Origin of the sequence: Pseudomonas sp. DCB_AW, from assembly GCF_026240895.1 — a bacterium.
In the GTDB taxonomy this organism is placed as follows: Bacteria; Pseudomonadota; Gammaproteobacteria; order Pseudomonadales; family Pseudomonadaceae; genus Aquipseudomonas; species Aquipseudomonas kermanshahensis.
Genome location: NZ_JAPFCE010000026.1, coordinates 1 through 56,039 on the forward strand (window position 1 = coordinate 1; position 56,039 = coordinate 56,039).

General features: G+C 59.7%; 60 protein-coding genes, 2 tRNA genes and 1 pseudogene (1 of these 63 running past the window's edge). 58 read left to right on the forward strand and 5 right to left on the reverse strand.

The genetic code is table 11. The annotated features are described in order from the left end of the window. The 45 genes and pseudogenes from OO306_RS15565 to bfr form a co-directional block, all read left to right on the forward strand. A pseudogene (locus tag OO306_RS15565) lies at positions 1 to 143 on the forward strand (elongation factor Tu); the annotation flags it as partial. A gap of 54 nt (positions 144 to 197) precedes the next feature. Then, positions 198 to 273, forward strand: a tRNA-Trp gene (locus OO306_RS15570). Positions 274 to 317: 44 nt separating this feature from the next. Next, entirely contained in the window at positions 318 to 686 is a 369-nt protein-coding gene (secE, locus tag OO306_RS15575) for a preprotein translocase subunit SecE (RefSeq protein WP_027595465.1), read from the forward strand. A 9-nt stretch (positions 687 to 695) separates the two neighbouring features. Next, positions 696 to 1,229: a transcription termination/antitermination protein NusG gene (nusG, locus tag OO306_RS15580; RefSeq protein WP_003255501.1), complete on the forward strand. Its 534-nt coding sequence runs from the start codon at positions 696 to 698 to the stop codon at positions 1,227 to 1,229. A 119-nt stretch (positions 1,230 to 1,348) separates the two neighbouring features. Beyond that, positions 1,349 to 1,780, forward strand: coding sequence for a 50S ribosomal protein L11 (gene rplK / locus OO306_RS15585; protein WP_027595466.1), 432 nt, complete (start codon positions 1,349 to 1,351; stop codon positions 1,778 to 1,780). Next, positions 1,780 to 2,475 (forward strand): 50S ribosomal protein L1, encoded by a 696-nt coding sequence (gene rplA / locus OO306_RS15590; RefSeq protein ID WP_027595467.1) that lies wholly within the window; start codon positions 1,780 to 1,782, stop codon positions 2,473 to 2,475. The genes rplK and rplA overlap by 1 nt, the downstream gene beginning before the upstream one ends. 198 nt (positions 2,476 to 2,673) lie before the next feature. Further along, entirely contained in the window at positions 2,674 to 3,174 is a 501-nt protein-coding gene (gene rplJ, locus OO306_RS15595) for a 50S ribosomal protein L10 (RefSeq protein WP_027595468.1), read from the forward strand. Positions 3,175 to 3,252: 78 nt separating this feature from the next. Continuing rightward, complete coding sequence (rplL, locus tag OO306_RS15600; protein ID WP_007957596.1) at positions 3,253 to 3,618, forward strand: 50S ribosomal protein L7/L12; 366 nt, start codon at positions 3,253 to 3,255, stop codon at positions 3,616 to 3,618. Between the two features lie 50 nt (positions 3,619 to 3,668). After that, the gene (locus OO306_RS15605) at positions 3,669 to 3,839 is read left to right on the forward strand and encodes a hypothetical protein (RefSeq protein ID WP_155951450.1); all 171 of its coding nucleotides are present in this window, start codon (positions 3,669 to 3,671) and stop codon (positions 3,837 to 3,839) included. After that, a complete protein-coding gene (rpoB, locus tag OO306_RS15610) occupies positions 3,839 to 7,912 on the forward strand; it encodes a DNA-directed RNA polymerase subunit beta (RefSeq protein ID WP_027595469.1) in 4,074 nt (1,357 codons plus the stop codon). The genes OO306_RS15605 and rpoB overlap by 1 nt, the downstream gene beginning before the upstream one ends. A gap of 64 nt (positions 7,913 to 7,976) precedes the next feature. Beyond that, positions 7,977 to 12,176: a DNA-directed RNA polymerase subunit beta' gene (rpoC, locus tag OO306_RS15615; RefSeq protein ID WP_027595470.1), complete on the forward strand. Its 4,200-nt coding sequence runs from the start codon at positions 7,977 to 7,979 to the stop codon at positions 12,174 to 12,176. Positions 12,177 to 12,387: 211 nt separating this feature from the next. Continuing rightward, positions 12,388 to 12,759, forward strand: coding sequence for a 30S ribosomal protein S12 (rpsL, locus tag OO306_RS15620; protein WP_003255492.1), 372 nt, complete (start codon positions 12,388 to 12,390; stop codon positions 12,757 to 12,759). A 106-nt stretch (positions 12,760 to 12,865) separates the two neighbouring features. Beyond that, on the forward strand, positions 12,866 to 13,336 hold the full coding sequence (gene rpsG / locus OO306_RS15625; RefSeq protein WP_008089143.1) for a 30S ribosomal protein S7: 471 nt from the start codon (positions 12,866 to 12,868) through the stop codon (positions 13,334 to 13,336). 30 nt (positions 13,337 to 13,366) lie between these two features. After that, entirely contained in the window at positions 13,367 to 15,511 is a 2,145-nt protein-coding gene (gene fusA, locus OO306_RS15630; protein WP_027595471.1) for an elongation factor G, read from the forward strand. 27 nt (positions 15,512 to 15,538) lie between these two features. Beyond that, positions 15,539 to 16,732, forward strand: a complete 1,194-nt coding sequence (tuf, locus tag OO306_RS15635) for an elongation factor Tu (RefSeq protein WP_016484647.1) — start codon at positions 15,539 to 15,541, stop codon at positions 16,730 to 16,732. A gap of 141 nt (positions 16,733 to 16,873) precedes the next feature. Next, on the forward strand, positions 16,874 to 17,185 hold the full coding sequence (gene rpsJ / locus OO306_RS15640) for a 30S ribosomal protein S10 (protein WP_003186070.1): 312 nt from the start codon (positions 16,874 to 16,876) through the stop codon (positions 17,183 to 17,185). A gap of 80 nt (positions 17,186 to 17,265) precedes the next feature. After that, a complete protein-coding gene (gene rplC / locus OO306_RS15645; protein ID WP_027594871.1) occupies positions 17,266 to 17,901 on the forward strand; it encodes a 50S ribosomal protein L3 in 636 nt (211 codons plus the stop codon). A gap of 12 nt (positions 17,902 to 17,913) precedes the next feature. Beyond that, positions 17,914 to 18,516, forward strand: a complete 603-nt coding sequence (gene rplD, locus OO306_RS15650) for a 50S ribosomal protein L4 (RefSeq protein WP_003255485.1) — start codon at positions 17,914 to 17,916, stop codon at positions 18,514 to 18,516. Then, positions 18,513 to 18,812 carry a 50S ribosomal protein L23 gene (gene rplW, locus OO306_RS15655; protein WP_003255484.1) on the forward strand — a complete coding sequence of 100 codons (300 nt, stop codon included), beginning with the start codon at positions 18,513 to 18,515 and terminating at the stop codon, positions 18,810 to 18,812. Before rplD ends, rplW begins: the two co-directional genes overlap by 4 nt. 14 nt (positions 18,813 to 18,826) lie before the next feature. After that, the gene (gene rplB, locus OO306_RS15660) at positions 18,827 to 19,651 is read left to right on the forward strand and encodes a 50S ribosomal protein L2 (protein WP_027594872.1); all 825 of its coding nucleotides are present in this window, start codon (positions 18,827 to 18,829) and stop codon (positions 19,649 to 19,651) included. A gap of 16 nt (positions 19,652 to 19,667) precedes the next feature. Further along, on the forward strand, positions 19,668 to 19,943 hold the full coding sequence (gene rpsS, locus OO306_RS15665; protein WP_003255482.1) for a 30S ribosomal protein S19: 276 nt from the start codon (positions 19,668 to 19,670) through the stop codon (positions 19,941 to 19,943). Positions 19,944 to 19,954: 11 nt separating this feature from the next. After that, on the forward strand, positions 19,955 to 20,287 hold the full coding sequence (rplV, locus tag OO306_RS15670) for a 50S ribosomal protein L22 (protein WP_003103908.1): 333 nt from the start codon (positions 19,955 to 19,957) through the stop codon (positions 20,285 to 20,287). Positions 20,288 to 20,300: 13 nt separating this feature from the next. Continuing rightward, positions 20,301 to 20,987: a 30S ribosomal protein S3 gene (rpsC, locus tag OO306_RS15675; RefSeq protein WP_003255481.1), complete on the forward strand. Its 687-nt coding sequence runs from the start codon at positions 20,301 to 20,303 to the stop codon at positions 20,985 to 20,987. 12 nt (positions 20,988 to 20,999) lie between these two features. After that, positions 21,000 to 21,413 carry a 50S ribosomal protein L16 gene (gene rplP, locus OO306_RS15680; RefSeq protein WP_003255479.1) on the forward strand — a complete coding sequence of 138 codons (414 nt, stop codon included), beginning with the start codon at positions 21,000 to 21,002 and terminating at the stop codon, positions 21,411 to 21,413. Next, complete coding sequence (rpmC, locus tag OO306_RS15685; protein WP_002555481.1) at positions 21,413 to 21,604, forward strand: 50S ribosomal protein L29; 192 nt, start codon at positions 21,413 to 21,415, stop codon at positions 21,602 to 21,604. The genes rplP and rpmC overlap by 1 nt, the downstream gene beginning before the upstream one ends. Positions 21,605 to 21,606: 2 nt before the next feature. Next, entirely contained in the window at positions 21,607 to 21,873 is a 267-nt protein-coding gene (gene rpsQ / locus OO306_RS15690) for a 30S ribosomal protein S17 (protein WP_003255478.1), read from the forward strand. Positions 21,874 to 21,896: 23 nt separating this feature from the next. Continuing rightward, positions 21,897 to 22,265: a 50S ribosomal protein L14 gene (gene rplN, locus OO306_RS15695; protein WP_002555479.1), complete on the forward strand. Its 369-nt coding sequence runs from the start codon at positions 21,897 to 21,899 to the stop codon at positions 22,263 to 22,265. Between the two features lie 11 nt (positions 22,266 to 22,276). Further along, a complete protein-coding gene (rplX, locus tag OO306_RS15700) occupies positions 22,277 to 22,591 on the forward strand; it encodes a 50S ribosomal protein L24 (protein WP_003255476.1) in 315 nt (104 codons plus the stop codon). 20 nt (positions 22,592 to 22,611) lie between these two features. Further along, on the forward strand, positions 22,612 to 23,151 hold the full coding sequence (gene rplE, locus OO306_RS15705) for a 50S ribosomal protein L5 (RefSeq protein ID WP_003255474.1): 540 nt from the start codon (positions 22,612 to 22,614) through the stop codon (positions 23,149 to 23,151). Positions 23,152 to 23,164: 13 nt separating this feature from the next. After that, a complete protein-coding gene (gene rpsN, locus OO306_RS15710; RefSeq protein WP_265969284.1) occupies positions 23,165 to 23,470 on the forward strand; it encodes a 30S ribosomal protein S14 in 306 nt (101 codons plus the stop codon). 209 nt (positions 23,471 to 23,679) lie between these two features. After that, complete coding sequence (gene rpsH, locus OO306_RS15715; RefSeq protein WP_027594873.1) at positions 23,680 to 24,072, forward strand: 30S ribosomal protein S8; 393 nt, start codon at positions 23,680 to 23,682, stop codon at positions 24,070 to 24,072. A gap of 12 nt (positions 24,073 to 24,084) precedes the next feature. Further along, a complete protein-coding gene (gene rplF / locus OO306_RS15720) occupies positions 24,085 to 24,618 on the forward strand; it encodes a 50S ribosomal protein L6 (protein ID WP_027594874.1) in 534 nt (177 codons plus the stop codon). A gap of 10 nt (positions 24,619 to 24,628) precedes the next feature. Next, positions 24,629 to 24,979 (forward strand): 50S ribosomal protein L18, encoded by a 351-nt coding sequence (rplR, locus tag OO306_RS15725; protein WP_008089801.1) that lies wholly within the window; start codon positions 24,629 to 24,631, stop codon positions 24,977 to 24,979. 3 nt (positions 24,980 to 24,982) lie between these two features. Next, complete coding sequence (gene rpsE, locus OO306_RS15730; RefSeq protein ID WP_003255465.1) at positions 24,983 to 25,483, forward strand: 30S ribosomal protein S5; 501 nt, start codon at positions 24,983 to 24,985, stop codon at positions 25,481 to 25,483. 2 nt (positions 25,484 to 25,485) lie between these two features. Next, complete coding sequence (gene rpmD / locus OO306_RS15735) at positions 25,486 to 25,662, forward strand: 50S ribosomal protein L30 (RefSeq protein ID WP_008089798.1); 177 nt, start codon at positions 25,486 to 25,488, stop codon at positions 25,660 to 25,662. 3 nt (positions 25,663 to 25,665) lie between these two features. Further along, positions 25,666 to 26,100: a 50S ribosomal protein L15 gene (gene rplO / locus OO306_RS15740; RefSeq protein WP_003255461.1), complete on the forward strand. Its 435-nt coding sequence runs from the start codon at positions 25,666 to 25,668 to the stop codon at positions 26,098 to 26,100. Continuing rightward, positions 26,101 to 27,432 carry a preprotein translocase subunit SecY gene (gene secY, locus OO306_RS15745; protein ID WP_003257108.1) on the forward strand — a complete coding sequence of 444 codons (1,332 nt, stop codon included), beginning with the start codon at positions 26,101 to 26,103 and terminating at the stop codon, positions 27,430 to 27,432. 28 nt (positions 27,433 to 27,460) lie between these two features. Then, the gene (gene rpmJ, locus OO306_RS15750; protein WP_002555468.1) at positions 27,461 to 27,577 is read left to right on the forward strand and encodes a 50S ribosomal protein L36; all 117 of its coding nucleotides are present in this window, start codon (positions 27,461 to 27,463) and stop codon (positions 27,575 to 27,577) included. 131 nt (positions 27,578 to 27,708) lie between these two features. Next, complete coding sequence (gene rpsM / locus OO306_RS15755) at positions 27,709 to 28,065, forward strand: 30S ribosomal protein S13 (RefSeq protein ID WP_003255457.1); 357 nt, start codon at positions 27,709 to 27,711, stop codon at positions 28,063 to 28,065. Positions 28,066 to 28,083: 18 nt separating this feature from the next. Beyond that, positions 28,084 to 28,473: a 30S ribosomal protein S11 gene (rpsK, locus tag OO306_RS15760; protein WP_003255454.1), complete on the forward strand. Its 390-nt coding sequence runs from the start codon at positions 28,084 to 28,086 to the stop codon at positions 28,471 to 28,473. A gap of 15 nt (positions 28,474 to 28,488) precedes the next feature. Next, positions 28,489 to 29,109, forward strand: coding sequence for a 30S ribosomal protein S4 (gene rpsD / locus OO306_RS15765; RefSeq protein WP_009681977.1), 621 nt, complete (start codon positions 28,489 to 28,491; stop codon positions 29,107 to 29,109). 22 nt (positions 29,110 to 29,131) lie between these two features. After that, positions 29,132 to 30,133 (forward strand): DNA-directed RNA polymerase subunit alpha, encoded by a 1,002-nt coding sequence (gene rpoA / locus OO306_RS15770; RefSeq protein WP_003255452.1) that lies wholly within the window; start codon positions 29,132 to 29,134, stop codon positions 30,131 to 30,133. A 42-nt stretch (positions 30,134 to 30,175) separates the two neighbouring features. Next, on the forward strand, positions 30,176 to 30,562 hold the full coding sequence (gene rplQ / locus OO306_RS15775) for a 50S ribosomal protein L17 (RefSeq protein WP_003255451.1): 387 nt from the start codon (positions 30,176 to 30,178) through the stop codon (positions 30,560 to 30,562). Positions 30,563 to 30,734: 172 nt separating this feature from the next. Next, positions 30,735 to 32,174: a catalase gene (locus OO306_RS15780; protein WP_265969287.1), complete on the forward strand. Its 1,440-nt coding sequence runs from the start codon at positions 30,735 to 30,737 to the stop codon at positions 32,172 to 32,174. Between the two features lie 162 nt (positions 32,175 to 32,336). Further along, the gene (bfr, locus tag OO306_RS15785) at positions 32,337 to 32,801 is read left to right on the forward strand and encodes a bacterioferritin (protein ID WP_008089766.1); all 465 of its coding nucleotides are present in this window, start codon (positions 32,337 to 32,339) and stop codon (positions 32,799 to 32,801) included. A 67-nt stretch (positions 32,802 to 32,868) separates the two neighbouring features. Here bfr and uvrA read toward each other — a convergent pair whose 3' ends face one another. Beyond that, entirely contained in the window at positions 32,869 to 35,703 is a 2,835-nt protein-coding gene (uvrA, locus tag OO306_RS15790) for an excinuclease ABC subunit UvrA (protein ID WP_186682789.1), read from the reverse strand. A gap of 129 nt (positions 35,704 to 35,832) precedes the next feature. Between uvrA and OO306_RS15795 the strand changes: the two genes are divergently transcribed. Further along, a complete protein-coding gene (locus tag OO306_RS15795; protein WP_027594877.1) occupies positions 35,833 to 37,227 on the forward strand; it encodes an MFS transporter in 1,395 nt (464 codons plus the stop codon). Positions 37,228 to 37,236: 9 nt separating this feature from the next. Beyond that, complete coding sequence (locus OO306_RS15800; protein ID WP_027594878.1) at positions 37,237 to 37,788, forward strand: single-stranded DNA-binding protein; 552 nt, start codon at positions 37,237 to 37,239, stop codon at positions 37,786 to 37,788. A 112-nt stretch (positions 37,789 to 37,900) separates the two neighbouring features. Here OO306_RS15800 and OO306_RS15805 read toward each other — a convergent pair whose 3' ends face one another. Further along, complete coding sequence (locus tag OO306_RS15805; protein WP_085274032.1) at positions 37,901 to 39,295, reverse strand: PLP-dependent aminotransferase family protein; 1,395 nt, start codon at positions 39,293 to 39,295, stop codon at positions 37,901 to 37,903. Between the two features lie 442 nt (positions 39,296 to 39,737). Between OO306_RS15805 and OO306_RS15810 the strand changes: the two genes are divergently transcribed. The 10 genes from OO306_RS15810 to OO306_RS15855 all read left to right on the forward strand — a co-directional run bounded on the left by OO306_RS15810 (position 39,738) and on the right by OO306_RS15855 (position 52,014). Then, on the forward strand, positions 39,738 to 40,763 hold the full coding sequence (locus OO306_RS15810; RefSeq protein WP_099452747.1) for a TauD/TfdA family dioxygenase: 1,026 nt from the start codon (positions 39,738 to 39,740) through the stop codon (positions 40,761 to 40,763). A 31-nt stretch (positions 40,764 to 40,794) separates the two neighbouring features. After that, on the forward strand, positions 40,795 to 41,580 hold the full coding sequence (locus OO306_RS15815; RefSeq protein WP_027594881.1) for a TSUP family transporter: 786 nt from the start codon (positions 40,795 to 40,797) through the stop codon (positions 41,578 to 41,580). 22 nt (positions 41,581 to 41,602) lie between these two features. Beyond that, positions 41,603 to 42,376, forward strand: a complete 774-nt coding sequence (locus OO306_RS15820) for an SDR family NAD(P)-dependent oxidoreductase (protein ID WP_027594882.1) — start codon at positions 41,603 to 41,605, stop codon at positions 42,374 to 42,376. A 431-nt stretch (positions 42,377 to 42,807) separates the two neighbouring features. Further along, positions 42,808 to 45,876, forward strand: a complete 3,069-nt coding sequence (gene fdnG, locus OO306_RS15825; protein WP_155951438.1) for a formate dehydrogenase-N subunit alpha — start codon at positions 42,808 to 42,810, stop codon at positions 45,874 to 45,876. Next, the gene (gene fdxH, locus OO306_RS15830; RefSeq protein ID WP_027594885.1) at positions 45,876 to 46,826 is read left to right on the forward strand and encodes a formate dehydrogenase subunit beta; all 951 of its coding nucleotides are present in this window, start codon (positions 45,876 to 45,878) and stop codon (positions 46,824 to 46,826) included. The genes fdnG and fdxH overlap by 1 nt, the downstream gene beginning before the upstream one ends. Continuing rightward, positions 46,823 to 47,479: a formate dehydrogenase subunit gamma gene (locus OO306_RS15835; RefSeq protein WP_027594886.1), complete on the forward strand. Its 657-nt coding sequence runs from the start codon at positions 46,823 to 46,825 to the stop codon at positions 47,477 to 47,479. Before fdxH ends, OO306_RS15835 begins: the two co-directional genes overlap by 4 nt. Positions 47,480 to 47,483: 4 nt before the next feature. Then, on the forward strand, positions 47,484 to 48,410 hold the full coding sequence (gene fdhE / locus OO306_RS15840; RefSeq protein WP_265969290.1) for a formate dehydrogenase accessory protein FdhE: 927 nt from the start codon (positions 47,484 to 47,486) through the stop codon (positions 48,408 to 48,410). A 155-nt stretch (positions 48,411 to 48,565) separates the two neighbouring features. Next, positions 48,566 to 49,993 carry an L-seryl-tRNA(Sec) selenium transferase gene (gene selA / locus OO306_RS15845; protein WP_265969291.1) on the forward strand — a complete coding sequence of 476 codons (1,428 nt, stop codon included), beginning with the start codon at positions 48,566 to 48,568 and terminating at the stop codon, positions 49,991 to 49,993. Then, positions 49,990 to 51,912, forward strand: coding sequence for a selenocysteine-specific translation elongation factor (gene selB, locus OO306_RS15850; protein ID WP_265969292.1), 1,923 nt, complete (start codon positions 49,990 to 49,992; stop codon positions 51,910 to 51,912). The genes selA and selB overlap by 4 nt, the downstream gene beginning before the upstream one ends. A 6-nt stretch (positions 51,913 to 51,918) precedes the next feature. Continuing rightward, positions 51,919 to 52,014, forward strand: a tRNA-Sec gene (locus tag OO306_RS15855). Between the two features lie 125 nt (positions 52,015 to 52,139). Here OO306_RS15855 and OO306_RS15860 read toward each other — a convergent pair. Next, complete coding sequence (locus OO306_RS15860; protein ID WP_027594890.1) at positions 52,140 to 53,129, reverse strand: asparaginase; 990 nt, start codon at positions 53,127 to 53,129, stop codon at positions 52,140 to 52,142. A gap of 72 nt (positions 53,130 to 53,201) precedes the next feature. After that, the gene (locus tag OO306_RS15865; protein ID WP_027594891.1) at positions 53,202 to 54,644 is read right to left on the reverse strand and encodes a sodium:alanine symporter family protein; all 1,443 of its coding nucleotides are present in this window, start codon (positions 54,642 to 54,644) and stop codon (positions 53,202 to 53,204) included. 175 nt (positions 54,645 to 54,819) lie between these two features. Here OO306_RS15865 and OO306_RS15870 point away from each other — a divergent pair, with 175 nt between their 5' ends. Next, positions 54,820 to 55,629: a helix-turn-helix transcriptional regulator gene (locus OO306_RS15870; protein WP_027594892.1), complete on the forward strand. Its 810-nt coding sequence runs from the start codon at positions 54,820 to 54,822 to the stop codon at positions 55,627 to 55,629. Positions 55,630 to 55,656: 27 nt separating this feature from the next. Here OO306_RS15870 and OO306_RS15875 read toward each other — a convergent pair whose 3' ends face one another. Then, positions 55,657 to 56,039: the 3' end of a TSUP family transporter gene (locus OO306_RS15875; protein ID WP_265969294.1), read on the reverse strand. The gene runs 436 nt beyond the window's last position; only the last 383 of its 819 coding nucleotides appear in the window; its start codon lies beyond the right edge, outside the window; the stop codon is at positions 55,657 to 55,659.

The following is a 56,039-nucleotide window of genomic DNA, read 5'->3' on the forward strand; positions in this document are numbered from 1 at the left end:
TTGAAATGGTAATGCCAGGTGACAACATTCAGATGACTGTCACTCTGATCAAGACCATCGCAATGGAAGACGGTCTGCGCTTCGCTATCCGTGAAGGCGGTCGTACCGTCGGCGCCGGCGTCGTAGCAAAAATTATTGAATAAGTAGTTGATTTACTTGATCAGGCCGGTATAATGGCCGGCCTGATACAGCGTTACAGGTCAGTAGCTCAATTGGCAGAGCGACGGTCTCCAAAACCGTAGGTTGGGGGTTCGATTCCCTCCTGACCTGCCATTCACCTCGGTGTGATTGGCTTTCTTCTCACAGGATCCTCCCCGATGACTCCCAAAACTGAAGCCCAAGAATCGCGTTTTGATCTGTTCAAGTGGCTGGCTGTAGTTGCTTTGGTGGTTGTTGGCGTCGTGGGTAATCAGTATTACTCCGCCTCCCCAATCCTGTATCGCGTACTCGCATTGCTCGCCCTGGCTGCGGCTGCTGGCTTTGTTGCCTTGCAGACTGCGAAGGGTAAGTCGTTCTTTGCGCTGGCGAAGGAAGCTCGTACCGAGATCCGTAAAGTCGTGTGGCCGACCCGCCAAGAAACCACTCAGACCACGCTGATTGTCGTGGCTGTAGTTCTGGTTATGGCGCTGCTGTTGTGGGGTCTTGATTCCCTGCTCGGCTGGGCGGTCTCCTTGATTGTTGGCTAAGGGTGTCCCGTGGCTAAGCGTTGGTACGTAGTGCATGCTTACTCGGGTTACGAGAAGCATGTGATGCGCTCGCTGATCGAGCGCGTCAAGCTGGCTGGCATGGAAGACGGTTTCGGCGAAATTCTGGTTCCGACCGAAGAAGTCGTTGAAATGCGTAACGGCCAAAAGCGCAAAAGTGAGCGCAAATTCTTCCCTGGCTATGTACTGGTCCAGATGGAGATGAACGAAGGGACTTGGCACTTGGTCAAGGATACCCCTCGTGTGATGGGCTTTATTGGTGGTACCGCAGACAAGCCTGCGCCAATCACTGATAAAGAAGCAGAGGCTATCCTGCGTCGCGTTGCCGACGGCAGCGACAAGCCGAAGCCGAAGACGCTGTTCGAGCCAGGTGAAGTGGTTCGTGTCATTGACGGTCCGTTTGCTGACTTCAATGGCAGTGTCGAAGAGGTTAACTACGAAAAGAGTCGCCTCCAGGTGGCGGTGCTCATTTTCGGTCGCTCTACTCCGGTGGAGCTCGAGTTCAGCCAGGTCGAGAAGGTCTAGGCGAACGAAGCATCCCATACCCCGCAGCCCTGTGTGCTGCGGGGTTTTGTCGTCACTGGGATAAAACGCAAGTCATCCGGGGAGCCATCTGGCGTTTGTACCCGATTTTGGAGTAGCTCATGGCTAAGAAGATTCAGGCTTACATCAAGCTGCAAGTTAAGGCCGGCCAGGCCAACCCAAGCCCACCCGTTGGTCCAGCACTGGGCCAACACGGTGTGAACATCATGGAATTCTGCAAGGCCTTCAACGCCCGTACTCAGGGTCAAGAAGCCGGCCTGCCGACTCCTGTGATCATCACTGTTTACAGCGACCGTAGCTTCACCTTCGAGACCAAGAGCACCCCTGCCTCGGTTCTGCTGAAGAAAGCTGCTGGCCTGACCAGTGGTTCGGCTCGTCCGAACACCGTTAAAGTCGGTACCGTGACCCGTGCTCAGCTCGAAGAGATCGCCAAGACTAAACAGGCTGATCTGACCGCTGCTGACCTGGACGCTGCTGTACGCACCATCGCTGGCTCTGCCCGCAGCATGGGCCTGAACGTGGAGGGTGTGTAATGGCTAAGCTGACCAAGCGCCAAAAGGCCATTGCTTCGAAAATCGAAGCTGGCAAAGTTTACAACTTCGAAGAAGCAGCAGTGCTGCTGGCCGAACTGTCCACCGTGAAGTTCAGCGAATCCTTCGACGTTGCCGTCAACCTCGGCGTTGACCCGCGTAAATCCGACCAGGTCGTTCGTAGCGCTACTGTGCTGCCACACGGCACTGGCAAGACCGTACGCGTTGCCGTCTTCACCCAGGGTCCAGCTGCTGAGGCCGCTCTGGCTGCCGGCGCTGACCGTGTAGGTATGGACGATCTGGCTGCAGAAATGAAAGCCGGCGACCTGAACTATGACGTCGTCATCGCATCGCCTGATGCCATGCGCGTTGTTGGTCAGCTGGGTCAGGTTCTGGGTCCTCGCGGCCTGATGCCTAACCCGAAAGTGGGTACTGTGACTCCAGACGTAGCCGGCGCTGTCAAAAACGCCAAGGCTGGTCAGGTTCGCTACCGTACCGACAAGAACGGTATCATTCACACCTCCGTTGGCAAAGTCGGCTTCGAAGCTGGCAAGCTGAAGGAAAACGTTGAAGCCCTGATCGCTGATCTGAAGCGTATCAAGCCAGCTTCTTCGAAAGGTATCTACGTCAAGCGCGTTACCCTGAGCACCACTATGGGCCCAGGCCTGGTCATCGACCAGGGTTCGCTGAACGCGTAAGGCCATGGCGGTGCGACGTGTCGCGCCGCCAGCAAAAAATTGGGGTCCCTGCCTGGCGGGGGCTATCCAAGACCGTAGGCGGCGCAAGCCTTAAACCACAAGCCTACGCAGATGGTGCTCCCGATTCGTTATCGAATCAGACACCAAAACGACATCCGGCTTCGGCCAGATGAAACGGTAGAAACCAGGAGTAAACCCGTGGCAATTAAACTCGAAGACAAGAAGGCCATCGTCGCTGAAGTCAACGAGGCTGCCAAAGTCGCTCTGTCCGCTGTCGTGGCTGATGCCCGTGGTGTGACTGTAGGCGCAATGACCGGACTCCGTAAAGAGGCTCGTGAAGCTGGCGTTTACGTACGTGTCGTACGTAACACCCTGCTCAAGCGCGCTGTTGCCGATACTGAATTCAGTGTCCTCAACGACGCCTTCACTGGCCCGACCCTGATCGCTTTCTCCAACGAACACCCGGGCGCTGCTGCTCGTCTGTTCAAAGAGTTCGCCAAGGGTCAGGACAAGTTCGAGATCAAGGCAGCTGCGTTTGACGGCAAATTCATTGCCGCCAACCAGATCGATGTACTGGCTACCTTGCCGACCCGTGACGAAGCTATCGCACGTCTGATGAGCGTGATTCAAGGCGCCACCAGCAAGCTGGCTCGTACTCTGGCGGCCGTTCGCGACCAGAAAGAAGCTGCTGCTGCCTAAGGCGGCGTAACCTCTTTCAAAATCATTTGTTTAATTTGATGGCTGCGAAGGCTGTCACCCCAATACAGGATTTAAGTCATGTCCCTGACTAACGAGCAAATCATCGAAGCAATCGGCCAGAAAACCGTTCTGGAAGTTGTTGAGCTGATCAAAGCTATGGAAGAAACCTTCGGCGTTACCGCTGCTGTTGCCGCTGCTGGCCCAGCTGCTGCTGCTGCCGTTGTTGAAGAGCAAACCGAGTTCAACGTTGTTCTGGTTGAAGCCGGCGAGAAGAAAGTAAACGTGATCAAGGCCGTTCGTGAACTGACCGGTCTGGGCCTGAAAGAAGCCAAAGAGAAAGTCGACGGCGCTCCTCAGGTCGTAGCTGAAGGCGTTTCGAAAGAAGCCGCTGAAGACGCTAAGAAGAAGCTGGAAGAAGCAGGCGCTAAAGTCGAGCTGAAGTAATTTCGACTTTGCGATGCCAGCCTGAGCGTTGAGCACAAGGCTGATGGCTGGTGGCTTATGCCACCGGCCTTTTTCCGTTATTGGTGGCCGATCAGATCGGCCCCGATAACGAGCTGCAAGACACCCATGTGGGTGGCGCAAACCAAGGGGTTTGCACGATTTTCTGGCTGCTCCCGCCGGGAGAAGCCAAACAAGCAGGTGACCAAGCTGGGGAACGCTGATGGCTTACTCATACACTGAGAAAAAACGTATCCGCAAGGACTTTAGCAAGTTGCCGGACGTCATGGATGTGCCTTACCTCCTGGCCATCCAGCTGGATTCGTATCGCGAATTCCTGCAAGCGGGAGCATCCAAGGATCAGTTCCGCGACGTCGGCCTGCACGCGGCCTTCAAATCGGTATTCCCGATCATCAGCTACTCCGGCAATGCTGCCCTGGAGTACGTAGGCTATCGCCTGGGCGAACCCGCCTTCGATGTGAAGGAATGTGTCCTGCGTGGCGTGACCTTCGCGGTCCCACTGCGGGTCAAGGTGCGCCTGATCATCTTCGACAAGGAATCGTCGAACAAAGCGATCAAGGACATCAAAGAGCAAGAAGTCTACATGGGTGAAATCCCCCTGATGACTGAGAACGGTACCTTCGTAATCAACGGTACCGAGCGTGTGATCGTTTCCCAGCTGCACCGTTCGCCTGGTGTGTTCTTCGACCACGACCGTGGCAAGACGCACAGCTCCGGCAAGCTGCTGTACTCCGCTCGCATCATCCCTTACCGCGGCTCCTGGCTGGACTTCGAGTTCGACCCGAAGGACTGCGTGTTCGTGCGTATCGACCGTCGCCGCAAACTGCCGGCCTCGGTACTGCTGCGCGCACTGGGTTACAGCACCGAAGAGGTTCTGAACACCTTCTACACCACCAACGTGTTCCACGTTTCCGGCGAAAAACTCAGCCTGGAACTGGTACCTCAGCGTCTGCGTGGTGAAGTTGCGGTCATGGACATCCATGACGAAACCGGCAAGGTCATTGTCGAGCAGGGTCGCCGCATCACTGCGCGCCACATCAACCAGCTCGAGAAAGCCGGCGTCAAGCAGCTCGACGTTCCTATGGAATACGTCCTGGGCCGCACCACCGCCAAGGCTATCGTGCATCCGGCTACCGGCGAGATCCTGGCCGAGTGCAACACCGAGCTGACCACCGAGCTGCTGATCAAGGTCGCCAAGGCACAGGTCGTCCGTATCGAGACCCTGTACACCAACGACATCGATTGCGGTCCGTTCATCTCGGACACCCTGAAGATCGACACCACCAGCAACCAGCTGGAAGCCCTGGTCGAAATCTATCGCATGATGCGTCCAGGCGAGCCGCCAACCAAGGATGCTGCCGAGACCCTGTTCAACAACCTGTTCTTCAGCGCCGAGCGTTACGACCTGTCCGCCGTAGGCCGCATGAAGTTCAACCGTCGTATCGGTCGTACCGAGATCGAAGGTTCGGGCGTGCTGAGCAAGGAAGACATCGTCGAGGTCCTCAAGACCCTGGTCGACATCCGTAACGGCAAAGGCATCGTCGACGACATCGACCACCTGGGTAACCGTCGCGTACGTTGCGTCGGCGAGATGGCCGAGAACCAGTTCCGTGTTGGCCTGGTGCGCGTTGAGCGTGCGGTCAAGGAACGTCTGTCGATGGCCGAAAGCGAAGGCCTGATGCCGCAAGACCTGATCAACGCCAAGCCGGTAGCGGCGGCGGTGAAAGAGTTCTTCGGTTCCAGCCAGCTGTCGCAGTTCATGGACCAGAACAACCCGCTTTCCGAGATCACCCACAAGCGCCGCGTTTCTGCACTCGGCCCTGGCGGTCTGACCCGTGAGCGTGCTGGCTTCGAAGTCCGTGACGTACACCCGACCCACTACGGCCGTGTGTGCCCGATCGAGACCCCTGAAGGTCCGAACATCGGTCTGATCAACTCCCTGGCAGCCTATGCCCGCACCAACCAGTACGGCTTCCTCGAAAGCCCGTATCGCGTGGTGAAGGAAGGCGTGGTCAGCGACGACATCGTGTTCCTGTCGGCCATTGAAGAAGCGGATCACGTTATCGCCCAGGCTTCGGCCGCGATGAACGAGAAGAAGCAGCTGATCGATGAGCTGGTAGCAGTTCGTCACCTGAATGAATTCACCGTCAAGGCGCCAGAAGACGTCACCTTGATGGACGTTTCGCCGAAGCAGGTTGTTTCGGTCGCAGCGTCGCTGATTCCGTTCCTCGAGCACGACGACGCCAACCGTGCACTCATGGGTTCGAACATGCAGCGTCAGGCTGTACCGACCCTGCGCGCTGACAAGCCGCTGGTAGGTACCGGCATGGAGCGCAACGTTGCCCGTGACTCCGGCGTCTGCGTCGTGGCCCGTCGTGGCGGCGTGATCGACTCGGTCGATGCCAGCCGTATCGTCGTGCGTGTTGCCGATGACGAAGTCGAAACCGGTGAAGCAGGTGTAGATATCTACAACCTGACCAAATACACCCGTTCGAACCAGAACACTTGCATCAACCAGCGTCCGCTGGTCAGCAAGGGTGATGTGGTCAAGCGTCACGACATCATGGCCGACGGCCCGTCCACCGATATGGGTGAACTGGCACTGGGTCAGAACATGCGCATCGCGTTCATGGCGTGGAACGGCTTCAACTTCGAAGACTCCATCTGCCTGTCCGAGCGTGTGGTTCAGGAAGATCGCTTCACCACGATCCACATTCAGGAACTGACCTGTGTGGCGCGTGACACCAAGCTTGGCCCAGAGGAAATCACCGCAGACATCCCGAACGTGGGTGAAGCTGCGCTGAACAAGCTGGACGAAGCCGGTATCGTTTACGTAGGTGCCGAAGTCGGCGCTGGCGACATTCTGGTTGGTAAGGTCACTCCGAAAGGCGAGACCCAGCTGACGCCGGAAGAGAAGCTGCTGCGTGCCATCTTCGGTGAGAAGGCAAGCGACGTTAAAGACACCTCCCTGCGTGTGCCAACCGGCACCAAGGGTACTGTCATCGACGTCCAGGTCTTCACCCGTGACGGCGTTGAGCGCGACAGCCGCGCCCTGGCCATCGAGAAGATGCAGCTGGACGAGATCCGCAAGGACCTCAACGAAGAGTTCCGCATCGTCGAAGGTGCAACCTTCGAGCGTCTGCGTTCCGCCCTGAACGGCCAAGTGGTCGACGGTGGTGCGGGCCTGAAGAAAGGCACCGTGATCACTGACGAAGTACTGGACGGTCTGGAGCACGGCCAGTGGTTCAAACTGCGCATGGCCGAAGACGCGCTGAACGAACAGCTGGAAAAGGCTCAGGCTTACATCGTCGATCGCCGTCGTCTGCTGGACGACAAGTTCGAAGACAAGAAGCGCAAGCTGCAGCAAGGCGACGACCTGGCACCGGGCGTACTGAAGATCGTCAAGGTCTACCTGGCTATCCGCCGCCGCATCCAGCCGGGCGACAAGATGGCAGGCCGTCACGGTAACAAAGGTGTGGTCTCGGTGATCATGCCGGTCGAAGACATGCCGCACGACGCCAACGGTACTCCGGTCGACGTCGTACTGAACCCACTGGGCGTACCTTCGCGTATGAACGTTGGTCAGATCCTTGAAACCCACCTGGGCCTCGCGGCCAAAGGCCTGGGCGAGAAGATCGACCGGATGCTCGAAGAGCAGCGCAAAGCCGCTGAGCTGCGCGTGTTCCTGACCGAGATCTACAACGAGATCGGTGGTCGTCAGGAAAGCCTGGAAGAGTTCACCGACGCAGAGATCCTTGCCCTGGCGAACAACCTGAAGAAGGGCGTGCCTATGGCTACCCCAGTCTTCGACGGTGCCAAGGAAAGCGAGATCAAGGCCATGCTGAAACTGGCAGACATGCCAGAAAGCGGCCAGATGGTGCTGTTCGATGGCCGTACCGGCAACAAGTTCGAGCGTCCTGTGACCGTTGGTTACATGTACATGCTCAAGCTGAACCACTTGGTGGACGACAAGATGCACGCGCGTTCCACTGGTTCCTATAGCCTGGTTACCCAGCAGCCGCTGGGTGGTAAGGCGCAGTTCGGTGGTCAGCGTTTCGGGGAGATGGAAGTGTGGGCGCTGGAAGCATACGGCGCGGCATACACCCTGCAAGAAATGCTCACAGTGAAGTCGGACGACGTGAACGGCCGTACCAAGATGTACAAGAACATCGTGGATGGCGATCACCGTATGGAGCCGGGCATGCCCGAGTCCTTCAACGTGTTGATCAAAGAGATCCGTTCGCTCGGTATCGATATCGATCTGGAAACCGAATAACACGTGACGCGAAGGGGAGCGGGGCAGGTAATGCCCGCTTCCTGCTCCGCCAGGAGGAAAGGCCTTGAAAGACCTACTGAATTTGCTGAAAAACCAGGGTCAAGTCGAAGAGTTCGACGCCATCCGCATCGGTCTGGCGTCGCCTGAAATGATCCGTTCGTGGTCGTTCGGTGAAGTTAAGAAGCCGGAAACCATCAACTACCGTACGTTCAAACCTGAGCGTGACGGCCTGTTCTGCGCCAAGATTTTTGGCCCAGTCAAGGACTACGAGTGCCTGTGCGGCAAGTACAAGCGCCTCAAGCACCGCGGTGTGATCTGCGAGAAGTGCGGCGTTGAAGTTGCCCTGGCCAAGGTTCGTCGTGAGCGCATGGCGCACATCGAACTGGCCTCGCCGGTTGCCCACATCTGGTTCCTGAAGTCGCTGCCGTCCCGTATCGGCCTGCTGATGGACATGACCCTGCGTGATATCGAGCGCGTTCTCTACTTCGAGAGCTACGTCGTTATCGACCCAGGCATGACCACCCTTGAAAAAGGCCAGCTGCTGAACGACGAGCAGTACTTCGAAGCGCTGGAAGAGTTCGGTGACGACTTCGACGCCCGCATGGGTGCCGAGGCTGTCCGCGAGCTGCTGCACGCTATCGACCTGGAGCACGAGATCGGTCGCCTGCGTGAAGAGATTCCGCAGACCAACTCGGAAACCAAGATCAAGAAGCTGTCCAAGCGCCTGAAGCTGATGGAAGCTTTCCAGGGCTCGGGCAACCTGCCTGAGTGGATGGTCCTGACCGTCCTGCCAGTACTGCCGCCGGACCTGCGTCCGCTGGTACCGCTGGATGGCGGCCGCTTCGCGACCTCCGACCTGAACGACCTGTATCGTCGGGTGATCAACCGTAACAACCGTCTGAAGCGCCTGCTCGATCTGTCGGCGCCGGACATCATCGTGCGCAACGAAAAGCGCATGCTGCAGGAAGCGGTCGACGCCCTGCTGGACAACGGCCGTCGCGGTCGCGCCATCACTGGCTCGAACAAGCGTCCGCTGAAGTCCCTGGCTGACATGATCAAAGGTAAGCAAGGTCGTTTCCGTCAGAACTTGCTCGGTAAGCGCGTGGACTACTCCGGTCGTTCGGTAATTACCGTAGGCCCGACCCTGCGTCTGCACCAGTGCGGTCTGCCGAAGAAAATGGCCCTCGAGCTGTTCAAGCCGTTCATTTTCGGCAAGCTGGAAATGCGTGGTCTGGCGACCACCATCAAGGCTGCCAAGAAGATGGTCGAGCGCGAGCTGCCAGAGGTGTGGGACGTTCTCGCCGAGGTCATCCGCGAACACCCCGTACTGCTCAACCGTGCACCGACCCTTCACCGTCTGGGTATCCAGGCGTTCGAGCCTGTGCTCATCGAAGGTAAGGCGATCCAGCTGCACCCGTTGGTCTGTGCGGCGTACAACGCCGACTTCGACGGTGACCAGATGGCCGTTCACGTGCCGCTGACGCTGGAAGCCCAGCTCGAAGCGCGCGCGCTGATGATGTCGACCAACAACATTCTGTCGCCAGCCAACGGTGAGCCAATCATCGTTCCGTCGCAGGACGTTGTACTGGGTCTGTACTACATGACCCGTGAAGCCATCAACGCCAAGGGCGAAGGTCGCGTATTCGCTGACCTGCAAGAAGTCGACCGCGTATTCCGCGCCGGCGAAGCTGCCCTGCACGCGAAAATCAAGGTCCGTATCAACGAGACCGTGAATGACCGTGATGGCTCCGTCACCAAGAACACCCGCATCGTCGACACCACCGTCGGCCGTGCGCTGTTGTTCCAGGTTGTACCGGCAGGTCTGCCGTACGACGTGGTCAACCAGCCGATGAAGAAGAAAGCGATCTCCAAGCTGATCAACCAGTGCTACCGCGTGGTTGGTCTGAAAGAGACCGTCATCTTCGCTGACCAGCTGATGTACACCGGCTTTGCCTACTCGACCATTTCCGGCGTTTCGATCGGTGTTAACGACTTCGTTATCCCGGACGAAAAAGCCCGCATCATCGGTACTGCTACCGACGAAGTGAAGGAAATCGAGAGCCAGTACGCCTCCGGCCTGGTAACCCAGGGCGAGAAGTACAACAAGGTCATCGACTTGTGGTCGAAGGCGAACGACGAAGTGTCCAAGGCGATGATGGCCAACCTCTCGAAAGAGAAGGTCATCGACCGCGAGGGCAAGGAAGTCGAGCAAGAGTCCTTCAACTCGATGTACATGATGGCTGACTCGGGTGCGCGGGGTTCCGCAGCACAGATCCGTCAGCTGGCCGGTATGCGTGGTCTGATGGCCAAGCCGGACGGCTCGATCATCGAGACGCCGATCACCGCGAACTTCCGTGAAGGTCTGAGCGTACTCCAGTACTTCATCTCGACTCACGGTGCTCGTAAGGGTCTGGCGGATACCGCACTGAAAACAGCGAACTCCGGTTACCTGACGCGTCGTCTGGTAGACGTGGCGCAAGATCTGGTCGTGACCGAGATCGACTGTGGCACCGACCACGGCCTGCTGATGACTCCGCACATCGAAGGCGGTGACGTTGTCGAGCCGCTGGGTGAGCGCGTACTGGGTCGTGTCATTGCCCGTGACGTGTTCAAGCCAGGCACCGAGGACGTCATCGTCCCAGCCGGTACCCTGGTTGACGAGCAGTGGGTCGAGTTCATCGAGCTGAACAGCATCGACGAAGTTATCGTGCGTTCGCCGATCAACTGCGAAACCCGCTACGGTATCTGCGCCAAATGCTACGGTCGTGACCTGGCTCGTGGTCACCAGGTGAACATCGGTGAAGCTGTCGGCGTTATCGCTGCACAGTCGATCGGTGAGCCGGGTACCCAGCTGACCATGCGTACGTTCCACATCGGTGGTGCTGCAAGCCGGACCTCGGCTGCCGACAGCGTCCAGGTGAAGAACGGCGGTATGGTTCGTCTGCACAACCTGAAGCAGGTCGTGCGCGCCGATGGCAACCTGGTTGCCGTATCGCGTTCCGGCGAGCTGGCCATTGCCGATGAATTCGGTCGTGAGCGTGAGCGTTACAAGCTGCCTTACGGTGCGGTCATTTCGGTCAAGGAAGGTGACAAGGTCGAAGCTGGCGCCATCGTCGCCAAGTGGGACCCGCACACCCACCCGATCGTTACCGAGCTGAAAGGTACCGTGACCTTCGTGGGCATGGAAGAAAACATCACCATCAAGCGTCAGACCGACGAACTGACTGGTTTGACCAACATCGAAGTTCTGGACGTCAAGGATCGCCCTGCCGCAGGCAAGGAAATCCGTCCGGCAATCAAGATGGTCGATGCCAACGGCAAGGACCTGTACCTGCCAGGTACCGACGTACCGGCTCAGTACTTCCTGCCGGCCAACGCCCTTGTTGGTGTGGCTGACGGTGCACAGATCGGTGTTGGTGACGTTATCGCGCGTATCCCGCAAGAAACGTCGAAGACCCGCGACATCACCGGTGGTCTGCCGCGCGTTGCCGACTTGTTCGAAGCGCGTCGTCCGAAAGAAGCCTCGATTCTGGCTGAAGTCAGCGGCACCATCGCGTTCGGTAAAGAGACCAAAGGCAAGCGCCGTCTGGTCATTACGCCGACCGACGGTAGCGATCCGTACGAAGAGCTGATTCCGAAGTGGCGCCACCTGAACGTCTTCGAAGGCGAACAGGTAAACCGCGGCGAAGTTATCTCCGACGGCCCGAGCGATCCGCACGACATCCTGCGTCTGCTGGGTGTGAGCGCGCTGGCCAAGTACATCGTCAACGAGATCCAGGACGTTTACCGCCTGCAAGGCGTTAAGATCAACGACAAGCACATCGAGACCATCCTGCGTCAGATGCTGCGTAAGGTCGAGATCGCTGAGTCGGGTGATTCCAGCTTCATCAAGGGCGACCAGATGGAACTGACTCACGTACTGGTCGAGAACGAGCGTCTCGCCAGCGAAGACAAGTTCATCTCGAAGTTCTCGCGTGTGCTGCTGGGTATTACCAAGGCGTCGCTGTCGACCGAATCGTTCATCTCCGCGGCTTCCTTCCAGGAAACCACCCGCGTACTGACCGAAGCGGCTGTCACCGGCAAGCGCGATTACCTGCGCGGCCTGAAAGAGAACGTGGTCGTGGGTCGTCTGATCCCGGCCGGTACTGGTCTGGCTTACCACAGCGAGCGCAAGCGCCGCCGTGATGCCGACAAACCGCTGCGTGTGAGCGCCAGTGAGGTGGAAGCCGCACTGACCGAAGCGCTGAATTCCAGCGGTAACTAAGTACAGGGCAGGGCCCCGGCAAGCCCCGAACGGCCATCGTCGACATGAATTGTTGCCGATGACCGGGCGGGGAGGGCCGGGGCCTCGTCTTGACTGGGTGCAAGATCCTCCGTAGACTTTTGTACCCTTAAATTTGGTGAGGCTCCGTCTCGCCAATTTTTGGCTTTCTTGCAAGACAATAGAGTCGCAAGACAATCAGTGGAGCTAGTAGATGGCAACTATCAACCAGCTGGTACGTCAGCCGCGTAAGCGTTCGGTCGAGAAGTCCGACGTTCCTGCGCTGCAGAACTGCCCGCAACGTCGTGGCGTGTGCACCCGCGTGTACACCACCACGCCGAAAAAACCTAACTCGGCACTGCGTAAAGTTTGCCGTGTGCGTCTGACCAACGGTTTCGAGGTTTCCTCGTACATCGGCGGTGAAGGCCACAACCTGCAAGAGCACAGCGTCGTCCTGATCCGTGGCGGCCGTGTAAAAGACTTGCCAGGTGTTCGTTACCACACCGTTCGCGGCTCTCTGGATACTTCGGGCGTTAAAGGCCGTAACCAGGGTCGTTCGAAGTACGGTACCAAGCGTCCGAAGTAATCGGTCGTTTGCACCCATCCATTTTTTTGAGTCGATAAGAGTAAGGTCGGGCAGGGGTCGAAGACCCACGTCCCGGGCTAACCTGAAGACCGTTTGAGGGCTTATCATGCCAAGACGTCGTGTAGCAGCAAAACGTGAGATTCTGGACGATCCTAAATACGGATCCCAAATCCTCGCCAAGTTCATGAACCACGTGATGGAAAGCGGCAAGAAGGCCGTGGCCGAGCGCATCGTTTACGGTGCACTGGACAAGGTCAAAGAGCGCAAGAACAGCGACCCCCTGGAAATCTTCGAGAAAGCTCTCGACGCCATCGCTCCGCTGGTCGAAGTAAAGTCCCGTCGTGTCGGCGGTGCCACTTACCAGGTTCCGGTTGAAGTTCGTCCATCCCGTCGTAATGCTCTGGCAATGCGCTGGCTCGTAGACTACGCCCGCAAGCGCGGCGAGAAGTCGATGGCTCTGCGCCTGGCTGGCGAGCTGCTGGATGCTGCTGAAGGCAAGGGTGCTGCAGTCAAGAAGCGTGAAGACGTTCACCGTATGGCTGAAGCCAACAAAGCGTTCTCGCACTACCGCTTCTAATTCAAGCATCAATCATTTTGCGAGGGCTTTATGGCTCGTACTACAGCAATTAACCGCTACCGTAACATTGGTATCTGTGCCCACGTTGACGCGGGCAAGACCACCACTACCGAGCGGATCCTGTTCTACACAGGCCTGAGCCACAAGATGGGCGAGGTGCACGACGGCGCCGCGACCACCGACTGGATGGTTCAGGAGCAGGAGCGGGGTATTACCATTACCTCCGCTGCCGTAACTACCTTCTGGAAGGGCTCTGTTGGTCAGTACGACAACTACCGCGTAAACGTCATCGATACCCCCGGCCACGTTGACTTCACCATTGAAGTAGAGCGTTCGCTGCGCGTACTCGACGGCGCGGTCGTTGTGTTCTGCGGTACCTCCGGCGTTGAGCCTCAGTCCGAAACCGTATGGCGTCAGGCCAACAAATACGGCGTTCCACGTGTTGTTTACGTGAACAAGATGGACCGTGCCGGTGCAAACTTCCTGCGCGTCGTAGGTCAGATCAAGAACCGTCTGGGTCACACCCCGGTTCCTGTTCAGCTGGCCATCGGTTCGGAAGATAACTTCCAGGGTCAGGTCGACCTGATCAAGATGAAGGCTATCTACTGGAACGACGACGACAAAGGCACCACCTATCGCGAGGAAGAAATTCCTGCCGATATGCTGGAGCTGGCTGAAGAGTGGCGCTCCAACATGGTTGAGGCGGCTGCCGAGGCCAGCGAAGAGCTGATGAACAAGTACCTGGAAGGCGAAGAGCTGACCGTCGAAGAGATCAAAGCCGGTCTGCGCGCGCGCACCCTGGCCAGCGAAATCGTACCGGCCGTCTGCGGTTCGTCGTTCAAGAACAAGGGCGTTCCCCTGGTTCTCGACGCCGTCATCGACTACCTGCCTGCTCCGACCGAGATTCCTGCAATCCAGGGTATCAACCCGGATGACAAGGATCTGGACAAAGACGATCCGGCTGTTCGTAAAGACGAGCGTCACGCTGACGACGACGAGCCGTTCTCGGCTCTGGCGTTCAAGATCGCGACTGACCCGTTCGTGGGTACTCTTACCTTCGTTCGCGTCTACTCGGGTGTTCTGACCTCCGGTGACTCCGTCATCAACTCGGTCAAGGGCAAGAAAGAGCGCGTTGGTCGTATGGTGCAGATGCACGCCAACCAGCGTGAAGAGATCAAGGAAGTGCGCGCTGGCGACATCGCGGCCCTGATCGGCATGAAGGACGTGACCACAGGCGAAACCCTGTGCAACGCCGACAAGCCAATCATCCTTGAGCGTATGGACTTCCCTGAGCCGGTTATTTCGCTCTCCGTAGAGCCGAAAACCAAGGCTGACCAGGAGAAGATGGGTATCGCTCTGGGCAAACTGGCCCAGGAAGACCCGTCGTTCCGCGTCAAGACCGACGAAGAGACTGGTCAGACCATCATCTCGGGCATGGGTGAGCTGCACCTGGACATCCTCGTTGACCGCATGAAGCGCGAGTTCAACGTCGAAGCCAACATCGGTAAGCCTCAGGTTTCGTACCGCGAGAAGATCACCAAGTCCAACGTCGAGATCGAAGGCAAGTTCGTTCGTCAGTCGGGCGGTCGTGGTCAGTTCGGTCACTGCTGGATCCGTTTCTCGGAGCCGGACGTCGACGAGAAGGGCAACATCACCGAAGGTCTGGTCTTCACCAACGAAGTCGTTGGTGGTGTGATTCCTAAGGAATTCATCGCCCCGATCCAGAAGGGTATCGAAGAGCAGATGAAAAACGGCGTTGTTGCCGGCTATCCGCTGCTCGGCCTGAAGGCCACGGTATTCGACGGTTCGTACCACGACGTCGACTCCAACGAAATGGCGTTCAAAATCGCTGCTTCGATGGCGACCAAGCAACTGGCCCAGAAGGGCGGTGGCGTGGTGCTTGAGCCGATCATGAAGGTCGAAGTTGTAACCCCGGAAGACTACCTGGGTGACGTGATGGGTGACCTGAGCCGTCGTCGCGGGATGATCCAGGGTAATGAAGACTCGGTGTCCGGCAAGGTAATCACTGCTGAGGTACCGCTCGGAGAAATGTTCGGTTATGCGACCGACGTTCGTTCCATGTCTCAGGGTCGCGCAAGCTACTCCATGGAATTCTCCAAATACGCCGAAGCTCCGTCGAACATCGTCGAAGCACTCGTTAAAAAACAAGGCTAATCCCCTTTAGGCAAGAGGTTCACTGTCGTGGCTAAAGAAAAATTTGATCGTTCCCTTCCCCACGTTAACGTCGGCACCATCGGCCACGTTGACCACGGTAAGACTACTCTGACCGCAGCTCTGACTCGCGTCTGCTCCGAAGTTTTCGGTTCGGCAGTCGTTGAGTTCGACAAGATCGACTCGGCTCCGGAAGAAAAAGCGCGCGGTATCACCATCAACACCGCTCACGTCGAGTACAACTCGAACATTCGTCACTACGCTCACGTCGACTGCCCAGGTCACGCTGACTACGTGAAGAACATGATCACCGGTGCTGCCCAGATGGACGGCGCGATCCTGGTTTGCTCGGCCGCCGATGGTCCGATGCCACAAACCCGTGAGCACATCCTGCTGTCCCGTCAGGTTGGCGTTCCGTACATCGTGGTCTTCCTGAACAAGGCTGACCTGGTAGACGACGCTGAGCTGCTGGAACTGGTCGAGATGGAAGTTCGCGACCTGCTGTCCACCTACGACTTCCCAGGCGACGACACCCCGATCATCATCGGTTCGGCTCGTATGGCGCTGGAAGGCAAAGACGACAACGAAATGGGCACCAGCGCTGTCAAGAAGCTGGTTGAAACTCTGGACAGCTACATCCCAGAGCCAGAGCGTGCTATCGACAAGCCGTTCCTGATGCCAATCGAAGACGTATTCTCGATCTCGGGTCGTGGTACCGTTGTTACCGGCCGTATCGAGCGTGGTATCGTCCGCGTTCAAGATCCGCTGGAAATCGTTGGTCTGCGTGACACCACCACCACCACCTGCACCGGTGTTGAGATGTTCCGCAAGCTGCTGGACGAAGGCCGTGCTGGCGAGAACTGCGGCGTTCTGCTGCGTGGTACCAAGCGTGACGACGTTGAGCGTGGCCAGGTTCTGGTCAAGCCAGGTTCGGTCAAGCCGCACACCAAGTTCACCGCAGAAGTCTACGTCCTGTCGAAGGAAGAAGGCGGCCGTCACACTCCGTTCTTCAAAGGCTACCGTCCTCAGTTCTACTTCCGTACCACTGACGTGACCGGTAACTGCGAACTGCCGGAAGGCGTTGAAATGGTAATGCCAGGTGACAACATTCAGATGACTGTCACTCTGATCAAGACCATCGCAATGGAAGACGGTCTGCGCTTCGCTATCCGTGAAGGCGGTCGTACCGTCGGCGCCGGCGTCGTAGCCAAAATCATCGAGTAATCACTCGACCGATTGAAAAAACCCCCGCTCAGCGGGGGTTTTTTTTATTGGGTTGACACTAAATTGGGGCGTCTATAGAATCACGCCTCCTTTTAGCGGGCGTAGTGCGTCCGTTGGGAACAGCCTGGAGTCTGAAATCCAATGCAAAATCAGCAAATCCGTATCAGGTTGAAGGCTTTCGACCATCGCCTGATCGACCAATCCACCCAGGAAATCGTGGAAACCGCGAAACGTACTGGTGCACAAGTGCGTGGTCCAATTCCACTGCCTACCCGCAAAGAGCGTTTCACCGTTCTGGTCTCCCCGCACGTCAACAAAGACGCGCGTGACCAGTACGAGATTCGCACTCATAAGCGTGTTCTGGACATCGTCCAGCCAACGGATAAAACCGTTGACGCGCTGATGAAGCTTGATCTCGCGGCAGGTGTGGAAGTGCAGATCAGCCTCGGCTAAGACTTCGGTCTTGTCCGTGTAACGCTCTGAAATGGGCGGCCATAGCGGGTGAAAGCCCCGTACACTCATGAGGTTACAACATGACTATTGGTGTAGTCGGTCGTAAATGCGGTATGACCCGCGTTTTCACCGAAGAAGGTGTCTCCATTCCGGTCACGGTCATTGAGATCGAGCCGAATCGCGTCACCCAGTTCAAGACTGAAGAAACCGATGGCTACCGTGCAGTGCAAGTCACTGTCGGCGAGCGTCGTGCTTCGCGTGTGACTGCTGCTCAAGCAGGTCACTTCGCTAAAGCGAACGTTGCCGCTGGTCGCGGTGTCTGGGAGTTCCGCCTTGAAGAAGGCGAGTTCCAGGCTGGCGACTCGATCAAAGCTGAACTCTTCACTGCAGGCCAGCTGGTAGACGTTACTGGTCAGTCCAAAGGTAAAGGCTTCGCCGGTACCATCAAGCGCTGGAACTTCCGTGGTCAGGACAACACCCACGGTAACTCCGTGTCGCACCGCGTCCCAGGCTCCATCGGCCAGTGCCAGACTCCTGGTCGTGTGTTCAAGGGCAAAAAAATGTCCGGTCACATGGGCGCCGAGCGCGTGACTGTTCAGTCCCTGGAAGTAGTACGCGTAGACGCTGAACGCAACCTGCTGCTGATCAAGGGTGCCGTACCTGGCGCTACTGGCGGCGACGTGGTTGTACGTCCGGCTGTCAAGGCTCGCGGTTAAGGGGAAACTGACATGCAACTTAATGTAAATGACGCTCAGGCGATCGAAGTTTCCGAACTGACTTTCGGTGGCGAATTCAACGAGACGCTGGTTCACCAAGCAGTCGTGGCCTACATGGCCGGCGGCCGTCAGGGCACCAAGCAGCAAAAGACCCGTTCCGACGTGGCTGGTGGCGGTAAGCGCCCATGGCGTCAGAAGGGTACTGGCCGTGCTCGTGCTGGTACCACTCGTGGTCCGATCTGGCGTGGCGGTGGTGTTACCTTCGCAGCTCGCCCTCAAGATCACTCGCAAAAGCTCAACAAGAAGATGTATCGCGCAGCTCTGCGCTCCATCCTCGCTGAGCTGGTGCGTAGCGACCGTCTGGTCGTGGTTCAGGACTTCGCTGTTGAAGCACCGAAAACCAAAGATCTGCTGAACAAGCTGAACGGCATGGGTCTGAGCGACGTTCTGATCGTTTCGGACGCTGTTGATCAGAACCTGTACCTGGCTGCTCGCAACCTGCCACACGTCGATGTACGTGACGTGCAAGGTTCCGACCCGGTCAGTCTGATCGCATACGAGAAAGTGTTGATCACTGTCTCGGCCGTGAAGAAATTCGAGGAGCTGCTGGGATGAACCAGGAACGCGTATTCAAAGTCCTCCTTGGCCCGCACGTTTCCGAGAAGGCTACCGTTCTGGCTGAGAAAAAAGGCCAGTTCGTATTCAAGGTTGCTACTGACGCAACCAAGCTGGAAATCAAGAAAGCTGTCGAAGGCCTGTTCAACGTAAAAGTTGAAAACGTGTCGACCGTTAACGTTCTGGGTAAAACCAAGCGTACCGCACGTGGTCTGGGCAAGCGTAATGACTGGAAGAAGGCAATTGTCTCCCTTCAGCCAGGCCAAGATCTCGATTTCAGCAGCAGTGCTGAGTAAGGAAGGGGTGCATCATGGCAATCGTTAAATGCAAACCGACTTCCCCTGGCCGCCGTTTCGTGGTCAAGGTGGTCAACAAGGAGCTCCACAAAGGCGCTCCTCACGCACCGCTGCTCGAGAAGAAATCGAAGTCTGGTGGTCGTAACAACAATGGCCGCATTACCACTCGTCACGTTGGTGGTGGTCATAAGCAGCATTACCGTCTGGTCGACTTCCGTCGCAACGACAAAGATGGCATCCCAGCCACTGTCGAGCGTATCGAATACGATCCAAACCGTACTGCTCACATCGCCCTGCTGTGCTATGCAGACGGTGAGCGTCGCTACATCATCGCCCCTAAAGGCGTGAGCGCTGGCGACCAGCTGATCGCAGGTTCCCTGGCCCCAATCAAGGCCGGTAACTCCCTGCAGCTGCGTAACATCCCAGTAGGTAGCACCATTCACGGCATCGAACTGAAGCCGGGTAAAGGTGCACAGATCGCTCGTTCCGCTGGTGCTTCGGCTCAGCTGATCGCTCGCGAAGGTGTCTACGTGACCCTGCGTCTGCGCTCTGGTGAAATGCGTAAAGTACTGGCTGAGTGCCGTGCGACCCTGGGCGAAGTCTCGAACTCCGAGCACAGCCTGCGTTCGCTGGGTAAAGCAGGTGCCAAACGCTGGCGCGGCGTTCGCCCAACCGTTCGTGGCGTTGCCATGAACCCGGTTGACCACCCGCATGGTGGTGGTGAAGGTCGTACCTCCGGTGGTCGTCATCCGGTATCGCCATGGGGCTTCCCAACCAAGGGTGCTAAAACCCGTGGTAATAAGCGTACCGACAACATGATCGTCCGTCGTCGCAAGTAACTAGAGGGATACGACAGTGCCACGTTCTCTGAAAAAAGGTCCTTTTATCGATCTTCACCTGTTGAAGAAGGTCGAAGTGGCGGTGGAGAAGAACGATCGCAAGCCAGTTAAAACCTGGTCGCGTCGCTCGATGATCCTGCCACAAATGGTCGGTCTGACCATCGCGGTTCACAACGGTCGCCAACATGTCCCAGTTCTCGTGAACGAAGACATGGTCGGCCACAAACTGGGCGAGTTCGCCGGTACCCGCACCTATCGCGGGCACGTGGCTGACAAGAAAGCCAAGCGTTAAGGGGTAAGGAAATGGAAGTAGCCGCTAAGTTGTCGGGCGCTCGCATCTCCGCCCAGAAAGCCCGCTTGGTCGCCGACCAGATCCGCGGGAAGAAGGTGGGCGAAGCGCTCAACCTGTTGGCCTTCAGCAGCAAAAAAGCCGCTGAAATCATGAAGAAAGTCCTCGAGTCGGCCGTTGCCAACGCCGAACACAACGAAGGCGCAGACGTTGATGACCTGAAGGTCTCCACCGTCTTCGTCAACGAAGGGCGTTCGCTGAAGCGCATCATGCCACGTGCCAAAGGCCGTGCTGATCGCATCGTCAAGCGGTCTTGCCATATCACTGTCAAGGTTGCGGACAAGTAACGGAGTCGATCAGATGGGTCAGAAAGTACATCCCACTGGCATTCGCCTGGGAATCGTCAAGGAGCACACCTCCGTCTGGTACGCAGACGGTGCTACTTACGCAGATTACCTGTTGAAGGATCTGAAAACACGTGAGTACCTCCAAGACAAACTAAAAAGCGCGTCCGTAAGCCGTATCGATATTCATCGTCCGGCTCAAACTGCACGCATCACCATCCACACCGCTCGTCCCGGTATCGTTATCGGTAAGAAAGGTGAGGATGTCGAGAAGCTGCGTCAGGACCTGACCAAGCAGATGGGTGTGCCTGTGCACATCAACATCGAAGAGATCCGCAAGCCGGAACTCGACGCTATGCTGGTTGCGCAGAGCGTAGCTCAGCAGCTGGAACGCCGCGTAATGTTCCGTCGCGCCATGAAGCGCGCCGTACAGAACGCCATGCGTATTGGTGCCAAGGGCATCAAGATCCAGGTGAGCGGTCGTCTCGGCGGCGCCGAGATTGCTCGTACCGAGTGGTATCGCGAAGGTCGTGTGCCTCTGCACACCCTGCGTGCCGATATCGACTACAACACCTACGAAGCTCACACCACTTACGGTGTGATCGGTGTGAAGGTTTGGATCTTCAAAGGCGAAGTTATTGGTGGTCGCCAAGAAGAACTGAAACCACAAGCACCAGCGCCTCGTAAAAAAGCTGCTAAGTAAGGGGTACGCCAAATGTTGCAACCAAAGCGTACAAAATTCCGCAAGCAGATGACTGGCCACAACCGTGGTCTGGCACTGCGCGGTAGCAAAGTCAGCTTCGGCGAATTCGCCCTGAAAGCTGTTGCTCGCGGTCGCCTCACCGCTCGCCAGATCGAGTCGGCACGTCGTGCTCTGACTCGTCACGTGAAACGTGGCGGTAAGATCTGGATCCGTGTCTTCCCGGACAAGCCGATCTCCAAGAAACCTCTCGAGGTTCGTATGGGTAAAGGTAAGGGTTCCGTGGAATACTGGGTTGCCCAGATCCAGCCAGGCAAAGTCCTGTACGAGATCGAGGGTGTTTCTGAAGAGCTGGCGCGCGAAGCTTTCGCCCTGGCTGCTGCAAAGCTGCCTCTCGCCACCTCCTTTGTTAAGCGGACGGTGATGTGATGAAAGCGAATGAACTTCGTGAAAAATCGGCACAGCAGCTGAACGAGCAACTGCTCGGCTTGCTGCGCGACCAGTTCAATCTGCGTATGCAGAAAGCAACTGGCCAGTTGGGGCAGTCGCACCTGCTCTCGCAAGTTAAGCGTGACATCGCTCGCGTGAAAACTGTGCTCAACCAGCAGGCAGGTAAGTGATCATGGCTGAAGCTGAAAAAACCGTCCGTACGCTGACTGGCCGTGTCGTCAGCGACAAAATGGACAAGACCATCACCGTTCTGATCGAGCGTCGCGTAAAGCACCCGATCTACGGTAAATACGTTAAGCGTTCGACTAAGCTGCACGCGCACGACGAAGCCAACCAGTGCAAGATCGGCGACAAGGTTTCCATCCGTGAAACCCGTCCGCTGGCCAAGACCAAGTCCTGGGCACTGGTTGAAGTCCTCGAACGCGCTGTTGAAGTCTAAGGGCTAGGGGTCGGAGAAATTTTATGATTCAGACTCAATCCATGCTCGATGTGGCCGATAACAGCGGCGCTCGTCGCGTCATGTGCATCAAGGTACTCGGCGGTTCGCACCGCCGTTACGCCGGCATCGGTGACATCATCAAAGTAACCGTCAAGGAAGCAATTCCGCGCGGTAAGGTCAAAAAAGGCCAAGTGATGACCGCTGTTGTCGTCCGTACCCGTCACGGTGTACGTCGCGCTGACGGTTCCATCATTCGTTTCGACGGCAACGCTGCTGTTCTGCTGAACAACAAGCAAGAGCCGATCGGCACTCGCATCTTCGGGCCAGTGACCCGTGAACTTCGTACTGAGAAGTTCATGAAGATCGTCTCGCTCGCCCCTGAAGTGCTGTAAGGAGATCCGACATGCAAAAGATTCGTCGTGACGACGAGATCATCGTGATCGCCGGCAAAGACAAAGGTAAGCGCGGTAAGGTGCTGAAGGTTCTCGCTGATGACCGTCTGGTCATCGGTGGCGTGAACCTGGTCAAGCGTCATACCAAGCCTAACCCGATGGCGGGCGTTCAGGGCGGTATCGTCGAGAAAGAAGCGCCTCTGCACGCTTCCAACGTTGCCATCTTCAACGGCGAAACCAACAAGGCTGACCGCGTTGGTTTCAAAGTAGAAGACGGTAAGAAAATTCGTGTCTTCAAGTCGACCCAAAAAGCGGTTGATGCTTGAACACTGCTAGGTAGAAGACCATGGCACGACTGAAAGAGATTTACCGGAACGAAATCGCTCCCAAGCTTAAGGAAGAACTTAAGCTGTCGAACGTGATGGAAGTTCCGCGCGTTACCAAAATCACCCTGAACATGGGTCTGGGCGAAGCGATCGGCGACAAAAAAGTCATCGAGCACGCTGTTGCCGACCTGGAAAAGATCACCGGTCAAAAGCCGGTCGTGACTTTCGCTCGTAAATCCATCGCGGGCTTCAAAGTCCGTGAAGGATGGCCGATCGGCGTCAAGGTGACCCTGCGTAGCGACAAGATGTACGAATTCCTGGACCGCCTGCTGGCGATCTCCCTGCCTCGGGTTCGCGACTTCCGCGGCCTGAATGCCAAGTCCTTCGATGGCCGTGGCAACTACAGCATGGGCGTGAAAGAGCAGATCATCTTCCCGGAAATCGATTACGACAAGATCGATGCTCTGCGCGGTTTGGACATCACCCTGACCACCACTGCTCGTTCGGATGACGAAGGCCGCGCTCTGCTGCGTGCTTTCAAATTCCCGTTCCGCAACTGATTGGAGTAGGAAAATGGCCAAGAAGAGCATGAAAAACCGCGAGCTGAAGCGTCAGCTCACGGTAGCCAAGTTCGCCAAAAAGCGTGCTGAGCTGAAAGCGACCATCGTCAACCTGAGCGCCTCTCCAGAAGAGCGTTTCGCTGCCGTTGTCGCTCTGCAGAAGCAGCCACGTGATGCCAGCGCTGCGCGTCTGCGCAACCGTTGCCGCCTGACCGGTCGTCCTCACGGTGTATACCGTAAGTTCGGCCTGGGCCGTAACATGCTGCGTCAAGCGGCAATGCGCGGTGACGTACCAGGTCTGGTCAAGGCCTCCTGGTAATCGCTGCAGGTGTGATCCCGGTGGAAGGGGAGCAATCTTCCGACCGCCGGTGACCTCGCCAACAAACAAGCCCCTATATGGGGCTTGTTTCGTTTCTACCTTGTGTCTAGAATGACCGGCTCACCTGAGCCTGGGTTTTTTGCCCAATCCGCTCGGGTGGTTGTGATAGCCGCAAGGCTAATAATTCTTGTATCAGGAGCATCTAGCCCATGAGTATGCAGGACCCGTTAGCGGACATGCTAACTCGCATCCGTAATGCCCAGATGGCTGAAAAGTCCGTCGTAAGCATGCCTTCCTCTACGCTGAAGGTCGCGGTTGCCAAAGTTCTGAAGGATGAAGGTTACATCGCTGGCTACCAAGTCAGTGGCGAAGCCAAGCCCTCCCTGTCGATCGAACTGAAGTACTTCGAAGGCCGTCCGGTCATCGAGGAACTGAAGCGCTCCAGCCGTCCAGGCCTGCGCCAGTACAAGGCCGTTACCGATCTGCCGAAAGTACGTGGCGGTTTGGGCGTGTCTATTGTCTCCACCAACAAAGGTGTGATGACTGATCGCGCTGCGCGCGCTGCCGGTGTCGGCGGCGAAGTTCTCTGCACAGTGTTCTAAGGGGGGATAGACATGTCTCGCGTCGCTAAGAACCCCGTTAAGCTGCCATCTGGTGTCGAAGTCAAATTCGCCGGCCAGCAGCTTTCGGTGAAGGGTGCCAAAGGCACTCTCGAACTGAACGTTCACTCGTCTGTTGAAGTTACCGAAGAGTCTGGTGAGCTGCGTTTCGTCGCTCGCAATGGTGACCAGCAAGCTCGCGCCATGGCCGGTACTACCCGTGCTCTGGTCAACAACATGGTCCAGGGCGTAAGCCAAGGCTTCGAGCGCAAGCTCCAGCTGGTCGGTGTTGGTTACAAGGCACAGGCCAAGGGCACTATCCTGAACCTGGCCCTGGGCTTCTCGCACCCAGTGGACTACGAACTGCCAGCCGGTATCACCGCTGAAACGCCTAGCCAGACCGACATCCTGATCAAGGGTATCGACAAGCAGCTGGTAGGTCAGGTGGCCGCTGAAATCCGCGACTTCCGTCCACCAGAGCCTTACAAAGGTAAAGGTGTGCGTTACGCGGACGAAGTAGTCCGTCGTAAAGAAGCCAAGAAGAAGTAGGGCCTAGCAAATGACCGACAAAAAAGTTACTCGACTGCGTCGCGCTCGCAAAGCACGCCTCAAGATGCACGAACTCGAAGTCGTGCGCCTGTGCGTGTTCCGCTCCTCGCAGCACATCTACGCCCAGGTCATTTCGGCCGACGGCAGCAAGGTTCTGGCAAGCGCCTCGACCTTGGACAAAGACCTGCGTGATGGCGCCACTGGCAACATCGACGCGGCCACTAAGGTTGGCAAGCTGGTAGCTGAGCGTGCGAAAGCCGCCGGTGTATCTCAAGTTGCCTTTGACCGTTCCGGCTTCAAGTACCATGGCCGCGTCAAAGCGCTGGCTGATGCTGCTCGTGAAGGCGGGCTGGAGTTCTAAGTTATGGCAAATAACGATCAAAAGCGCGACGAAGGCTACATCGAGAAGCTGGTTCAAGTTAACCGCGTTGCCAAGACCGTAAAAGGCGGCCGTATCTTCACCTTCACCGCGTTGACCGTGGTTGGTGATGGTAAAGGTCGTGTCGGCTTCGGCCGTGGCAAATCGCGCGAAGTACCTGCTGCGATCCAGAAAGCCATGGAAGCTGCTCGTCGCAACATGATCCAGGTTGACCTGAAGGGCACCACCCTGCAGTACGCCACCAAGGCTGCCCACGGCGCCTCGAAGGTTTACATGCAGCCTGCCTCGGAAGGTACCGGTATCATCGCCGGCGGTGCAATGCGTGCTGTCCTGGAAGTTGCTGGCGTTCAGAACGTTCTGGCCAAGTGCTACGGTTCGACCAACCCAGTGAACGTGGTTTACGCCACCTTCAAGGGTCTGAAAGCCATGCAATCTCCTGAATCCATTGCTGCCAAGCGCGGCAAGAGCGTCGAGGAGATCTTCTGATCATGGCAACCGTTAAAGTAACGCTGATCAAGAGCGTCTCGGGCCGTATCCCTAACCACAAACTGTGCGTTAAGGGTCTGGGTCTGCGTCGCATCGGTCACACTGTAGAAGTCCAGGATACTCCCGAGAATCGCGGGATGATCAACAAGGCTTACTACATGCTGCGCGTCGAGGGTTAATCGATGAAACTCAATGATCTGAGTCCAGCGCCGGGTTCCCGTCGCGAAAAGCATCGTCCGGGTCGTGGTATCGGTAGCGGTCTGGGTAAGACCGGCGGCCGTGGCCACAAAGGTCAGACCTCCCGTTCGGGTGGTTCGATCGCTCCGGGCTTCGAAGGCGGTCAACAGCCGCTGCACCGTCGTCTGCCGAAATTCGGCTTCGTTTCCCTGAAAGCCATGGACCGCGCAGAAGTGCGTCTGTCCGAGCTGGCCAAAGTGGAAGGCGACGTGATCTCCGTGCAATCCCTGAAGGATGCCAACGTGATCAACCAGCACATTCAGCGTGTGAAAATCATGCTGTCTGGCGAAGTTACTCGCGCAGTCACCATCAAGGGCATCGCAGCCACCAAGGGTGCGCGTGCGGCTATCGAAGCAGCTGGCGGCAAATTCGAGGAATAAATGGCTAAGCAAGGTGCTCTCTCTTCGCTCGGTAAGGGCGGGATGTCGGAACTCTGGGCTCGTCTGCGCTTTCTGTTCATGGCGATCATCGTCTATCGGATAGGTGCGCATATCCCGGTTCCAGGCATCAATCCGGACCGTCTGGCGGATCTGTTTCGGCAGAATGAGGGGACCATTCTTAGCTTGTTCAACATGTTTTCCGGTGGCGCGCTTGAGCGCATGAGCATCTTTGCACTGGGGATCATGCCGTACATTTCGGCATCGATCATCATGCAGCTGATGACGGCGGTCAGCCCGCAACTGGAGCAGTTGAAGAAGGAAGGTGAAGCTGGCCGTCGCAAGATCAGCCAGTACACCCGCTACGGCACCGTTATCCTGGCGCTGGTCCAAGCCATTGGCATGTCCATTGGCCTGGCCAACCAGGGCGTGGCGTTTTCTGTCGGCCTGGGCTTCCATGTCGTCGCGGTTTCCACGTTTGTGGCCGGCGCGATGTTCATGATGTGGCTGGGCGAGCAGATCACCGAGCGCGGTGTGGGCAACGGTATCTCGATGTTGATCTTCGCAGGTATCGTTGCCGGTCTTCCGAGAGCAATCGGGCAGTCTTTCGAGTCTGCGCGTACAGGCGATATCAACATTTTCGCCCTGGTCGCAATCGGTTTGCTGGCAGTAGCGATTATCGGTTTCGTGGTGTTCATTGAGCGTGGTCAGCGTCGTATCGCCGTTCACTACGCCAAGCGTCAGCAGGGCCGCAAGGTCTTCGCTGCGCAGACTAGCCACTTGCCGTTGAAGGTGAACATGGCGGGGGTTATCCCGGCTATTTTCGCCAGCAGCATTTTGCTGTTCCCGGCTTCGCTGGGTGCCTGGTTCGGTCAGTCCGAAGGTATGGGCTGGTTGCAGGACATCTCGCAGTCGATCGCTCCTGGTCAGCCGTTGAACATCTTGCTGTTTAGTGCAGGGATCATTTTCTTCTGCTTCTTCTACACAGCGCTGATGTTCAATCCGAAAGACGTAGCGGAAAACCTGAAGAAGTCCGGTGCCTTTATTCCGGGTATCCGTCCTGGTGAACAGTCGGCTCGCTACATTGATGGCGTTCTGACCCGTTTGACCATGTTCGGTGCTCTTTACATGATGGCCGTCTGCCTTCTGCCCCAGTTCCTGGTGGTGGCAGCAAATGTGCCGTTCTACCTTGGCGGGACCTCGTTGCTGATTGTGGTAGTGGTTGTGATGGACTTCATGTCCCAAGTACAATCGCACCTCGTTTCGCACCAGTACGAATCCCTGATGAAGAAAGCCAACCTGAAAGGCTACGGTGGCAGCGGTTTGCTGCGCTGATACGCCCCTAAGGTTCGAGGAGTCGGTAATGAAAGTTCGTGCATCGGTGAAAAAGCTGTGCCGTAACTGCAAGATCATCCGTCGCGAAGGCGTCGTACGAGTGATCTGCAGCGCGGAACCGCGTCACAAACAGCGCCAAGGCTGAGTGTGATCGTCGCTTCAAACCCAGCAGCTAGTGTGCTGCTGGGTTGATTATTCGTTTCTACAGCGATATTATCTCGCGCCCTATTTCTTGGCTTCCGGGGCGTAGGTAGCTGTCAATTGGAGTCCCACTGAATGGCCCGTATTGCAGGCGTCAACATTCCAGATAACAAGCATACTGTTATCTCGCTGACCTACATCTATGGTGTCGGTCGCACAACTGCGCAGAAGATCTGTGCAGACGCTGGTGTAAACCCAGCCGCTAAGATCAAGGATCTGAGCGACGAGCAAATCGAAACCCTGCGTGGCGAAGTCGCGAAGTTCACCACCGAAGGTGACCTGCGTCGTGACATCAACATGAAGATCAAGCGCTTGATGGACCTGGGTTGCTACCGCGGCCTGCGTCATCGTAAAGGTCTGCCGGTTCGCGGTCAGCGCACCAAGACCAACGCACGCACCCGTAAGGGCCCGCGTAAGCCGATCCGCAAGTAACCGCCCAGGAATATAGACATGGCAAAACCTGCTGCTCGTCCTCGTAAGAAAGTCAAAAAGACAGTGGTTGATGGCATCGCCCACATCCATGCGTCTTTCAACAACACCATCGTGACCATCACCGACCGTCAGGGCAATGCTTTGTCCTGGGCGACCTCCGGTGGTTCGGGTTTCCGTGGTTCGCGCAAATCCACCCCGTTCGCAGCACAGATCGCTGCTGAGCGTGCTGGTCAAGCTGCGCTGGAATACGGTCTGAAGAACCTCGACGTTAACGTCAAGGGTCCAGGTCCAGGTCGTGAGTCCGCCGTTCGTGCATTGAACAGCTGCGGCTACAAGATCGCCAGCATCACCGACGTGACGCCAATCCCGCACAACGGGTGCCGTCCGCCGAAGAAGCGTCGCGTGTAATCAGGAGACAGAAGAATGGCACGTTACATTGGTCCAAAATGCAAACTGTCTCGTCGTGAAGGCACCGATCTGTTCCTGAAGAGCGGCGTTCGCGCTCTGGAATCGAAGTGCAACATCGAAGCAGCCCCAGGTATCCACGGCCAGCGCCGTGGCCGTCAGTCCGACTACGGTACCCAGCTGCGCGAGAAACAAAAAGTCCGTCGTATCTACGGTGTTCTGGAGCGTCAGTTCCGCGGTTACTACCAAGCTGCTGCCTCGAAAAAAGGCGCAACCGGTGAGAACCTGCTGCAACTGCTCGAGTGCCGTCTGGATAACGTCGTCTACCGTATGGGCTTCGGCTCGACTCGTTCCGAGTCCCGTCAGCTGGTTTCGCACAAAGCGATCAGCGTCAACGGTAAGACTGTAAACATTCCATCCTACCAAGTTCGTCCGGGTGACGTGGTCGCGGTTCGCGAGAAGTCGCTGAGCCAGCTGCGCATTGTTCAAGCCCTTGAACTGTGCGCCCAGCGTGGCCGCGTTGAGTGGGTTGACGTGGATGCTGCTAAAAAGTCGGGCGTTTTCAAGAACGTTCCTGCTCGCAGCGACCTGTCTGCCGACATCAACGAGAACCTGATTGTCGAGCTCTACTCCAAGTAAGGGCTAGAAAATAGGTGCATCCATGCAGATTTCGGTAAATGAGTTCCTGACTCCCCGCCACATTGATGTGCAGGTAGTCAGTCCGACCCGCGCCAAGATCACGCTCGAGCCTCTCGAGCGTGGCTTCGGCCATACCCTGGGCAACGCGCTGCGCCGCATCCTGTTGTCCTCCATGCCTGGCTGTGCAGTAGTCGAGGCCGAGATCGATGGCGTACTCCATGAGTACTCCGCGATCGAAGGTGTTCAGGAAGACGTAATTGAAATCCTGTTGAACCTGAAAGGCCTGGCTATCAAACTGCACGGTCGTGACGAAGTTACGCTGACCTTGTCGAAAAAGGGTTCGGGGGTGGTTACCGCTGCCGATATTCAGCTGGATCACGATGTCGAGATCGTCAACCCCGATCACGTAATCGCGAACCTGGCGTCGAACGGCGCCCTGAACATGAAGCTCACCGTAGCTCGTGGTCGTGGTTACGAGCCGGCCGACTCCCGTCAAACCGACGAAGACGAAAGCCGTAGCATTGGCCGTCTGCAGTTGGACGCTTCGTTCAGCCCGGTGCGTCGTATCGCCTATGTGGTCGAAAACGCCCGTGTTGAACAGCGTACCAACTTGGACAAGCTGGTCATTGATCTGGAAACCAACGGCACCCTGGATCCTGAAGAGGCAATCCGCCGCGCTGCGACCATCCTGCAACAGCAGCTGGCCGCGTTCGTCGACCTCAAAGGTGACAGTGAGCCTGTCGTAGTCGAGCAGGAAGACGAGATCGATCCGATCCTGCTGCGTCCGGTTGACGACCTGGAACTGACTGTACGTTCGGCCAACTGCCTCAAGGCGGAGAACATCTACTACATCGGCGACCTGATTCAGCGTACCGAAGTAGAGCTGTTGAAGACTCCTAACCTGGGCAAGAAGTCCCTGACTGAAATCAAGGACGTCCTGGCCTCTCGTGGTCTGTCTCTCGGCATGCGCCTCGACAACTGGCCGCCTGCAAGTCTTAAGAAAGACGACAAGGCGACCGCCTGATCGTCGTAATCACCGAACGTAGTGTTTGGTAAGGAATGAATCATGCGTCATCGTAAAAGTGGACGTCACCTGAGCCGTACCAGCTCTCACCGCAAAGCTATGTTCCAGAACATGGCTGTGTCGCTGATCGAGCACGAGCTGATCAAAACCACCCTGCCGAAAGCCAAGGAACTGCGCCGCGTTGCCGAGCCGCTGATCACCCTGGCCAAGGAAGACAGCGTTGCTAACCGTCGTCTGGCCTTCGACCGTACCCGTTCGAAGTCCGCTGTTGGCAAACTGTTCAACGATCTGGGCAAGCGTTACGCCACCCGTCAGGGCGGCTACCTGCGCATCCTGAAGTGCGGTTTCCGCGCTGGCGACAACGCGCCTATGGCGTACGTCGAGCTGGTTGATCGTCCAGTCGGTGGTGCTGTAGAAGCTGCCGAGTAAGACGTTCTGTCTGCTACAAAGAACCGGGCCTTGTGCCCGGTTTTTTGTGCCTGCAAGTATTGTTAATTTCTATTGATACAAGTCATGTAATGAATTTGTCCTGAAGCGACCGCTCGTCAATACTCCTATCCAAGCCGATTAGCCGGCAGTTCTAGACTGATAAGGAGAGCCCATGAGCAAGATACTCACCACCGCCAGCGGTGCACCCGTAGCTGACAACCAGAATTCCCGCTCTGCCGGCCCCCGCGGCCCGCTGCTGCTCGACGATTTCCACCTGATCGAGAAGCTCGCCCACTTCAACCGCGAGAACATCCCAGAACGTCGTGTTCACGCCAAGGGTTCGGGCGCGTACGGCACCTTTACCGTTACCCGCGACATCACCGGCTACACCAGCGCCAAGCTGTTCGAACAGGTCGGCAAGCAGACCGAAACCTTCCTGCGCTTCTCCACGGTCGGTGGCGAACGTGGTTCGGCTGACACCGAGCGTGATCCGCGTGGTTTTGCCGTCAAGTTCTACACCGAGGAAGGCAACTGGGACATCGTTGGCAACAACACCCCGGTGTTCTTCATCCGTGACCCGCTTAAGTTCCCGGACTTTATCCACACCCAGAAGCGCCACCCGCAGTCCAACCTGAAGAACGCGCAAATGATGTGGGACTTCTGGTCACACTCGCCCGAGGCGCTGCACCAAGTCACCATCCTGTTCTCTGACCGCGGCATCCCGGACGGCTACCGTCACATGCACGGCTTTGGCAGCCACACCTACAGCCTGATCAGCGCCGCCGGTGAACGTACCTGGGTGAAGTGGCACTTCAAGACCCAGCAAGGCATCAAGAACCTCGCCCCTACTGACGCTGCACGCTTGGCAGGTACAGACCCGGACTACGCCCAGCGCGACCTGTTCGAGGCCATCGAGCGCGGCGACTACCCACGTTGGACCGTGTGCATTCAGGTGATGACTGAGGCCGAGGCCGCCAGCCGTGACGAGAACCCGTTCGATGTGACCAAGACCTGGTCGCAGAAGGACTATCCGCTGATTGAGGTGGGCGTACTGGAGCTCAACCGTAACCCGCTCAATTACTTCGCTGAGGTCGAGCAAGCGGCGTTTGGCCCGAGCAACATGGTCCCAGGTGTCGGGCTGTCGCCTGACCGTATGCTGCAGGGCCGGGTGTTCGCCTACGCCGATGCGCATCGCTACCGCGTGGGCACCAACCACCAGCAGTTGCCGGTCAACGCGCCGCGCTCTGCGGTCAACAGCTACCAGCGTGATGGTTCGATGGCCATTGGCAGCTACGGCAGCGCGCCGAACTACGAGCCCAATAGCTACGGCGATGCACCCAAGCAGTCGCCACGCCATGCTGAGCCTGCCCTGGCCCTGAATGGCTCGGCTGATCGCTACGATCACCGTGAGGACAATGACTACTACAGCCACGCCGGTGCACTGTTCCGCTTGATGAACGAACAGCAGAAGGCCCTGCTGATCAACAACATCGCGGGCGCCATGGCAGGCGTGAGCGACGATGTCATCCAACGCCAGTTGCAGTACTTCTTCAAGGCCGACCCGGCCTACGGTGAGGGCATTGCCAAGGCGCTGGGCGTGAATCTCGCCTAAGTCGAAGTGATAAGAAGAACCGCCCTCATTTGGGCGGTTTTTCAATGAATATCACTACTGTTTAACCGATTTTTTGCATCTAATTGCGCGTTTTTCAGTGACCGCGAGCAAAACGTGGTTCACACTATGTCCATTGATGTTTTCACATGGAGAAGCAGGGCGATGCAAGGTCACCCGGACGTAATCAACTACCTCGTCACGTTGCTGAAGGGCGAACTGGCAGCACGCGACCAGTACTTCATTCACTCGCGTATGTATGAAGACTGGGGCCTGTCCAAGCTCTACGAGCGCATCAACCACGAGATGGAAGAAGAAACGCAGCACGCCGACGCGCTGATGCGCCGCATCCTCATGCTCGAAGGCACCCCCGACATGCGCGCGGATGACCTCGAAGTGGGCAGCACTGTGCCGGAGATGATCGAAGCCGACCTCAAGCTGGAATACAAGGTCCGCGCCGCGCTGTGCAAAGGCATCGAGCTGTGCGAGCTGCACAAGGACTACATCAGCCGCGACATCTTGCGCGCGCAGTTGGCTGATACCGAAGAAGATCACACCTACTGGCTGGAGAAGCAGCAGGGCCTGATCAAGGTTATCGGCCTGGAGAACTACCTGCAGTCGCAGATGTAAGTTATCCACAGTCAATAAAAAGCCCCTGGCACTTACGGTGTCAGGGGCTTTTTTATGCACAGGCGGATCAGGCCCGGTCACGCTCCAACAGCGGCTTGAGGTAATGCCCGGTGTAGGACTGCTTCATCTTGGCCAGTTCTTCCGGTGTACCGCTGGCAATGATCTGCCCACCTTTGGAGCCGCCTTCCGGCCCCAAGTCCACCAGCCAGTCGGCGGTCTTGATCACGTCCAGGTTGTGCTCGATCACCACCACGGTGTTGCCGTGGTCGCGCAGGCGGTGCAGCACATCGAGCAATTGCTGGATATCGGCAAAGTGCAGGCCCGTGGTTGGCTCGTCGAGGATATACAGGGTCTTGCCGGTATCGCGCTTGGACAGCTCGCGGGACAGCTTCACCCGCTGAGCCTCACCGCCCGACAAGGTAGTCGCCGACTGGCCCAGCTTGATGTAGGACAGGCCTACGTCCATCAGGGTTTGCAGCTTGCGCGCTAACGCCGGGACCGCGTCGAAGAACTCGCGGGCGTCCTCGATGGTCATTTCCAGCACCTCGTGGATGTTCTTGCCCTTGTACTTGATCTCCAGGGTTTCGCGGTTGTAGCGCTTGCTCTTGCACACGTCGCACGGCACGTAGATGTCGGGCAGGAAGTGCATCTCAACCTTGATCAGGCCATCGCCCTGGCAGGCCTCGCAACGGCCGCCCTTGACGTTGAACGAGAAGCGCCCTGGGCCGTAGCCGCGTGAGCGCGATTCTGGAACACCCGAGAACAGCTCGCGGATCGGCGTGAAAATACCGGTGTAGGTTGCCGGGTTCGAACGCGGTGTGCGGCCAATCGGGCTCTGGTCGATATCCACCACTTTGTCCAGGTGCTGCATGCCATCCATGCTGCTGTGCGGCGCGGCTTCCAGGCTGCTCGCGCCGTTGAGCGCGGTAGCGGCGAGCGGGTACAGGGTGTTGTTGATCAGGGTCGATTTGCCCGAACCCGACACGCCCGTTACGCAGGTCAGCAGGCCGATCGGGATTTCCAGGTCGACGTTCTGCAGGTTGTTACCGCGCGCGCCCTTGAGCTTCAGCGAGAGTTTCTTGTCGCGTGGCGTGCGTTTGGCTGGGACGACGATTTTCTTGCGCCCGGACAGGTATTTGCCAGTCAGCGAGTCAGGATGCGCCATGACCTCCTCGGGCGTGCCCTCGGCGACGATCTGGCCGCCATGCACCCCGGCACCCGGGCCGATGTCCACCACATAGTCGGCTAAACGAATAGCGTCTTCGTCGTGTTCCACCACGATGACCGTATTGCCCAGGTCGCGCAGGTGGTTGAGGGTGGCCAGCAAGCGGTCGTTGTCGCGTTGATGAAGACCGATGGACGGTTCATCGAGGATGTACATCACCCCGACCAGGCCCGCACCGATCTGGCTGGCCAGGCGGATGCGCTGGGCCTCACCACCCGACAGTGTGTCGGCGCTGCGGTCCAGGGTGAGGTAGTCCAGGCCGACGTTGACCAGAAACTGCAGGCGCTCGCAGATTTCCTTGAGAATTTTCGCTGCAATTTCGCCACGGCGCCCGGTCAGGGTCAGCTCGCCGAAGTAGCTGCTGGCTTCACCGATCGGCAGGTTGGTGACGGCCGGTAGGGTTTTTTCGCCCACCCACACGTGCCGAGCTTCGCGCCGCAGACGGGTGCCGCGGCAGTCAGGGCAGGGTTGGGTACCGAGCAGTTTGGCCAGCTCTTCACGCACGGTGGCCGACTCGGTCTCGCGGTAGCGCCGCTCCAGGTTCGGCACGATGCCTTCGAACGGGTGCGAGCGTTTGACGATGTCGCCGCGGTCATTGAGGTATTTGAAGTCGACGCTCTGCTTGCCGCTGCCTTGCAGGATCACCTTCTGGTGCTCGGCCGACAGCTCGCCGAACGGCGCTTCGAGGCTGAACCCGTAGTGCGCGGCCAGCGAGCCAAGCATCTGGAAGTAATAGACGTTGCGCCGGTCCCAGCCGCGTATAGCGCCCTCGGCCAGGGTCAGCTCGGTGTTGACCAGGCGTTTGGTGTCGAAGAACTGTTTGACCCCCAGGCCGTCACAGGTCGGGCAAGCACCGGCCGGGTTGTTGAAGGAGAACAGCTTGGGCTCCAGCTCACTGATCGCATGGCCACAGACCGGGCAGGCGAAGCGGGCGGAGAAGATCATCTCTTCGCCTTCTTCGTCGTCCATCGGCGCCACCAAGGCGATACCGTCGGCCAATTTGAGTGCAGTCTCGAACGACTCGGCCAGACGCTGCTGCAGGTCGGCGCGGACCTTGAAGCGGTCTACCACCACATCGATGCTGTGCTTCTTCTGTTTATCCAGCTTGGGCAGCTCATCGAGCTCGTAGAGCTTGCCGTTGACCCGCGCGCGGACGAAGCCCTGGGCGCGCAGCTCGTCGAACACCGCCAAGTGCTCGCCCTTGCGCTCGCGGATCACCGGTGCCAGCAGCATCAGCTTGCTGCCTTCGGGGCGCTCCAGTACCAGGTCGACCATCTGGCTGACGGTCTGCGCCTCCAGCGGGATGTCGTGGTCCGGGCAGCGCGGCGTGCCAACGCGGGCGTAAAGCAGGCGCAGGTAGTCGTAGATCTCGGTGATGGTGCCGACGGTGGAGCGGGGGTTGTGCGAGGTCGACTTCTGCTCGATGGAAATGGCCGGGGAGAGGCCTTCGATGGTGTCGACGTCGGGCTTTTCCATCATCGACAGGAACTGCCGGGCATAGGCCGACAGGGATTCGACATAACGGCGCTGGCCTTCGGCGTACAGTGTGTCGAATGCCAGGGAGGACTTGCCGGACCCGGACAGGCCGGTGATGACGATCAGCTTGTCCCGCGGCAGGGTCAGGTCGATGTTCTTCAGGTTGTGGGTACGTGCCCCACGAATCAGGATCTTGTCCACTGCGGCCTCGCTCGGCGGGCATAAACAAAGAAGTATACGGCGCGCTGCCAGTACGCGGCAAAGCGTCGCGTATATGCCGTCAAGCTGTCGGACTGATAGAATCGCCGCCGGTTCACACGAGGTTAATCCATGCACGACACCCACAACGAGCGCATGAGTGGCAGCGAAACCCGCGCCGCAGGCGGCCTGGCCCTGGTCTTTGCCTTTCGTATGCTGGGCATGTTCATGGTCTTGCCGGTGCTGGCCACCTACGGCATGGACCTGGCCGGTGCCACCCCCGCGCTGATTGGCCTGGCCATTGGCGCCTACGGCCTGACCCAGGCGGTCCTGCAGATCCCGTTCGGCATGGTGTCCGACCGCATCGGCCGGCGCCCGGTAATTTACCTGGGGCTGGTGATCTTCGCCCTGGGCAGCGTGCTGGCGGCCCAGGCCGACTCTATCTGGGGGGTCATCGCCGGGCGCATTCTGCAGGGCGCGGGGGCGATTTCCGCCGCCGTCATGGCACTGCTGTCCGACCTGACCCGGGAACAGCATCGCACCAAGGCCATGGCCATGATCGGCATGAGCATCGGCCTGTCGTTCGCCGTCGCCATGGTCGTCGGCCCGCTGTTGACCCGTGCCTACGGGCTGTCAGGATTGTTCTTGTCCACGGCAGGGCTTGCGCTGGTGGGCACCCTGCTGATCGCCTTCGTCGTGCCTAGCACTCACAGCACCTTGCAGCACCGTGAGTCAGGCGTTGCCCGCCAGGCACTGGGCCCGACCCTGCGCCATCCGGACCTTCTGCGCCTGGACATCAGTATCTTCATCCTCCACGCCATCCTGATGGCCAGCTTCGTCGCACTGCCCTTGGCCTTCGTCGAGCGTGGCGGCCTGCCCAAGGAAGAGCACTGGTGGGTCTACCTGACCGCGCTGTTCATCTCATTTTTTGCAATGATCCCGTTCATCATCTACGGCGAAAAAAAGCGCAAGATGAAACGCGTACTGGCCGGAGCGGTCAGTGTGTTGCTGCTGGTCGAGGTGTTCTTCTGGCAGTGGGCTGACAACTTGCGCGGACTGGTGATTGGCACCGTGGTATTCTTTACCGCATTCAACCTGCTGGAAGCCTCGCTGCCTTCGTTGGTGAGCAAGGTGTCGCCTGCGGGTGGCAAGGGAACGGCGATGGGGGTGTACTCCACCAGCCAGTTCCTGGGCGCCGCCCTGGGGGGCATCCTCGGTGGCTGGTTGTTCCAGCACGGTGGGCTGAACATGGTGTTCCTCGGTTGCGCGCTGCTGTGTGCCGTATGGTTGGTCGTCGCGTTGCGCATGAACGAGCCGCCGTATGTGACCAGCCTGCGCATGCCGCTGACGCCCGAGGCAGTCCGGGAAGCCGGGTTGACCGAACGCCTGATGGCCGTGCCGGGTGTGACCGACGCCATTGTGGTGGCAGAAGAAGCCGCCATCTATATCAAACTGGATACGAAAATTTTGGACCGTACGACCCTCGAGCGTCTGGTAAACCCAGCCTCTTCGGCGTGCGAAGCCTAGGAGAACGTTATGGCCCGTGGGGTTAACAAAGTCATTCTGGTCGGCACTTGTGGCCAGGATCCCGAAGTCCGCTACCTGCCCAACGGTAACGCCGTGACCAACCTGAGCCTGGCTACCAGCGAGCAGTGGACCGACAAGCAGTCGGGCCAGAAGGTGGAGCGTACCGAGTGGCACCGTGTGTCGCTGTTCGGCAAGGTTGCCGAAATCGCCGGCGAATACCTGCGCAAGGGTTCGCAGGTGTACATCGAAGGCAAGCTGCAGACCCGCGAGTGGGAAAAAGACGGCATCAAGCGCTACACCACCGAGATCATCGTCGACATCAACGGCACCATGCAGCTGCTGGGCGGCCGTCCGCAGAACCAGCAAGGTGGCGGCGATCAGTACAACCAGGGTGGTGGCAACAACTACAACCAGGGTGGCCAGCAGCAACAATACAACCAGGCGCCACCACGTCAGCAGGCCCAGCGCCCGCAACAGGCTCCTCAGCGCCCTGCGCCGCAGCAGCCAGCGCCGCAGCCGGCGGCTGACTTTGACAGCTTTGATGACGATATTCCGTTCTGATCTGAGCGGTTAGCGTCGAGCTACAGCGAAAACCCAGGGCAAATTGCTCTGGGTTTTTTTATGCAAGGCGCAAGAGCGCCTGTCCAGAGTTGTGGAGCTGGCTAGACCGGCCCTAGTAAAAAAGTCGCGGTTCCGGCGAGTCCAGCAAGCTGACCAGCTTGGTCAGGGCAAAGCCCAACTCCGCGCGGCTTGGCGTCATCAGTGCGATACGCACGCCGCAGGTGGCAGCGCTGCGCTCCGGCAGGAACTGACTGCCACTGACCACGGTGACGCCATTGTTGCGCGCCAGGTTGGCAAATTCGTCGCTGGTCCACGGCTCGGGCAGCTCCAGCCAAAGATGGAAACTGTTGGGCTGGCTGCGGACCTTGTAGTTACCCAGGATCTCGCGGGCCATTTGCTGGCGCGCGGCCGCTTCGTCCTGCTGCACCTGCACCAGTTGGTCGGCCATGCCGCTGTTGATCAGGTTGCTGGCCAGTTGCGCCATCAACGGCGAGGGCATCCAGACGCTGCTGCGCACCATCGACGAGAGCCGCGAAAGGGTTTGGGGCGGGGCATAGAGGTAACCGATCCGCAGCGCGGGGAGCACGCTTTTGGACAAACTGGTCAGGTACACCGAGCGCTCTGGGGCATAGGCCGCCAACGGTTTGTAATCAGGGGCCGGTTCAAGGAAGCCATAGATATCGTCATCGACGATGAACAGGTCGAACTCGCGGGCGATCTCGGCGATGGCTTCACGGCGCGCGTGGGGCATGATCGAGTTGGTGGGGTTCTGGTGGGTGGTCACGCACACCAGCAGGGAAGGGCGGTGTTCCAGGCACGCCGCGCGCAAGGCCTCGGGAATTAAACCGTGCTCGTCCATGGCCACGCCGCGCAGGCGGCGCCCCATGCTGTGCGCCAGGGAAATGATGCCCGGGTAGCAGAATGACTCGCAGAGGATGACGTCATCGTTCTTGGACAAACTGCTGATGGCCACCAGCAGCCCGTGTTGGGCGCCCGAGGTCAGCACCACCTGCTGCCAGTTCGCTTCGGGTAGCCAGCGTTGAATCCAGGCCGCACCGGCCTGCTTGTGCGTCGCGTGACCACCCTCGGTGACGTAATCGAGCACCTGGGCCAGGTCGGGAGATGCTGCCAGTTCGTTTATTGCCCCGCGCAACCAGTCGGTCATGTGCGCGTCATTGGGTTTGATGATCGAAAGGTCGATCTGGCCACTCTCGCGCTCGGCTGGCGCAGGCATGGGGCGTGCTGCCGAGGCTGGCGCATGCGCCGGGCGTTGCTGCAACACAAAGGTGCCGCGGCCGACCTCGCCCACCACCAGGCCCCGTTTGGCGGCTTCGTCATAGGCGCGCCCAATGGTGCCAGGCGTCACGTTCAATGATTCGGCCAAGTCCTTGAGGGTCGGCAGGCGATCGCCAGCGGTCAGTCGGCCGCTGCCGATGTCCTGTTCAAGGGCGTCGGCGATCATCAGATAGACCGGCTGCGCCAGGTCGCTGTAGTGAGGAACCCACATAGAAATGGCACCAAAGGCTGCAAGAACGCGGAAGCCTAGCACGAAAGGTCTGATAGGAGTAATTGTGTTTTCTTGTAGGCAAATTACATCGATTTAGCTGGCTTTTGCCGGCCAGATGAGCGACTGAAGGTCCTTCAGCTTCGGCATCGCTCGGCGAGCTGCTTCAGGGATTACAGTGTTTTTTCCAGAAATCTTTTGAAATCAATAACTTGATTGAATCGATGCAATCGATGTTCTCACGGCATGCTGAAATAAATTGAGTCGATTCTATTTTTGTAATTACAATGATTGAGTCGATGCAATTTGCGGGGTGCCGCCCTGGCTCCACTTATCTCATCGCACAGCTGTGAACGGCTTCAAAAAAAGACAACGTCTGCCGCCTCTGCCCGGCTAAGCACGACACCGAATGGCCTCAAGCTAGCTCAATGGAATATCACTCGAAATGGAAAGCGCACACCTGCAACAAGGAGCCGAGCCTCAGACTTCACTGGAGATCCGCCTGCCTTGGGTAACCTCAAGTGCCTGGCAAACCTTGCTGAACAATACCCCCCTCGATTTTGAAACCAGCAAAGAGCTCTACCCTCAGCTCAAGGATCAGGCGCAGGAGGTGCTGGGCAACGCACTGTGCCAGCAGATTCGTGGTTTCGTCGAAGACCCGCAACTGACCAGCATGATCGTGCGCAATTGCCCACGCGACCGTGACGTACCTCCTACGCCGTACTCGGGTGTGCTCAGCCCGCGCAGCACGCCGATTGCCTGCCTGGTCAGCCTGACCATGCAGAGCCTGATGGGCATCAACCCGATCGTTTATGAGGGGGAGAACGACGGCCGGCTGTTCCGCCATGTCATTCCGGCACGCACTTCATCCAGCCACAAGAGCTCCCACGGCTCGCGGCTGCGTTTTTCCTACCACGTCGACAACCCCGACCTGCCGCTGTCATCCGAACCACTCGGCACGGCCTCCTGCTGCCCGGAATACCTGTCGTTCTTTGGCATGCGCTGCGACCCGCGCATCAGCACAACGCTGGTCAACCTCGATGCGGTAGTGGCGGCGCTGCCGTCGGCCACCGTGCGTGAGCTTTGCCTGCCTCAGTTCGAAATCCGCCGCCCCGACTCGTTTACCGCCAATCGGCGATGCACCGCCGAGTTGCCCGTGCTGGCGCATGGCAATGCCGGCGAGTGGTTGTGCCGTTTCGACAGCGAGAACACCCACGGCCTGAACCTGCGTGCCGAGCAAGCCCTGGCCAGCTTGCGCGGTGTGCTGGAGACCCGCCGCTTCGACGAGCCACACCTGCTGCTGCCGGGCGACTTCATGATTTTCAAGAATCAGCGTGTGTTGCATGCCCGTGATGGCTTCGAGCCGCAAAACGACGGTGCCGACCGCTGGCTGTTGCGCCTGTTCGCGGTCAACGACCTGAACCGTGTGCATTTTGCCCGTGCGGACCACCTCTACGAAGTGCGCTCCTGATCTTTCTCAATGACTCGATGGAAGTAACGATATGGAACTGTTAGGCGCTTTCTGGGCGGAACACTGGCTGCTGGCGATCCTGATGCTGGGGGCGATCGCGTTCATTGCAGGCTTCGTCGACAGCATTGCCGGTGGCGGCGGGTTGTTCCTGGTCCCTGGGTTTCTGTTAGTGGGCATGCCGCCTCAGGTGGCTCTCGGGCAAGAAAAACTGGTGAGCACACTCGGCACGCTGGCCGCCATCCGCAACTTTCTGGCCAACAGCAAGATGGTTTGGAAGGTGGCGCTGGTCGGGGTGCCGTTCTCGTTGCTCGGTGCTTATCTGGGGGCGCACCTGATCGTGTCGATCTCCCAGGAGACCGTGGGCAAGATCATCCTGGCGCTGATCCCGTTCGGCATCCTGATCTTCCTCACCCCCAAAGACCGCCCGGTCGAGGAGCGCGAACTGTCCCCGCGCACGCTCTACACCGTGGTGCCGTTGACCTGCCTGACCATCGGCTTCTATGACGGCTTCTTCGGCCCAGGCACCGGCAGCATGTTCATCATCGCTTTCCATTACCTGCTGCGCATGGACCTGGTCTCCAGCTCGGCCAACTCCAAGACCTTCAACTTCGCCTCCAACATCGGCGCGCTGGTGGCGTTCATCATGGCCGGCAAGGTTGTGTACCTGCTGGCCCTGCCACTGGTGGCCTGCAACATTCTCGGCAACCACATGGGCAGTGCCCTGGCCTTGCGCAAAGGCAACGACGTGGTGCGCAAAGTGTTGGTGTTTTCGATGCTGTGCCTGTTCACCAGCCTGGGCGTGAAGTACCTGGTTTGACCTACCTACTCGGAGATAACTGATGAAAACCGCATTCGTAACCGGCGCCTCCTCGGGGTTTGGCCGAGCCATCTGCCGTACGTTGATTGCCAAGGGCTACCGCGTGATCGGTGGCGCCCGGCGCATGGACAAACTGCAGGCGCTGGAGGGTGAGCTGGGGGTCAACTTCATCCCCTTGGCGTTGGATGTCACCGACCCTGCGTCGCTTGAAACGGCTGTCGAGCAGATTCGTGATGCCTCGCTGCAAATCGATCTGTTGGTCAACAACGCCGGGCTGGCGCTGGGGGTCGATCGCGCCCAGGCCAGCAGCGCCGAGAACTGGCAGCGGATGATCGATACAAACATCACCGGGCTGGCCATGGTCACCCACAAGATCCTGCCGCAGATGGTGGAAGCAGACAGCGGGATGATCATCAACATCGGCTCGATTGCCGGCACCTATCCCTATCCAGGCGGCAACGTGTATGGCGCCAGCAAGGCATTCGTGCGCCAGTTCAGCCTCAACCTGCGTGCCGACCTGGCCGGTACCCGCGTGCGGGTGAGCAATATCGAGCCGGGCCTGTGCTCGGGCACCGACTTTTCGGTGGTGCGCCTGAAGGGCGACCTGGACGCGGTGGAGGCGCTGTACCGCGACGTGGAAGCCATCCTGCCGGAGGATATCGCGGCTACGGTGGCGTGGATCGCGGAGCAGCCCGCGCATGTGAATATCAACACCCTCGAAATCATGCCGGTGGCGCAGAGCAGTGCGGCGCTGAATGTGGTGCGTAATCTGCCCAGACCGTTGGGCGCTGCTTGATAGAGGGGCGCGCGCAGGGTGTTCGCCGTAACATTTTCGGCGCTTATGAGATCGAGCGCCGCCCGCGCGGCGCTTCGCAGCACAAGGCTGCTCGTACATCTGTTTCGGGCCAATGAGGCCTGTGGCATTTGCGCGCGACCGCCTTGTTTGTCCGACGCGATATCGAGGCGGGCGCCAAGGGGCCGCGCGCCAATGCCTCAGGAATAATTGGCCCGAAACAGATGTGGGAGCGGGCTTGCCCCGCGAAGCGCCGCGCGGGCGGCGCACGATCTCACAGGCGCTGAAGATGTTGAGAGGAGCACCCCCTGTCATAGCACCTTCCCGATTCTTGACTATTCTTACCTATCGGCGGCCATCAAAAACCCGCCACCGTGACTACCAAGAGGCGCCGGCCATGTTCCGCGCGTCCACCACCTGATCAGGAGTGCACGATGGACCTCAACCGTCGGCAGTTCTTCAAGGTCGCCGCTGTCGGCCTTGGAGGCTCGAGCCTGGCGGCGTTGGGCATGGCCCCGACGCCGGCCTTCGCCGAGCAGGTGCGTCACTTCAAGCTGGCGCACACCAAAGAGACCCGCAACACCTGCCCCTACTGCTCGGTCGGCTGCGGCCTGATCATGTACAGCCAGGGTGATGCGGGCAAGAACGTCAAACAGAACATCATCCATATCGAAGGTGACGCCGACCACCCGGTCAACCGCGGCACCCTGTGCCCAAAAGGCGCGGGCCTTCTGGACTTTATCCACAGCCCAAGCCGCCTGCAGTACCCCGAGGTGCGCAAGCCGGGCAGCAAGGAGTGGGTGCGGGTGGAGTGGGACGAGGCGCTCGACCGCGTCGCCGACCTGATGAAGCAGGACCGCGATGCCAACTTCATCGAGAAGAACGCCCAGGGGCAAACCGTCAACCGCTGGCTTACCACCGGTTTTCTCGCCGCCTCAGCCGCCTCCAGCGAGGCCGGCTACCTGACCCACAAGGTTGTTCGTGCAACAGGCATGCTGGGGTTCGATAACCAAGCACGTGTCTGACATGGCCCGACGGTGGCAAGTCTTGCCCCGACGTACGGCCGTGGTGCCATGACCAACCATTGGTCCGATATCGCCAACGCGAATCTGGTCCTGGTGATGGGGGGCAACGCAGCAGAAGCGCATCCGTGCGGCTTCAAGTGGGTGACCGAAGCCAAGGCGCACAACAAGGCGCGGCTGATCGTGGTCGACCCGCGGTTTACCCGTACCGCCTCGGTGGCGGACTACTACGCGCCCATCCGCACCGGCAGCGACATCGCCTTCATGGGCGGGCTGATCAATTACCTGCTGAGCACCGACAAGATCCAGCACGAATACGTGCGCAACTACACCGACGTGTCGTTCATCGTCAAAGAAGGCTATGGCTTCGAGGACGGGCTGTTCAGCGGCTACGACGCGGCCAAGCGCGTGTACGCCGACAAGTCCGGTTGGGGCTACGAGCTGGGTGAGGACGGCTTTGCCAATGTCGACCCGACCTTGCAGCACCCGCGTTGTGTGTTCCAGCTGATGAAGCAGCACTACAGCCGCTACACCCCGGAGCTGGCCAGCATGACCTGTGGCATGCCGCAGGACGCCATGATGAAAATCTGGGAAGAGATCGCCACCTGCTCGGTACCGGGCAAGACCATGACGATTCTCTACGCTCTGGGCTGGACCCAGCACTCGATCGGCGCGCAGATCATCCGCAGTGCGGCGATGGTGCAGCTGTTGTTGGGTAACGTCGGCATGCCGGGTGGTGGGGTCAACGCCTTGCGTGGGCACTCCAATATCCAAGGCCTGACCGACCTCGGCCTGCTGTCCAACTCGCTGCCGGGTTACCTGACCCTGGCCGGTGATGCCGAGCAAGACTACGCCGCGTTCATCGACAAACGTGCTTCCAAGCCGCTGCGCCCTGGGCAGCTGTCCTACTGGCAGAATTACGGCAAGTTCCATGTCAGCCTGATGAAGGCCTGGTATGGCGCCAATGCCACGGCGGAAAACAACTGGGGCTACGACTGGCTACCCAAGCTCGATGTGCCGGCCTACGACGTGCTGCGCATGTTCGAGATGATGGGCCAGGGCAAGGTCAACGGCTACATCTGCCAAGGCTTCAACCCGATTGCCGCGTTGCCGGACAAGAACCGTGTCACCGCCGCGCTAGGTAAGCTCAAGTGGCTGGTGATCATGGACCCGCTGGCCACCGAAACCTCGGAGTTCTGGCGTAATGCCGGGCCGTTCAACGACGTCGACACGGCCAATATCCAGACCGAAGTGATCCGCCTGCCCACCACTTGTTTTGCCGAGGAGGACGGCTCGCTGGTCAACAGCAGCCGCTGGCTGCAATGGCACTGGAAAGGTGCCGACGGCCCGGGCCAGACCCGCACCGATGTGCACATCATGAGCGAGCTGTTCTTGCGCCTGCGCCAACGCTACCAGGCTGAGGGCGGCGCTTACCCCGATGCGCTGATGAACATCAGCTGGCCGTACAAGGTCCCTGAAGAGCCGTCCCCGGAGGAGCTGGCCAAGGAAATGAACGGGTGGGCGGTAACCGACGTCACCGACCCGACCGGCGCGGTGCTCAAGGGTGGGCAACAGTTGTCGGGCTTCGGCCAGCTCAAGGACGACGGCAGTACCGCTTCGGGTTGCTGGATTTTCGCCGGCTGCTGGACCGAGCAAGGCAACCAGATGGCACGCCGCGACAACAGCGACCCGTACGGCATGCACCAGGTGCAGAACTGGGCCTGGGCCTGGCCTGCCAACCGCCGCATTCTCTACAACCGTGCCTCCAGCGACCCGCAAGGCAAGCCATGGGACCCAGAGAAAAAACGCCTGGTGTGGTGGAACGGCAAAGCCTGGACCGGTACCGATGTGCCCGACTTCAAGGTCGACTCGCCACCGGAAGCCGGGATGAACCCGTTCATCATGAACCCCGAGGGCGTGGCGCGGTTCTTTGCCATCGACAAGATGGCCGAAGGCCCGTTCCCCGAGCACTACGAGCCGTTCGAAACGCCGATCGGCATCAACCCACTGCACCCGCAGAACAAGAAGGCCACCAGCAACCCGGCCGGGCGCATCTTCGATTCGGTGTGGGACAGCCTCGGCACCCATGATGAATTCCCTTACGCGGCGACCACCTACCGGCTGACTGAGCACTTCCACTTCTGGAGCAAGCATTGCCGGCTCAACGCGATCGCCCAGCCCGAGCAGTTCGTCGAGATCGGCGAGGTGCTGGCGAACGAGAAGGGCATCAAGGCAGGTGACCGGGTGCGGGTGTCTAGCAAGCGCGGGCATATCGACGCGGTGGCGGTGGTGACCAAGCGGATTCGCCCGCTGCAGGTCAACAACCAGACCGTGCACCAGATCGGCATCCCGTTGCACTGGGGCTTCACCGGGGCGACCCGGCACGGCTACCTGACCAACACCCTGGTGCCGTTCCTGGGTGATGGCAACACCCAGACGCCGGAGTCCAAGTCGTTCCTCGTCAAAGTGGAGAAACTCTGATGGCCAGCCAAGACATCATCGCCCGCTCGGCCACCACCACCGTGCCGCCTTCGGTACGCCAGCAGGAGGAAGTCGCCAAGCTGATCGACACCACCAAATGCATCGGCTGCAAGGCCTGCCAGGTGGCCTGTTCGGAGTGGAACGAGCTGCGTGACGAGGTTGGCCACAACCACGGCACCTATGACAACCCCCAGGACCTCACGGCCGAGACCTGGACCCTGATGCGCTTCACCGAGCACGAGCGCGACGACGGCAACCTGGAGTGGCTGATCCGCAAGGATGGCTGCATGCACTGCGCCGACCCCGGTTGCCTGAAAGCCTGCCCGAGCCCGGGGGCGATCATCAAGCACGCCAACGGTATCGTCGATTTCAACCAGGACCACTGCATCGGTTGCGGCTACTGCATCACCGGCTGCCCGTTCAACATCCCGCGCATATCGCAGAAGGACCACAAGGCGTACAAGTGCACGCTGTGTTCCGACCGGGTCAGCGTGGGGCTGGAGCCGGCCTGCGTGAAAACCTGCCCGACCGGGGCGATCGTTTTCGGCAGCAAGGACGAGATGAAGGTGCATGCCGCCGAGCGCATCGTCGACCTCAAGTCACGTGGCTACGACAACGCCGGGCTGTACGACCCGGACGGCGTCGGTGGCACCCACGTGATGTACGTGTTGCACCATGCCGACACCCCTCGGCTGTACGCCGGCCTGCCGGACCAGCCGGTGATCAGCCCGCTGGTAGGCTTGTGGAAAGGCTTCACCAAGCCGCTGGCGCTGCTGGCCATGGGCGCGGCGGTGCTGGCTGGGTTCTTCCACTATGTGCGGGTTGGCCCGCAGCGGGTCGAAGAGGACGAGCACCCCACGCCGCCTGATGACAGCGTGCACCAGGTGGACCCTGCGGTGCATGTGTACGATCCGAAGCAGCCCGGTGGGCAAGGGGAGCAACGGCCATGAACCACAACAAGCCTATCCTGCGTTACAACGCCAACGAGCGGACCAACCACTGGATCGTTGCCATTCTGTTTTTCATGGCCGGGCTGTCTGGGCTGGCGCTGTTCCATCCGGCCCTGTTCTGGCTAAGCCACCTGTTTGGCGGTGGGCCGTGGACACGCATCCTGCACCCGTTCATGGGCGTGGCCATGTTCGTGTTCTTCCTCGGCCTGGTGGTGCGTTTCTGGCGCGCCAACTTCATCACCGCCAACGACCGCCTGTGGCTGCGCCGCATCGACCGGGTGATGGTCAACCGTGAAGACGGCGTGCCGCCCATTGGCAAGTACAACGCCGGGCAGAAGCTGCTGTTCTGGACGCTGCTGCTGTGCATGCTGGTGCTGTTGCTGAGCGGTGTGGTCATCTGGCGCGCGTACTTCAGCCATTTCTTCGATATCGGCTCCATTCGCCTGGCTACCTTGCTGCATGCGCTGGCGGGTTTTGTGCTCATCCTTAGCATCATTGTGCACATCTACGCCGGTATCTGGATCAAGGGCTCCATTGGCGCCATGCTGCATGGCTGGGTCAGCCGCGCCTGGGCCCGCAAACATCATGAGCTGTGGTACCGCGAGGTGACCGGCGACAAGCAGCCAGGTGATCACGGACGTAAAGAAGGATGAGTACATGAGTACGATACTCGTACCCGGGCAGATCGAGGCGTCGGCGGTGGCGCCACCCTTTTTGCACCTGCCACCCAAGGGCTTGTTCGCCCTGCGTGCCGAGCGGCTGGAGCTGCTCGCTGAAGGTAATGCCCTTGGCGATTACCTGTGGCTGATCGCGCGGCTGTGCCACATCCAGCAGTGGCTTGTGGATAACCCGCCTGGTGCTTTGCCTGTGGCCGAAGACCGCCAGCGCCTGTGCATAAGTCATGGGCTGCCGCCGCTGGCAGCCGACAGCCTGGTGCGCGAAGGGCCGTGGCTGGTCTGGCTGCAGGCGTTGCTTAATCAGTTTGGTGAAGTGGCCAAAGGGCCGTTGGCTGAAGCGCTGCAGGCACTGCGCAACAGTGACGACGGCCGGCGCAAGGGCTGGGGCATCGCGTTGCTGGCAGGGCAGTTCGATGCCGTGCCGGCCGCGTTTGTGCCGTTTCTGGGCGCGGCGCTGCAAGCCGCCTGGTCCTATTGGCTGCTGGCGCTGCCGGCTTGCGAACTCAAGCCGGCTGGCAGCCTGGCCCAGTGCCCGGCCTGCGGGTCGCCGGCGTTGGCCGGTGTGGTGCGTAACCGGGGCAAGCATAACGGTCTGCGTTACCTGGCCTGCTCGTTGTGTGCCTGCGAGTGGCATGTGGTGCGGGTCAAGTGCGTGTACTGCGAGTCGAGCAAGGACCTGCGCTATACCAGCTTGGAGGATGATCGCCATGCGCCGGGCAAGGCACCGTTGCAGGCTGAGTGTTGCCCGGGGTGCAACACCTACCTGAAGCAGCATTATCTGGAAAACGATGCTGCTGCCGAGCCGCTGGCCGATGACCTGGCCAGCCTGGCGCTGGATATCCGGCTGGATGAGGAAGGGTTTCATCGCCTGGCGCCAAACCTGCTGCTGGCGCCGGGTGGCGGGTGAATGTCTACACTGCAAGATCGAGTCGCGCCCTTCGCGGGGCAAGCCCGCTCCCACAGGTACTTCGCTGTATTCGGAACCAGCAAGTTCTCTGTGGGAGCGGGCTTGCCCCGCGAAAGGGCCAGAACAGACAACGGATCAGCTGAAGGTAGTACCTGATGTCTTCAAGCCTCGCCAACGACACCCCACGCCTGCCTTCCATCGACACCCTCCTGCGTCATCCGGCCTGCCTCCCGCTGATCGACCGCCACGGCCGCGACGCTGTACTCGCCACCCTGCGCCAACTGCTCGATGACCTGCGCGAGCCCGCCCATCTGGGCCAACTCAGCGCTGCCGAGTTGGCCGCAGAGGTACTGCTCGGCCGCACTGGCGAGCGCCTGGCTACCCAGCAACGCAGCCAGGTCCGCCGGGTGTTCAACCTCACCGGCACCGTGCTGCACACCAACCTCGGCCGCGCCCTGTTGCCGGAAGAGGCCATCGACGCCATGCAGACCGCCGCCCGTTACCCGCTCAACCTTGAGTTCGACCTGGCCACCGGCAAGCGCGGCGACCGTGACGACCTGATCGAAGGCCTGATCCGCGAATTGACCGGTGCCGAAGCCGTCACCGTGGTCAACAACAATGCCGCAGCGGTGCTGCTGGCGCTGAACAGCCTGGGCGCACGCAAGGAGGGCATTATCTCCCGAGGCGAGCTGATCGAGATCGGCGGGGCCTTTCGTATCCCCGACATCATGGCCCGTGCAGGCGTACGGCTGCACGAGATCGGGACCACCAACCGTACCCATGCGCGCGACTACGAGGCCGCCATCGGCCCGCGCACCGGCCTGCTGATGCGCGTGCACTGCAGCAACTACAGCATCCAGGGCTTCACGACCCAGGTGCCTACCGGCGAGCTGGCGCGCATTGCCCATCAACATGCACTGCCGCTGCTCGAAGACCTGGGCAGCGGCAGTTTGCTTGACCTTACCCGCTGGGGCCTGCCCGCCGAACCGACCGTGCGCCAGGCACTGGCAGATGGCGCCGATATCGTCACCTTCAGCGGCGACAAGCTGCTTGGCGGGCCACAAGCCGGGATCATCGTCGGGCGCAAGGACCTGATCGCCAAGATCAAGAAGAACCCCCTCAAACGTGCGCTGCGCGTCGACAAGATCACCCTCGCCGCCCTTGAAGCGGTGCTGGCGCTGTACCGCAACCCGGACCGGCTGGCCGAGCGCCTGCCCAGCCTGCGCCTGCTGACCCGCAGCCAGGCCGAGATCCAGGCCCAGGCCGAGCGCCTGGCGCCCGAACTCAAAGCCCGCCTCGATGGGCAATGGGCGGTCAGTGTGGAGCCGGCACTGGGCATGATCGGCAGCGGCAGCCAGCCGGTGGCGCGCCTGCCCAGCGCCGCGCTGTGCCTGCGCCCGCAGGTGTCGAAGAAGCTGCGCGGGCGCAGCCTGCATGTGCTGGAGCGCGCCTTGCGCGAGTTACCGGTGCCGGTGCTGGGGCGTATCGACGACGATGCGCTGTGGCTCGACCTGCGCCAGTTGGACGATGAAGCCCAGTGGCTGGCGCAGCTGCCTGCCCTGCAACTGGGGCCGGTGCAGTGATCGTCGGTACCGCTGGCCATATCGACCACGGCAAGACGGCGCTGCTGCAGGCCTTGACCGGGCAGGCTGGCGACCACCGTCAGGAAGAACGCGAGCGCGGCATGACCATCGACCTCGGCTATCGCTATGCCGCACTGGCCGAAGGTGCGCCACTGACCGGTTTCATCGATGTGCCGGGCCATGAGCGCTTTATCCACAACATGCTGGCAGGGGCGCACGGCATCGACCTGGTGTTGCTGGTGGTGGCTGCGGACGACGGCGTCATGCCGCAAACCCGCGAGCACCTGGCGATCATCGAGTTGCTGGGCATTCCTCAGGCGTTAGTGGCGGTCAGCAAATGCGACCGGGTAGCGCCGGCTCGCCTGGCCGAAGTGCACGCGCAGATCGCCGCGCTGCTGGCGCCGGGGCCGTATGTGGGGGCCTCGCAGTTTGCCCTGTCGAGCATCACGGGCGAGGGTGTGGAGGCATTGCGCCAGGCACTGCTGCAGGCGCAAGGGCGGGTGCGGCAGCGCAGTGTGCGCGGCGGTTTTCGCCTGGCCATCGACCGCGCCTTCGCGGTGTCTGGCGCCGGCGTGGTGGTCACCGGCACGGCATTGGCCGGCCAGGTCAGTGCGGGCGACACCCTGTTGTTGGGCAAGGCTGGCAAACCCGTGCGGGTGCGCGGCCTGCATGCCCAGAGCCAGGCCGCGCTGATGGCCGAAGCGGGCCAGCGGGTGGCGCTGAACATCGCTGCCGAACGGTTGGCCGTCGAACAGGTGCACCGGGGTGACTGGCTGGTGCCCGAATGGCTGCACGCACCCAGCGTTCGGATCGATATCGAGCTGACGTTGCTGGCGGGGGAAACCCGCCCGCTCGAGCACTTCAGCGCTGTGCACGTCCACCTCGGCACTCAGGATGTGACCGCCCGCGTGGCGCTGCTCGAAGGTGAGGTACTGCTGGCCGGCCAGCGCATGTTTGCCCAGTTGCTACTCAACGCGCCGCTGCAGGCCGTGCATGGCGACCGGCTGGTGCTGCGCGACCAGCGCGCCCAGCGCACGCTGGGGGGCGGGTGGGTGCTTGACCCGTTTGCGCCCAGTCGGCAGCGTCGAAGCGAGGCGCGGCTGCGCCAGTTGCAGGTGCTGCGTGATGCCGAGGGCCTGGAGCAAGCATTACCCGCCTTGTTGGATGCCGCGCCCGCAGGGCTCGACCCGCAGCGGCTGGAGCGGCAGTTCAACCGCCTGCGTGCGAGCTGGCAGTTGCCCGCGAATGTTCTGGTGATTGCCACGCGCCAGGGGCCGCTGCTATTTGCCCGTGCGACGTGGGGGGTGTTGAAGCAGCAGGTGCTGGAGCGGCTGGCACTGTTTCATCAGCAGGAGCCCGACCAGCTCGGCCCGGACCGCGACCGTTTACGGCGCTTTGCTGCCTTGCCGCTGGAGCGTCCGGCGTTTGTCAGCCTGCTGGATGAATTGCTTGATGAGGGGCAGGTTGCCAGCAGCGGCCCGTGGTTGCACCTGCCCGATCACAAGGTGCAATTGAGTGAGGCCGATAACGCGCTATGGGCGCGGTTGGAACCCCGCTTGCTGGAAGGGCAGTACGACCCGCCGTGGGTGCGGACGCTGGCCAGTGAATTGGGCTGCGCCGAAACGGATGTGCGCTTGCTGATGCGCAAGCTGGCCAGGCTGGGCCTGGTGCACCAGGTGGTGCGGGACCTGTTCTACCCGGCAGCGACGGTACAGCGCATGGCCGCGCTGCTGCTTGCCCAGGTGAGTGACGCGCCGGTAGTGCAGGTGGCTGCGTTTCGCGATATGTTGGGCATCGGTCGCAAGCGCAGTGTGCAGATTCTTGAGTATTTCGACCGCATCGGCCTGACTCGCCGGGTGGCCGACCAGCGTTACATCCGCGCCGACAGCGCCCTGGCCCAACAGCAGGCCAGGCACTGAGTTCAAGGAAGGCAATCGCGCCCGGTGGCGCGGCCGGGCTTCAAACCCGGTTGGGGACGGCAGCCGTTCCCGGGCAGGTTCGACTCCCGCTGCCTTCCGCCATTAACTTCTCCCTTTAGGGCCGCTTCGCGGGTAAACCCGCTCCCACAGGGGCTTTACAGTTCTTGAGACGTGTGCAGTACCTGTAGGAGCGGGTTTACCCGCGAAGAGGCCCGAAAGCGTGACGCTTAAGCCCGCTCTCCACACAGATCCAGCGCAAACCACTGCTCAGCAGCTTCTGCACCCAACCCAGCCCCCAGCAGCGCAAACAGTTTGCCCAACGCTGCCTCACGGGTCATGCCGCCGCCACTGACCAGGCCAGCGCCACGCAGGCGGTTACCCGCCGCATAGGTATCGAACACCACCGACCCTTCTGGGCACTGGCTGATCGCAACCAGCACCACACCCCGCTGACGCGCCGCTTGCAGTACGTCCAGCAATGCCTGGTCATCCGAGGGCCCTGTGCCGCTGCCGTAGCACTCCAGCAGTAAACCTTGCACGCCGCTGTCGAGCACTGCCCGCAGATGCCCGGCCTGCAAGCCAGGGAACACCGGCATCACCGCCAGGTTGACCGGCTGGCGCGGGTGCTGGTAGCCAAGCTCGGCGGGCAGGGTGGTGGCACGCTCACCGTCGCGATGGCGCGGCAGCGCGGCAAAGGCATCGAAGGCCTCGCTGCGCAGTTTCGAGGCCCGGCAGCCGTGCAGCAACTGCCCGTGGAAGTACAGCTGCACGCCGTTTTCCAGGCCTTGTTCGAACTGGCGCAGCGCGCCGCACAGGTTGTCCCAGGCATCGCTGCCCGGTGCACCGGCCGGCAACATCGAGCCGGTCAACAGCACCGGCACCGGCAAGCCAAGCAGCAGGAACGACAACGCCGCGGCGCTGTGAGCCAGGGTGTCGGTGCCATGCAGGACCAGCACCGCATCATGGCCGGCAACGTCCACCGCCTCGACGATGGCATCGCGCATGGCCAGCCAGTTGTGCTGCTGCATGTTGGCGCTGTCGAGCAGCGGGTTCATTTCCTGCAGTGTCCAGTGCAGCTGGGGTGCATCGGCCATCTGGGCGAAATGCTCGCGCATCCGCGCCTCGAAACCACCCGCTGGCGCCAGGCCTTCTGGGGTTTCGAGCATGCCGATGGTGCCGCCGGTGTAGAGGACGAGAAGATTCTTTACTGCGCGCATGGAGATCATCCGAGGCGGTAAGCGGAGAAAGAAAAGCCGCCCGCAGGTGGGGCGGCTGGGCAGGGCAGGATATCAGCGCTGAAGCTGGGCTTGGCCCACGGCTTTGTCAGCGGCTGTTTCGGCCTGCGTATTGGCAGGCCAGGCATTGCGGTCCAGGTCTAGGTCGGCAAACTTGGCCGAATCGAACACTGGCTGCTTGATGCCAGCCTTGCGCTGATCATCGTAGTCGCGCATCACCCGCAGGCCGACCTTGAACAGCAGGGCCAGGGCGACCAGGTTGACGAAGGCCAGGCAGGTCATGGTGATGTCGGCGAAGGCGAACACGGTCGACAGGTCCTGCATCGAACCCCACACCACCAGAGCCAGCACCAGGCCGCGGAACAGCATCAGCACGGCACGGTTGCGGGTCAGGAACTGCAGGCTGTTTTCGCCCAAGTAGTAGTTGTAGAGGATGCAGGTGAAGACGAACAGCGACAGCGCGACGCTGACGAACAGGCGCCCCCAGTCACCGACCACGGCGGCCAGCGAGTTTTGGGTCAGGACGATGCCGTCACCTTCGAAGCCTGGGGTGTAGAAGCCCGACAGCAGGATCAGCAGCGCGGTGCAGGTGCAGATCACGAAGGTGTCGAGGAATACGCTGAACGCCTGGACCACGCCTTGCGCGCCCGGGTGCTTCACGGCCGCCACGGCAGCGACGTTGGGCGCACTGCCCAGGCCTGCTTCGTTGGCGAATACGCCACGCTTCACGCCCATGACGATGGCACTGCCCAGCAGGCCGCCGAACGCAGGGTCGAGGCCGAAGGCGCTCTTGAAGATGGTTTCCAGCATGGCTGGCACGTGCTCGATCTGGGTGCCGATCACGTACAGCGTCACGCCGATGTAGGCCAGCGTCTTGACCGGTACCAACAGGTCAGACACGGCGGCGATGCGCTTGATGCCACCGAGGAAGGTGATGGCCAGCAGCACGGCCAGGACGATACCGGTGTGCTTAGGGTCGAAGGCAAAGGCGTTCTGCAGCGAGTGGGTCACGGTGTACGACTGCAGGCCAATGAAGGCGAAGCCGTAGGTGACCAGCAGCAGGATCGAGAACACGATGGCCATGTTCTTGCGCTTCAGGCCGTGCTGGATGTAGTAGGCCGGGCCACCACGGTACAGGCCGTCACCATCTGCGCGTTTGTAGACCTGGGCCAGCGTGCATTCGAAGAAGCTGCTGGACATGCCCACCAGCGCGGTGACCCACATCCAGAAGACCGCGCCTGGGCCGCCCAGGGTCACGGCAATGCCAACACCGGCGATGTTACCGGCGCCAACGCGGCCGGCGAGGCTCAGCATCAGGGCCTGGAAGGAGCTCAGCTGGCCTGCCTGGCCACGCAGCGATTCCTTGAACACACCGAACATGTGGGCAAAATGGCGGAACTGGACGAACCGCGAGCGGATGGTGAAGTAACCGCCGAGACCGACGATCAACACGATGAGGAGTTTCCCTGAAAGGAAATCGTTGAGTACTTCGAGCATTAAAATGACCTCGATTCTTATTCTTCGTGTGGAATGACCAGCGGACGGCAGGCGCACCGCTATCGTTGGGGCGCATGTTTGGCTATGACAAGAGTGGTTACAATTTCGCGGGTTGCTCTGACTTGATGCGACTTGATGCTAAACTTGCGCCATTCGCGTCACCTGGATTCTGAACATGAGCGATCATTTCGCTACCAACCTCAAACTGGCCTGCAGCCACTACCGCTCTATCTCGGAAGTTTGCCGACAGCTGTCGATCAACCGCGCGCAGTTCAACAAGTACCTCAGCGGCCAGAGCCGTCCGACGGCTTTCAACCTCAAACGCATCGGCGATTTCTTCGGTGTCGAGGATTACGAGCTGAATCAGCCACCCGAGCAGTTCGCTCGGCTGATCGGCGCCCGTGTGTCGGCGGTGGCGGAACAGCCAAGCGACCCGATCAGCGAGTTGTTCCGCCCCTTGCACGAGCACGCGGGCAACCTGTCGCGCTACTGCGGCTATTACTTCGAGTACTCCAACTGCATGTCGGTACCGGGATCGATCCTGCTATCGCTGGTGCACCTGCGTGAAGAGCGCGGCCGCTTCCTGTTCGAGCGCCAGGAGCGTCAGGAGCGCAGCAGTGCCACCGACCTGCATGCCGAGGTGCGTTGCCGCTACTTGGGCGCGGCGTTCCAGTTGCAGGACCGGATGTTCCTGATCGACTACGAGTCGCTGACCCTTAACGAGATGAGCCAGACCATCCTCATCCCCAGCTTCAAGAGCCGCATCACCCGCCTGAACGGCCTGAAGACCGGCGTTTCCAGCGGTGACCGACGCAACCCGGCCTGCACCCGTGTGGTGTGGGAGTACCTGGGCGAAGAGATCAACCGCATCAATGCCTATCGCCAGGTCAAGCTGTACCGGCCGGATGACCCGCGTATCGATGACGACGTGCGCGAGCGGTTGAGTGTGGGGCCGTTGAGTAATGGCTTGTTCGAGATCGAGTAACCTCTCGCTCGCTACTTAAAGCAACATTTAATACACCTGCCCTGGACTGATGAGCTGTATCCAGCATTGCCTGACCCATTCTCCGATTGGGTTGTTATCGCTGAGCAGGAGCTTGGTTGCCATCAGGCAGCACACTGTAATCAGCAAGGGTTTGATCAGGCGTGGCCCGAAGTGCAGCGCGCAGCGCGCGCCTGCTTGTGCACCGATGATGGCGCATGCTGCCATTGTCAGTGCCAAGTGCCAGATGATCGAGTCACTCAGCACGAACACCGATAGTGCTCCCAGGTTGCAGGATGCGTTGAGCAACTTGCTGTTGCATACCGCCTGCAAGATGTTCTGCCCGAGCAATACAGTGAACGCAACCATGAAGAATGAGCCGGTGCCTGGGCCAAAGATCCCATCATAGAAAC

Bases quoted from the DNA above. Each gene is read 5' to 3' on its own strand.
- secY (WP_003257108.1), top strand. From the start codon at position 26,101: ATGGCTAAGCAAGGTGCTCTCTCTTCGCTCGGTAAGGGCGGGATGTCG.
- rplP (WP_003255479.1), top strand. From the start codon at position 21,000: ATGTTGCAACCAAAGCGTACAAAATTCCGCAAGCAGATGACTGGCCAC.
- rpsH (WP_027594873.1), top strand. From the start codon at position 23,680: ATGAGTATGCAGGACCCGTTAGCGGACATGCTAACTCGCATCCGTAAT.
- rpmC (WP_002555481.1), top strand. From the start codon at position 21,413: ATGAAAGCGAATGAACTTCGTGAAAAATCGGCACAGCAGCTGAACGAG.
- rplX (WP_003255476.1), top strand. From the start codon at position 22,277: ATGCAAAAGATTCGTCGTGACGACGAGATCATCGTGATCGCCGGCAAA.
- rpsN (WP_265969284.1), top strand. From the start codon at position 23,165: ATGGCCAAGAAGAGCATGAAAAACCGCGAGCTGAAGCGTCAGCTCACG.
- rplQ (WP_003255451.1), top strand. From the start codon at position 30,176: ATGCGTCATCGTAAAAGTGGACGTCACCTGAGCCGTACCAGCTCTCAC.
- secE (WP_027595465.1), top strand. From the start codon at position 318: ATGACTCCCAAAACTGAAGCCCAAGAATCGCGTTTTGATCTGTTCAAG.
- rpsQ (WP_003255478.1), top strand. From the start codon at position 21,607: ATGGCTGAAGCTGAAAAAACCGTCCGTACGCTGACTGGCCGTGTCGTC.
- rplA (WP_027595467.1), top strand. From the start codon at position 1,780: ATGGCTAAGCTGACCAAGCGCCAAAAGGCCATTGCTTCGAAAATCGAA.
- bfr (WP_008089766.1), top strand. From the start codon at position 32,337: ATGCAAGGTCACCCGGACGTAATCAACTACCTCGTCACGTTGCTGAAG.
- rplO (WP_003255461.1), top strand. From the start codon at position 25,666: ATGAAACTCAATGATCTGAGTCCAGCGCCGGGTTCCCGTCGCGAAAAG.
- rpsG (WP_008089143.1), top strand. From the start codon at position 12,866: ATGCCAAGACGTCGTGTAGCAGCAAAACGTGAGATTCTGGACGATCCT.
- rpoB (WP_027595469.1), top strand. From the start codon at position 3,839: ATGGCTTACTCATACACTGAGAAAAAACGTATCCGCAAGGACTTTAGC.
- OO306_RS15870 (WP_027594892.1), top strand. From the start codon at position 54,820: ATGAGCGATCATTTCGCTACCAACCTCAAACTGGCCTGCAGCCACTAC.
- rplW (WP_003255484.1), top strand. From the start codon at position 18,513: ATGAACCAGGAACGCGTATTCAAAGTCCTCCTTGGCCCGCACGTTTCC.
- rpsK (WP_003255454.1), top strand. From the start codon at position 28,084: ATGGCAAAACCTGCTGCTCGTCCTCGTAAGAAAGTCAAAAAGACAGTG.
- rpsJ (WP_003186070.1), top strand. From the start codon at position 16,874: ATGCAAAATCAGCAAATCCGTATCAGGTTGAAGGCTTTCGACCATCGC.
- selA (WP_265969291.1), top strand. From the start codon at position 48,566: ATGTCTTCAAGCCTCGCCAACGACACCCCACGCCTGCCTTCCATCGAC.
- OO306_RS15860 (WP_027594890.1), bottom strand. From the start codon at position 53,129: ATGCGCGCAGTAAAGAATCTTCTCGTCCTCTACACCGGCGGCACCATC.
- fusA (WP_027595471.1), top strand. From the start codon at position 13,367: ATGGCTCGTACTACAGCAATTAACCGCTACCGTAACATTGGTATCTGT.
- OO306_RS15835 (WP_027594886.1), top strand. From the start codon at position 46,823: ATGAACCACAACAAGCCTATCCTGCGTTACAACGCCAACGAGCGGACC.
- rpmJ (WP_002555468.1), top strand. From the start codon at position 27,461: ATGAAAGTTCGTGCATCGGTGAAAAAGCTGTGCCGTAACTGCAAGATC.
- rpsC (WP_003255481.1), top strand. From the start codon at position 20,301: ATGGGTCAGAAAGTACATCCCACTGGCATTCGCCTGGGAATCGTCAAG.
- rplK (WP_027595466.1), top strand. From the start codon at position 1,349: ATGGCTAAGAAGATTCAGGCTTACATCAAGCTGCAAGTTAAGGCCGGC.
- OO306_RS15805 (WP_085274032.1), bottom strand. From the start codon at position 39,295: ATGTGGGTTCCTCACTACAGCGACCTGGCGCAGCCGGTCTATCTGATG.
- rpoA (WP_003255452.1), top strand. From the start codon at position 29,132: ATGCAGATTTCGGTAAATGAGTTCCTGACTCCCCGCCACATTGATGTG.
- rpsL (WP_003255492.1), top strand. From the start codon at position 12,388: ATGGCAACTATCAACCAGCTGGTACGTCAGCCGCGTAAGCGTTCGGTC.
- rplF (WP_027594874.1), top strand. From the start codon at position 24,085: ATGTCTCGCGTCGCTAAGAACCCCGTTAAGCTGCCATCTGGTGTCGAA.
- rpsD (WP_009681977.1), top strand. From the start codon at position 28,489: ATGGCACGTTACATTGGTCCAAAATGCAAACTGTCTCGTCGTGAAGGC.
- OO306_RS15820 (WP_027594882.1), top strand. From the start codon at position 41,603: ATGAAAACCGCATTCGTAACCGGCGCCTCCTCGGGGTTTGGCCGAGCC.
- rplR (WP_008089801.1), top strand. From the start codon at position 24,629: ATGACCGACAAAAAAGTTACTCGACTGCGTCGCGCTCGCAAAGCACGC.
- OO306_RS15780 (WP_265969287.1), top strand. From the start codon at position 30,735: ATGAGCAAGATACTCACCACCGCCAGCGGTGCACCCGTAGCTGACAAC.
- rplC (WP_027594871.1), top strand. From the start codon at position 17,266: ATGACTATTGGTGTAGTCGGTCGTAAATGCGGTATGACCCGCGTTTTC.
- fdxH (WP_027594885.1), top strand. From the start codon at position 45,876: ATGGCCAGCCAAGACATCATCGCCCGCTCGGCCACCACCACCGTGCCG.
- rpsM (WP_003255457.1), top strand. From the start codon at position 27,709: ATGGCCCGTATTGCAGGCGTCAACATTCCAGATAACAAGCATACTGTT.
- rplV (WP_003103908.1), top strand. From the start codon at position 19,955: ATGGAAGTAGCCGCTAAGTTGTCGGGCGCTCGCATCTCCGCCCAGAAA.
- rplB (WP_027594872.1), top strand. From the start codon at position 18,827: ATGGCAATCGTTAAATGCAAACCGACTTCCCCTGGCCGCCGTTTCGTG.
- OO306_RS15795 (WP_027594877.1), top strand. From the start codon at position 35,833: ATGCACGACACCCACAACGAGCGCATGAGTGGCAGCGAAACCCGCGCC.
- fdhE (WP_265969290.1), top strand. From the start codon at position 47,484: ATGAGTACGATACTCGTACCCGGGCAGATCGAGGCGTCGGCGGTGGCG.
- OO306_RS15810 (WP_099452747.1), top strand. From the start codon at position 39,738: ATGGAAAGCGCACACCTGCAACAAGGAGCCGAGCCTCAGACTTCACTG.
- rplE (WP_003255474.1), top strand. From the start codon at position 22,612: ATGGCACGACTGAAAGAGATTTACCGGAACGAAATCGCTCCCAAGCTT.
- OO306_RS15815 (WP_027594881.1), top strand. From the start codon at position 40,795: ATGGAACTGTTAGGCGCTTTCTGGGCGGAACACTGGCTGCTGGCGATC.
- rpsE (WP_003255465.1), top strand. From the start codon at position 24,983: ATGGCAAATAACGATCAAAAGCGCGACGAAGGCTACATCGAGAAGCTG.
- rpmD (WP_008089798.1), top strand. From the start codon at position 25,486: ATGGCAACCGTTAAAGTAACGCTGATCAAGAGCGTCTCGGGCCGTATC.
- rplL (WP_007957596.1), top strand. From the start codon at position 3,253: ATGTCCCTGACTAACGAGCAAATCATCGAAGCAATCGGCCAGAAAACC.
- rplD (WP_003255485.1), top strand. From the start codon at position 17,914: ATGCAACTTAATGTAAATGACGCTCAGGCGATCGAAGTTTCCGAACTG.
- OO306_RS15800 (WP_027594878.1), top strand. From the start codon at position 37,237: ATGGCCCGTGGGGTTAACAAAGTCATTCTGGTCGGCACTTGTGGCCAG.
- rplN (WP_002555479.1), top strand. From the start codon at position 21,897: ATGATTCAGACTCAATCCATGCTCGATGTGGCCGATAACAGCGGCGCT.
- OO306_RS15865 (WP_027594891.1), bottom strand. From the start codon at position 54,644: ATGCTCGAAGTACTCAACGATTTCCTTTCAGGGAAACTCCTCATCGTG.